The sequence below is a fragment of the Saccharopolyspora sp. NPDC050389 genome (assembly GCF_040655595.1).
Lineage (GTDB): Bacteria > Actinomycetota > Actinomycetes > Mycobacteriales > Pseudonocardiaceae > Saccharopolyspora.
In genome coordinates this window covers 110,570-161,323 of the sequence record NZ_JBFAKG010000009.1, presented here as the reverse complement: position 1 = coordinate 161,323, position 50,754 = coordinate 110,570, and the positions used below count along the sequence as shown (strand labels likewise).

Sequence of the window (50,754 nt, the reverse complement as noted above, 5' to 3'; positions counted from 1 at the left end):
CACCTCGAACCCACGGGTCGAGCCCTGCTCCTGGTGGCAACCCACCCTCGGGTTCCCAATGAGGAACCTTCACTCGCGCTGAACCCACGGGACTCTGGGGGTCCCCGTAGTACTCGGGAAAAATCGGGCGGATATGACTCGATAGGCTCCTGACCAGGGGATCGTTGAGGTGCTGGTGGGAAGTTGCCGGGTGGTCGCTCCGGTGTTCACGGATGAGGAGTTGGAGGGGCTGCGGCGGTTCCCGGAGATCGGCCGGGAGGACTTGTTCCGGTTCTTCGCCCTGGTCCCGGCGGACGTGGCGATCCGGGCGCCGTCGTGCTCCAGCGCCCGGCGTGACCACCGGAAGTCGTGGTCTCCTTCGTGCGCATCGGACCTATCTCCTGTTGCTACCTGAGCCCGTTGGCACGGCGGAGTTTCCGGTCAGGTGGCCAGGTCCAGCCACTCCCCGATGGCCAGCACGTGTGCGCGCCGTCCGGCGTGCGTGCGGAACTCATTCTCCGGGTCGGAGACCTCGACGTAGCCCGCGATCTTGTCCGGCTGCTCCGCCTCGTAGTGCATCGGCACTGCGTACCGGGCGTCGAGGATCTCCGCGGCCGCAGCGGCCTGCCTCGGGTCCATCGCGGCGGGCAGCGGGCTCGGTGGCTGGAGGTGCGGCGCGTCGACAACCGCGCCGTTGGCGGGCAGGAACACCGCGTCGAACGGGCTGAACCGGCGCGCGATGAGCCACCAGTAGCCGTGGAACAGCGTGTCGCCGCCGTGGAAGACCCGCTGCCCGTCGGCCTGCACCACCCAGTTCAGCTGCGGGTCGCCCAGCCCGTCGACGGAGGGGACCGCGGTGACGCGGAACGGCCCGACTTCGCGGGTGGACCAGGCATCCACGACCTCGGCGGCCAGTCGGTGCAGGGCCAGCTCGCGCTCGGCCGGCAGTGTCGTCACGTTGTCCACGTCGTCGCCGTGGCCGGGCGCTGGTCGGAGCACCGGTGCCCCCGGCGTCAGCACGTCCGCGAGCGCGGCCGCGTCGGTGTGGTCCCGGTGCAGGTGGGTGACCAGCGCGGCGGTGACCGTCCCGCTCGGCACCGCCAGCCTCTCGCCGGGCTTCCACCCCGTGAACAGCGGTGAGAGGTCCCGCACGTAGTCGATCACCAGTCGCTTGCCGCCCGCTTCGATCTCTAATCCGGCCCAGCCCAGTCGTCGCATCCGCATCTCGCACTCCTTCGTCTCGGTGGTGGCAACGGAATTTAGCGTACGCACGTTCACTAAATCAATGGCGAACGCGCGTACGCTATCCTCGTCACATGTCACCGCGACGCTCAGCGGCCGAAGCGCAGGCCACCAGGGGCCGGATCCTCGGCCGTGCCGCCGAGATCGCCTCCGAGGAAGGGCTGGACGGCATCACCATCGGCCGGCTCGCCGAGGAGCTGGAGATGAGCAAGTCCGGGGTGCACAAGCACTTCGGCACCAAGGAGACGCTGCAGATCTCCACGCTGGACAAGGCGTTCGTGGACTTCTGGCACCGGGTGGTCGAGCCCGCACTGGCCGAGCCGCCGGGTCTGCGGCGGCTGCGCGCGATGTGCGACAACTCCGTGGGCTACCTGGAAGCGCCACTGCTGCCCGGCGGCTGCCTGATGACCGCGGCGCTCACCGAGTACGACGGCCGCCCCGGCCGGGTCCGCGACGCAGTGGCCGAGGTGTGGTCACGCTGGCGGGAACAGCTGCGGACGGACCTGACCGCGGCGGTGGAGAACGGCGAGCTGCCCGCCGGGTTCGACATCGACCAGGCGCTGTTCGAGATCGTCGCCGCCGGGCTGGCACTGAACGCGGCCATGCAGCTCCAGCACGACCGGGCGGCCGCAGGCCGGGCCCGCCGCGCGATCGAACGGGCCTTGGAGCAGTCCTGACCGCACGCCAGACCGGGCACTGGCCGAGCACGCCAACCGAGAGGCCTGCCCAGAGGCGATCGAGCAGGCCCCCACCTACTTCGCCACCCCGGATACGACCGCCTGACCGCGTCCCTACTGGTCAGCCCGTATCCGCCCGAAACTTCCCGAGTACTACGGGGACCCCTACTGCTGCGGCCCGGCATCAATGCTCGCCGCGGCCGAAGCGGTCTTCCCGCCCGGCGGCTGCACGCGGAGCGTTTCCGGCCCACGGAACGGACCTTCGGCCCGGACACGGCGTTCGAGGTGGTATCCGCCCGCTCCGGGCAGACGATCCAGGTCCCGCCGGACGAGTCCCTACTGGACGCGCTGACCCACGCCGGGCACCCGGTGCCGTCCGGCTGCCGCGAAGGCGTCTGCGGCAACTGTGAGCTGGCGATCGCCGACGGGGAACCCGAGCACCGCGACGACATCGGCGCGCCGCCGGGCCGCATGTACGCGTGCGTGTCCCGGGCCCGCTCGCCGCGGCTCGTGCTGGACATCTGACGATCCCCTGGCATCACTCGTCCCGCACCAGACGGTGGCCGAGTTGCCGAAGCTGGACCTCGGTCACTGCGCCTCGCCTCGAACCACGCCGACTCAAGCCGCGGGCCGCAGCCGTCACCCGCGCTCAACCTTCGCTGCGAGAGGTCATCTTGGCGGCAGGGTTCGGGGTGCTGTGTCGTGTGAACGCCCACAGCACCAGCCCGAGGCAGCTGAACGCGGCACCCAGCGCGCATACGGCGCCCCAGCCGGCCACCGTGTAGAGGGAGGTCGCGGCGATGGCGCCGGTGGCGCTGCCGATCGAGTAGAAAACCATGTATCCGCCGATCAGCCGGCTGCCCGCATCCGGGTGCAGCGCGTAGATCAGGGTCTGGTTGGTGACATGGACCGCCTGCACAGCGAGGTCGAGAAGGATCACCCCGACGAACAGGGCCCAGAGCGAGCTGCGGGTGAAGGCCAAGGGCAGCCACGAGGCGGCGAGCAGTGCCAGGGCGATGCCGGTGGTCCGCCGGGAGAGTCCGCGGTCGTTCAGGCGGCCCGCCGCGGTCGCGGCCAGTGCGCCGGCGACACCGATCAGCCCCAGCGCCCCGATCGCGCTGTGGGACAGGAAGTACGGGGCCTCGCTGAGCGGCAGCGCGACGCTGCTCCACAGGGTGCTGAAGGCGGCGAAGATCAGCAGACCGAACAGGGCCCGGAGCCGCAGCAGTCGTTCCCGTGCGAACAGGGTGATCGTGGAGCGCAGGAGCTGTCCGTAGCGCAGGGTTGTCGGCGGAGCGTCACTGTGGCGCGGCAGCACTCGGTACAGGACCACGGCGAGCAGAGCGGTGAGCGACGCCGAGGCGAGGTAGACGGTGCGCCAGCCCGCGAGATCGGCGATGAGGCCGGATGCGGTGCGGGCGAGCAGGATTCCGATGACCACGCCGCTGGTGACCAGACCGACGACCCGTCCGCGGCCGGCGGGAGGGGCCAGTGATGCCGCGAAGGCCACCAGCGTCTGCGTGACGACCGCGAGAAGCCCCATCGCAGCCATGCCCGCGAGCAGGATCGCCGCCGTTTGGGCGGCGGCTACCGCGGCCAGTGCCACCACTAGGAGCAGCAACTGGGCCACGATGAGCCGTCTGCGGTTGGCCACGTCGCCCAGCGGCACGAGGAAGAAGAGTCCCAGCCCGTATCCGACATGCGTGAGGGTGACCACGCTGCCGACGAGTGCTGGGCTCATGGCGAGTTCGTGGCCCATGGTCACCAGGAGCGGCTGGGAGAAGTAGACGTTGGCCACCGCGGCCCCGCAGGCGACGGCGAACAGTATGACGACGCCACGGGACAGGACGAACGCCGAATCTTCCCTGTTTCGGGCCTCGGTCCGTCGTGTCACAGCCTCACCGTTTCCGGGCATCAGCACTCCTTCGCATATCTGGTTTCATTTTGCTACCAACGGCGACGATAACTTTTTTGGTAGCATGTTGCAACCGTCGTGAGAGTGAGGGAGACGCCATGGTGACCAGGACGCGCTTCGACGACAGCGAATGTCCCGTCGCCCGGTCGGTGGACGCGATCGGCGACTGGTGGTCCCTGCTGATCGTGCGGGACGCCTTCGACGGAAGCCGGCGCTTCGGGGAGTTCCAGCGCAGCCTCGGCGTGGCGAAGAACATCCTCACCGCGCGTCTGCGCACCCTGGTCGCGAGCGGTGTCCTCGAATCCGTCCCCGCCTCGGACGGCAGCGCCTACCGCGAGTACGTACTGACCCCGAAGGGCAAGGCGCTCTTCCCCGTCATCGTGGCACTGCGGCAGTGGGGCGAAGAGAACTTCTTCGCCCCCGGCGAACCGCACTCGCAGTTGGTCGACCGCCGACAAGGACATCGCCTCCGCGCACTGGAAGTGCTGTCCGAGGACGGGCGACGGCTGAACCCCGACGACACCACCGTCCACAAGGTCTCCACCCAGTGATCTGAGCCGGAGATCCGTGCAGACACGCCGCTCCGCCGATGATTCCGAGGCCGGGTGAGAGGCCCGAGCAGCCCGTTGCTCCTCCGGTCCGACCGGATGAACGGCGCGAAGGAGTGCTGCGCGTGCTGCGGAAGGCGTCCCAGCCGCTACTTTGCGGCCGGCGTGCGAGTTAGGGGAGGGAACCGATACGCCAGACCTCCGATCTTGCTAACCGTCAAGCGGCGGTCGATTCGGCAGGTGTCGTGGATGGTGAGGGGAAGGCTTTGGTCTCGTCGTAAGTCTGGCCTGTTTGCAGGCAGTGGTAGAGCTGGCCGAGCATCCGGTTGAACAGGTGACGCAAGGCGGTGGAGTGACGGTCACCGTGATCTCGTCGCCGCCGGTAGTGGGCTTTGGCGGGTTCGCAGTGGGTGGCGGCGATGAACGCCCACAGCCAGCCGACGGCGGCCAATCGGTCATTCTTGATTCGCCGGTAGGTGATGGAGATCGATCGACCGGAAGCCCTGGTCACGGGCGCGGATCCGGCATATGCCTTAAGCGCGCGAGCATCAGCGAAGCGGGATCGGTCATCGCCGATCTCGGCCAGCAGACGTGCTCCAGTGGAATCCGCGAGCCCGGGAAAGCTGGTGATGATCCCGTAATCGGGGTGCTGACGGAACGCCTCAGCAGCGGCCTCGCCAAGTTCGTCAGCACCGATGCAGGCGGCGTTCAACGTGGCCAGCAGGGCGAGGACCTGGCAGCCGAAGGCTTCCTCCACCAGCGACGGTTGGTGGAGCTGCTGCTTGCGAAGTTGCTCTTTGATCTCGGCGGCGGTCTGGTCGATGTTGCGGCTGCGGCCGGCACGGCGCAGCGCGGCGGCGATGCGAGCCTTCGACAACTTCACCGCGGCTGCAAGGTGTCGGTGCGATCGCCAGGATTTCGCGGGCTTCAGGGGTGGCGAGGTTCGTCGCTGACTTGCCGGCGAAGGTTTCGAGGAAGGTTGGGTAGGACTCCCTCAGTGCCGAGCGCAGTTCGTTGCTTGCCTTGGTGCGGCGCCAGATCGCGTCTTGCTGGGCTCGGGCGAGCACGGCGATGGCCTGCGCCAGGTCGCTGTCAGCCGGGACCCGGCGGTGCATGTGGGCATCGACGTGCAGGATGTTTGCCAAGGTCACAGCGTCGGCGTGGTCGGACTTGGTTCGGGCGACCGAGTAGCGCTCCCGGTAGCGGGCGACCGCCATCGGGTTGATCGCGAAAACGGGACGACCGGTGGCGCGCAGCGCGGCGACCAGCAGCCCGCGTGGTGTCTCGATCGCGACCGGTATCGGGTTTTCGGCAGTGTCACCGAGTTCGGCGAGTAGCTCTGCCATTTCGGCGAAGCCAAGGCGGCGAAAGCGTCGGCCTGGCCGTCCGCGGTGGGAATCTGCAGCGTCTTGGTGGGAATGGCGGATCTTCCTTCCTCGGACTGATGCCAGTGCACAGCCTCTATCAGCGTTGAGGTCAACCAGAGATCAACCCGGCGATGACCTGCGATCACCGGCCAAACCGGTACGAACCGTAGCAGCGACGATCAACCCAGCCGACACCGAGACTCAGCGATAACGGCTGCCCGCTGGTTCCTCGACCCCGGCGAAATCCCGGCAGTGCAAGCGAATCCCGCTAGCGCTTCGGTGCGTAGCGCAGGAGCACGACGCCCGAGACGAACGGGCGCGTCTCCAGCAGCTCAAGCTCCACATTGGTCGAGTCGAACAGCCGGGCTCCGTGGCCGACGGCCACCGGGAAGACGAACAGCCGGTACTCGTCGACCAGGTTCGCTGCGATCAATGCGTGGACGAGCCGGATGCTGCCCGTTGCGACGATGTCCCGGCCAGGTGCCGCTTTCAGCGCAGCGACCTCGTCGACGAGCGGTCCGCGCAGCACCGTGGAGTTCTGCCACCCGGGTTCGGTCAGCGTGCTCGAGACGACGTACTTGTCCACCGCGTTCAAGTAGTCGGAGACGCCGGTGGTGTCGTCGGTCTGCTTCGGCCAGAACTCCCGGAAATCCACGAAGGTGTTGCGGCCGACCAGCAGCGCGTCGGCCGCCTCGCGTTGCTCGGTGAGTGCCGCCGTGATGTCGGACTGGTCGCCGTCGTTGTCCAGCGGATCGAACCAGCCGCACGCCATGTCGATCACGCCGTCGACGGTGATGTTCTCGGTGACCACGAGCTTGCGCATTCGTACCTCCTCGATGTCGTCCTCGAAAAGGCGGACCACCGCTGCCGGTGGAAGTCATCGCCGAACCGCTCGGGTTCACCTGAAAGACCGCGATTCCCGCGTGGCGAAAGGACGGAATCTTGAGTCACGGTGACGAAATTCAGGCCGGTTTGCGGGCCTCGATGAGGAACCGGGTCGAGCGGGCGATGAACGGGCCCTCGCGCTGGATTTGCTCGTGCAACTCGCGCAGCCGGCCCCGGTAGCGGTCGACGGTGAAGTCCGGAACTGTCCAGATCACCTTGCACAGGAAGTAGATGACGGCACCGACATCGAAGAACTCCATCCGCAACCGCTCCAGGCGCACATCGACGACGTCCAGCCCCGCGGCCTCGGCCTCGGAGCTCTCGACGTCGGGATGACGCCTGCGGCGGATGTCCTCGGACAACGGCCCGAGGAAGAACTCGACGAGTTCGAACACGGTTTCCGGGCCGACGTGCTGGGCGAAGTAAGTTCCGCCGGGCCGCAGCACCCGGGCGATCTCCGCCCACCACACGGTCGCCGGATGGCGGCTGGTGACCAGGTCGAACGCTGCGTCGGCGAACGGCAGCGGTGGCTCGTCCTGGTCCGCCACGACCACCACTCCCAACGGGTGCAGCAGCTCGGTGGCCCTGGCGACGTTCGGCGGCCAGGACTCCGTCGCGGCCATCACGGCAGGGAAGTTCCCGGCACCGGCCAGCACCTCACCGCCGCCGGTCTGCACGTCCAGCGCGGCCGACGCGGCACCCAGCCGATCGCCCAGCAACCGCTGGTAACCCCACGACGGGCGCTGCTCGGTCGCGCGCCCGTCCAGCCAGGAGAAGTCCCAACCATCGACCGGGGCGGCCGACGCCTCGGTCACCAATTCCTCGAACGAACTCGTCAACATGCGGTGATCATCCCAGCCCGCCACGCGGACGGCCATCGAATAACCGGCGGCGGAAATCCGGTGGCCGGAAGGAACAACCGGCTGACAGAGTGCGACGCATGTTGCCCCAGCGCCAGATTCGTGGTGATCAGGACGCGCGCACGATCGTCGTCTACCAGGCGTACTCGCCGGCCGTCGCCGACCCGGCCTTGCGGGCCAACCGGTTCGTCCCGCCGTTCTCCTTCAACCGCATGACGTGGATCAAGCCGTCGTTCCTGTGGCTCATGCACCGCAGCGGCTGGGCGCAGAAGTCCAGCCAGGAACGCATCCTCGCGGTGCGGATCATCCGGCAGGGATGGGAAGAAGCCCTGTCCCGGGCAGTGCTGACGACCGCTGATCCGGAGGCCGTCGCGCACGCCGCGGTCCACGTCCAGTGGGATCCCGAACGCTCACTGCGCGGCACGGCGCTCAACCACTACAGCATCCAGGTCGGCATCGGCCGGAGCCTGATCGGCAGGTTCGCCGAGGAATGGGTCGTCGACCTCACCGACATCACCGCACGAGCGCGCAAGATCGCGACGCTGGCGCAGACCGGGCAATCCGCGAAGGCCAAGCGCCTGCTTCCGCCGGAGCGCGTCTACCCGGTGCCCCAGGACATCGCCCGCCCGCTCGGCATCGATGCGTGATCCGGTTGTGGTGGAAGTCAGGCGTTGCGTCCTTTCCGGCGGATCTTGATCTGGCGCACGTCCGTCACCGCCGTGCGCAGGACCTGGTACGGGTGACCGTGGGCGTCCAGCGCCGCCAGCGCTCGCCGGGTCGCCTCCCGCTCGCCGTCGTCGTCGCGCTCCGCCGGAACCTGGCAGCGGAAGGTGAACGCCGAAACGGTTCCGTCGTGGGTGAACGTGCCCGCCTCGGTGAAGGCGGTATCGGTGGCCGCCAGGACCGCAGCGCGCCCGGCCTCGCTCAGCCCGTCGAACTTGCCCCTGATCGTCACTCGGAACACTGTTGGTCCTTTCGCACGGCGTAGGTGAGAACTCTGTCGCCGAGCACGTCCTCGACGGTGGTCAGCAGATCCAGCGTGGCTTCGGCGATCGCCTCGGGGCTCTCGCCGGCTGCGAGGCGCTTGCCGATCTCGGCGAACACCAGCGCGTGGAAGCCGCCCAGCTGGTGGGCGATCACCCGCGGCAGCGGATCGTCCGGTGCGGCACCGGTCTGCTCGGCGAGCACAACGGCAAGCGCGTCAGTCATCTGCTGGCCGAGGGCCTCCAGTCGGGCGATGAGCGTGGGGGCGGCCCGCATCATGTCGAAGACGCGGCCGAAACCCCCGGTCAGCCCCACCTTCCGGTCGCGGCGGTGCACCTCGTCGCGCAGCCCGCGCAGGATCGCCTCCGCGGCGGACTCACCGGTGCGGCGTTGCCGCACCATGTCGGCGAGCCGCTGCGGGGAGGCTTCCTCCGGCGGCAGCACTAGGTCTTCCTTGGTCGGGAAGTAGTTGTAGACGGTGTTCGCCGACACCTCGGCGGCCGCGGCGACCTCCGCGATCGTGACGTGCTCGAAGCCCCGCTCGACGAACAGGCCGGTGGCCACCTCGGTGATCCGCTGCCGTGTCCGGCGCTTTTTGCGCTCCCGCAGCCCCTCGGTCATGTGACTAGCTTAACTCGACTCCAATATTGCAGTCGACTCCAATATTTCGGACGGTCAGGCGAGTTGCTTGTAGAAGAAGCTGCCGTCTTCGAGGCGACCGGCCGGGTCCGCGGCGTAGCCGGGCACGATGCCGAACCGCGTCCAGCCGGCAGCGAGGTAGAGCCCCTCTGCGGGGCTGCCGGTGGCGGTGTCCAGGAGCAACAGCGCGGCGCCCGCGCCGGCGGCGGCCCGTTCGGCGGTGGCGAGCAGTTCGCGGCCCAGTCCCTGGCCGCGGGCGTCGCGGTGCACCATGAGCTTGACGATCTCGGCGCGGTGCCGGCCGTTGGGCTTGGACTCCAGCACGAGGCTGACGGTGCCGGTGATGCCGTCCGGGCCGTGCGCGGCCCAGACGATCAGGCCGCCATCGGCAACCGCGGGTTCCCGGTCCTGCCACCAGGCCACGGCCGCCTGCTGGTCGAAGGGGGTGAGGAAACCCAGCGAGAAGCCGTCGCTGACGACGTCGACGAGAAGATCGGCCAGTTCCTTCACGCTGTCGCGGAAATCGGCGGCGGACAGCCGGGTGATGGTCGACAAGACGGGATTCCTCCGTTGTTGTGCGAGGGAAGCGATCAGGGCAGGACGATCAGCAGGGCATAGCGGACCGGTTGCGCGCCCGAGCAGCGGAAACGCGACCGTCCCCACAGTCGGAACCGCAGGCAGTCACCGGCTTGCACCTCGTGCACGTGGTCGCCCGCGGTGATCTCCAGTGCTCCCTCCAGCACCCAGATGTGCTGCTCCAGGCCCGGCACGGCCGGGCCGTCGTAGGAGATGTCCGCGCCCGGTTCGAGCACGCCTTCGACGACCTCGCCGCGCAGTCCCGGATGCGGCGGGGACACCGAGCGCCGGGTGAAGCCCGAGGCCTCGTCGCGCCACACCGCCTGCCGGTCGGCGTGCACCAACTGCGGCGGCTCCGACTCCACCTCGGCTAGCAGCTGCGACATGGTCCGCCCGTAAGCCGCGCACAGCTTGTTCAGCAGCGCCGCCGTCGGGCTGATCTCCGCCCGCTCCAGCCGCGACAGTGTCGAGCGGCTGATCTCGGTGCGCCGCGCCAACTCCTCCAGCGGCCAGCCGCGCTCCACCCTCAGCTCCGCGAGTCGGCCCGCCAGCCGAGCATCCATCCCAGAACCATTTCTCACATCAGGGACATTAGCTCAAATATGAGATGGACGGAAAGCTGGGTGTCGCCGGGAGTCCGGCAATGCAGTCCTCACATCGTCGACGTCCGCCGGTTCCTGATCCCGCGCCACCAGCCGAGTCGGATCAGGAGCTGGGGGAGTAGTCGTCGTAGAAGCCGCGGCCGGCCTTGGCGCCCGGTCGCCCGCGTCGACGTAGCGCTGCAGCAGCTCACGCGGCCCCGCCGGGAGTTCCGGGCGCTCGGCGGCGTAGTGGTTCTCGATGTCCAGGACGACGTCCAGGCCGACCATGTCCATCATGCGGAAGGGACCGGCCGGGGTGCCCATGTTGATCTGCCACATCCGGTCGACGTCCTGCGGCGTCGACACCCCTTCCGCCACCATGGACAGGGCCTCGCGCTTGATGGCCGCCCAGATGCGGTTGAAGATGAAACCGGTGCTCTCCCGGTGGGCCTCGAAGGGATGGACGCCGTATCCCGGCAGCTCCTTCAGCAGCAGGTCCAGCACCGCGCGGTCGGTACGACCGCTGGACATCAGGTCGACCGCCGGTTGCACGGGCGGCATGTAGAAGTGCATGTTGACCACGCGCTCGGGACGGTCGACGCGGTCGATGAACTGGCTGGTGGGATAGGACGAGGAGTTGCTGGCGAGGATCGCGTCGGCGGGCGCGAGCCGGTCGAGGTCGCCGAAGATCTGCTTCTTCAGCTCCAGCCGTTCCGGCACCGCCTCCACCACCAGCCAGCACCCGGCGACGGCCTCCGACAGGTCGCCGGTGGCGCTCACCTCACCCGGGGCGCCACCGTTCACATGGCCGACGACCTGCTCGAGGTTCCGTCCGATGTAGTCGAGAGCATCGCGCCGGGCCTCGGGCGAGGGGTCGGAGATGCGGACCTGACCGCCGCGGGTGGCGTACATCATCGCGATCCGCCGCCCGAGGGTGCCGGCGCCGATCACGGCAACCGGACGAGCGTCGAGGCCGGTGGGGATCGTGAATGCCATGGCCGACTTCCTTCGCTGGGACCGGCTGCTGCGGATCTCAGCTTGTCCCAGACCAGGACTTTCGCAAGACGAGCCCGGCCGCGCTGCTACCTGCGCGCGCTGACGACGCTGACGACGTTGGCGGCGACGATCGCCGCGATGCTCAGCCACTCGAGCACCTGCAGGTTCTGGCCGAGGAACACCAGCCCCACGGCGGCCGCCAGAACCGGGTTGATGCTCATGAAAATGCCGAAGAAGTGCGCCGGAACCCGCCGCAACGCCAGCATGTCGATCAGGAACGGCACGGCAGAGGAGAGGATGCCCGCCGCGGCCGCGCAGCCCAGCGCGGCCGCGGTCGGCGGATGCTGGATGAGCACCACGATGCCGACCGGCACGAACAAAAGCCCCGACAGCCCGGCCGCGGCCGCCGTGCCCTCCGCGCCGGGCAACCGGCGGCCCACCGAGCGGTTGAGCAGGATGTAGGACGCCCAGCACGCCGCGGCCAGCAACGCCAGCCCGATACCGAAGTAATCCGTCGTCGGCTGCGGCCTGGTCAGCGCCACCACGCCCGCAGCGGCGATCACCGCGCACCCCAGATCCACCACGCGCCGCGAGGCGGCCAGCGCGACCACCAGCGGGCCGACGAACTCCAGCGTCACCGCCAGGCCGAGGCCGATGCGGTCGATCGCGCTGTACAGCGACAGGTTCATCGTCGCGAACACCGCCGCCAGCGCCAGCACCGGCTGCCATTGGCGCCAGGTGAACGCCCGCAGCCGAGGCCGCCCCACCGCCAGCAACGCGGCGGCGGCCATCCACTGCCGCACCGCCACGACTCCGGCCGGCCCGATCACCGGGAAGGCCAGCGATCCGATCGCCGCACCGACCTGATTGGACAGCCCGCTGCCGAACATCATCGCGATTCCCGCGTAGCGGCCGCCGTTTTCCGCGGCGGGCACCGGGATTGCTGCGGGCTGCCGCGCGTGCGCTGTCGTCTGCATGCACCAGAGCCTGCGCCGCCGCGATGCTTCCGCAAAATGCATCTGACGCGCTAGCTATACGCTTTGGTTATGGATGTGGAGCTGCGGCAGCTGCGTTGCCTGGTCGCGATCGCCGACGAGGGCACCTTCACCGACGCCGCCATCGAACTGGGCGTCTCGCAGGCGGCCGTCTCCCGCACGCTGGCCTCGCTGGAAACCGCCCTCGGCGTCCGGTTGCTGCGCCGCACCAGCCGCGAGGTCGTGCCCACCGCCGTCGGCACACAGGTCATCGCCCGCGCCCGGCGGCTGCTGGCCGAGGCCGACGACCTGGTGCGCGACGCCACCTCCGGGCACACCCGGCTGCGCGTCGGCTACGCCTGGTCGGCCATGGGCCGCCACACGGTGGACTTCCAGCGCCGGTGGCCCGCGCTGCGCCCGGACGTCGAACTGCACCTGGTCCGCACCAACTCCGCCACCGGCGGGCTCGCCGAAGGCGCCTGCGACATCGCCGTGGTGCGCACCGAACCCGACCAGCGGCGCTTCGACGGCGTCATCGTCGGCCTGGAACGCCGGTTCTGCGCCGTGGCATCCGACGATCCGTGGGCCCGCCGCCGCTCCATCCGGCTGGCCGAGATCAGCGAACGCACACTCGTCATCGACCGCCGAACCGGCACCACGACCACCGAACTGTGGCCGCCGGAGAACCGGCCCACCGTCGAATACACCCACGAACTCGACGACTGGCTCACCATCATCGCCACCGGCCGCAGCGTCGGCATCACCGCGGAGAGCACCGTCGCCCAATACCCGCGTCCGGGCGTGGTCTTCCGGCCGCTGCGCGACGCCGCGCCCATCGCGGTGCGCCTGATCTGGTGGCGCGACGACCCGCACCCCGCCGCGCGAACCGCCGTCGCCCTGCTCACCGACCTCTACCGGTCGTAGCCGCAGGCCACGCCTCAGCGGCTCACGGCAGTCTCCCGCTCCACACGCGACAACTTCTCGGGATTGCACACGCGGTAGAGGCCGGTGACGGAGCCGTTGTCGACCCGCACCGCCAGCACCCCGTCGGATCTCCCCGACGATTCGGACGAGCAACCCCGGGCCACCATTGACCGGCGCTGCATCCACCCCGTCAACACCTGGCTCGTACCTACGAACGGCGTCGCTTCTCGCTGATGTGACCACCGGCGAGCTCGTCGAGCACGAATCGCATGCGCTGGTCGACCGTCGTTCGCGGCAGGTGCACGAGTTCGTAGCCGTAGTCGGTGTAGGCGGCGATCATGTGCTCGTAGGTGCGTTCGGCCTCAGCCGGGGTTTGCTTGCGTGCGCCGTCCTGCCGGTAGATCTCCGGCCAGAACGGGGCGATCAGCACGCGGTTGCGGTACCGGAACCGCCGCGCGGCGGCGTCTACATGCGTGGGCACCGGCAGCCCGCTCAGCCGCAGGTAGCCGACGATGTCGGGCAGGCCGCGGTCGAAGATCACCGGTCCGCGTCGCCGGCGGGCCTGCCGGTAGGAACGCATGTCCCGGCCGAGCATCAGCTCGGCGAACAACGCCCGGTCCGCCCAGGGCAGCCCGCGGCCTCCGGTGGCCAGCTGGTCGGCGATGACGCCTCGGCCCGCCTCCGGTGAGCAGGCGTGTCCGGCGGCGGCCAGCCGCTCGACGAGCGTTGTTTTGCCCGCCCCGGGGCCACCTGTGATCACGACGAAATCTTCCGGCGACAACATGCCGACCTCCACGATCGAACCTCATCACGGTCGCGAACGGACGTGCGGTGATTGTTGTCGCCGGATGCGGCGGGAACGCCGGGGCGAGCACGGCGTGAACGGCCACTGGAGCAGGCCTGGCACAGATCCTAGCGGCAGGTTCTGGCGGTGGCGATGAGTTTCGCGGCCCGGTGCGGTCCAACCATCCGAGGCACTTGCCGGCCGGAGGTGCCTCGGATGCTGGGGCCGTGTCCGAGGTCGCGCATTCGGTTGCAGGGGGTACTGCGCGGCTCTCGGACCGGCCCTAGCGCTCGTGGTGTCGCCGGGCGCGGTGGGCTAGCGCGTCGACGGCATCGCGCACCTCGTGGACCGGCATCTGCATGGCCTGCTCGCCGACGGTCACCTCGATGCGGCTGCGGTCGGGGTGGGTCGTGGTCCACGAGCGCATGTACAGCCGCATTCCGCCCTCGTCGACCAGTTCCGCGTGCGCGGAGTCCAGCGCCGCGCACGACGCGTCGAAATGCACGTGGAACAGCGGAGTCTGCGGCGGGCGAGGGACGACGTCGACGCCGGGCAGGTCGACCAGGGCGGCGGCGAGTTCGCGGGCCCGCATCCAGTAGTCGTGCATCCGGGGCAGCCAGGCATCGAGCCCTGCCTCGGCCGACACCGCCAGCGGCCAGGCGTGGCGCAACTGGCCGCCCAGCCGGGCCCGCCACTCCCGGGCGTGCTCGATCATCGCTGCCGGGCCGGCGAGCACCGCGCCACCGAGACCGCCCAGGCTCTTGTAGAGCGAGACGTAGACGGTGTCGAACAGCGCCGCGATCTCGGCGTGGCTGCGTGCGTAGTACGGCCGCGCCTCCCAGATGCGGGCACCGTCGAGGTGCGTCGCCGCGCCGCGCTCGCGGGCCCACGCCGTCTGCGCCACCAGGTCGTCCCATTCCGGCAGCAGACCGCCGAGATCCCGCTGCGGCAGCTCCCACAGCACCGCCGCCAGCGGCTCCCGAACGTTTTCCAGGTCGTCGAGGGTCAGCAGCCGGTCGTGGTCGCCGAGTTGCTTGCCGATCAGCTGGTGCACGACCGCATAGCCCTTGCGTTCGTGCACCTCGATGTGGGCGCGCGGATGGAAGCCCACCACTCGCGTCGTGCGCGCGTCGGCGTGCAGGCGCAACGCGATCTGGGAGGCCATCGCGCCGGTCGGCATGAACACCGCCCGTTCCTTGCCCAGCAGAGCGGCCATCCGCTCTTCAAGGCGTTGCACCGCGCCGCCGCGGCCGTACTCGTCGGCCTGCTCGTCGTCGACCAGCGGCAGAGATCGGAGTCGATCGGCGGGCGCCTGCAGCCGCGGGTCGTGCATCGCCAGTGTGCGGATGGAAGGGTCGATCATGCGGGCATGGTATGCGGCCAGGACGACATTCCCGCCGTCACAGGTAGGTGGCCAGCAGGTCGTCCACCGAGTACATCAGCTCGGTGCGGCCACCGAAGAGCTCGTGCAGGCGGGCGGCGTGCTCGCGCATCGCGGCGTCGAAGTCCGCGGCACCGCCGTAAAGCCGGGCCGCGCCGTCGATGAGCTCGGGCAGGTCGGCGTCGATGCGGGCCGCGGACATGCTGGGCGAACGCGGGCCATCGTCGTCGACGGGCTCGGGTGTGTTGCCCAGCATGACGTAGCACGGGAAGCGTTCCAGGTCCGGTAGCACCGAGTAGAACGGCACTCCGGGGTTGAAGTAGTACTCCGCCCAGTCGTTCCCGGCCAACGTCAGCCACGGGGTGCCCACGGCCATCGCGGCGAACGCGAACCCGGTGTGCGGCGAGAGCAACATGTCGCAGCGCTGCATCGCGGCCAGCTGCCGGTCCAGCGGAACGTCCAGCGCCCACACCGCGTTCGGGACGGTCGCGGCCAGCGCGTCGAACTCCGCGCGCGTGAAGCCGGTGCTCGTGCGGCCGTCGTCGGCGAGCTTGCCGGTGAAGCACACCCGCGCCTGCGGCCACCGTTCGGTGATGGCGCCGAGGATCCGCTGCCACGACGCCAGTGACGGGTAGCGCCACCGTTCGGCGCTGCCGCCGGGCAGCACCGCGATGGTCGGCGCGTCGTGCTGCGGCAGCAGCTCGGCGGCCCAGTCGCGCGCTGCGGCCGGCAGGTCCAGCCGCAGCTGGTTGCGCGGCTGGTAGGACGGCTTGGGCGCGCCGACCTGCGTGTGTCCGCCGGTGGTGCGGAAGTGCTCGGCGGACAGCTCGTAGTAGCGCTGCAGGCCGGGGAAGAAGTCGTGCTGCCACTTCTGGTGGCCGCGCGGATCGTCGGCGACCCAGTCCCACTCGGCGGGGATGTGCGCGAGGACGTCGGCCGGCGGCGGCTCGAACACATCGATGTCCACTGTGTACACCTCGTCGATCGCGTCGCACCAGGTGGGCAAGTCGACCGCGGTGGCGGAGTTGAGCACCACCGCGATGCGGCGATCCGGGTTCGCGCGGCGATATCCCAGGCAGTACTGCAGTGCTTCCACCACGTGCCCGACGGGATGGCAGTAGACGAAGTTGACCAGCACGGACTCTTCTTGCACGAGGTCAACCCTACGAACGCGGGCAACCGGTTTTCCCGCCGCCGCTACAGCCCGCCGGCCACCCGCAGCACCGCTCCGCTGGTGTAGGCCGACTCCGGTCCGAGCAGCCACCCGATCGCCGGGGCGATCTCGTCGGGCTCCCCGGCACGCCCGAACGGCACGCGGGCCACCGCCGTATCGATGCGTTCCGGCGCTCCCGCGCCGGCGTGGATGTCGGTGCGCACCAGGCCCGGAGCGACGGCGTTGACGCGCACGCCCTCGTCGGCGAGTTCCTTGGCCAATCCCACGGTCAGCGCATCCACGGCCGCTTTGGCGCCGGCGTAGTGGACGTACTCGTGCGGCGAGCCGAGCGTCGCGGCGCTGGAGGAGACGTTGACGATGGCTCCGCCACCGCCGCCGCGACGGGTGGACATGACCTGCGCGGCGCGACGCGAACAGAGCACCGTGCCGAGGAAGTTGACGTCGATGACTTGGCGGATCACCTCGACCGGCGTGTCGGCCAGGTCGCCGATGTGGGCGGTGAGCCCGGCGTTGTTGACCAGCCCCGTGACCGGCCCCAGCTGTTGCGCGGCCTCGGTGAACAACCGGTCCACATCGGCCTCGCGGCTGACGTCCCCGCGCACCAGCACGCACCGGGCGCCGTGCCCGCGGGCCTCGGCCGCGACGTGCTCGGCGCCGCTGTCGTTGCCGCGGTATCCGAGCACGAGGTCGTGGCCGGCGCGGGCCAGCCACGACGCCGTGGCCGCGCCGATACCGCGACTGGCTCCGGTGATGATCGTGATGGGGCGGTTCATGCGCCGATCATGACATCCGCCGGACCTGGCCTCGCCGACAGCCGTGCGAAATTCGGTGGCCCGTGGCCGTTCTGAGCGGGAAGACTGTCCCATATGGACACCAGCCCCGCAGACGTCACCGAGGTGATCAGCCGGCTGCGACGGGGTCGGCGCGTGAAGTTCCTGTACTTCTGGGGTCACCGGCCCGAGCGCGACGGCCACATCGGGCGCGGCTGCCTGAGCCAGTGGTGGCCCGCGCCGTTCACGGTGGACGGCCGGAGGTTCGCCACCGCCGAGCACTACATGATGTGGCGCAAGGCGATGCTGTTCGGCGACACCGGCAGCGCGGAGAAGATCCTGCAGGCGTCCCATCCTCGCCAGGCCAAGCAGCTGGGGCGTGGCGTGCGCGGATTCGACCAGCGCCGCTGGGAGGAGCGCCGCTACGAGATCGTGCTGACGGCCTGCGTCGAGAAGTTCGGCCAGAACCCGGACCTGCGGGAGTTCCTGCTCGGCACCGGCAACCGAGTCCTGGTGGAGGCCAGCCCGGTCGATTCGATCTGGGGCATCGGCCTGGCCGTCGACGATCCGCGCTGCGAGAACCCAGAGCAGTGGCAAGGCCTGAACCTGCTGGGCTTCGCGCTGGGCGAAGCCCGCGCCCACCTCACCCAGCAGCCCTGACCCGAGCCGGACAAAGGAGTCAGAAGAGCGTCAGCTGCGCGGGCATCGACCGCGACGCAGACCCGCCCGTGGTCGACGGCGTGCGCGTGGTCGACGAATCCTTTCCTCACCGTGGAGCTGGTCGACGAGCAGAGTCCACGCCCCGGGACTCCCGTCCGGCCGATACCGGCTGGAGGGCAAAGGCTCACTCAGCCAATCTCCGCAAGACACATTCCGCAACTGCCGGGTTTATTGCTGCTTTACAGAAGCTGAACAATTGACGACGACCGCCAGCGGGAATGTTAGGACAATCACCCATTCTTCCTCTCGCTTGCGCCACGACAATCTTCTCCATGATCCTTTTCGGGTATGGCAGTCGATAGACCGCGACGCGTATGAGGAGGCAGCAGATTGGACCGCGTTTCGGTGGACTCCGGACAAATTGCGGGAACAGCGAGGGCTCTCCGCGACGTAGCCGAAGGTATGCGCAGTTCGGGCGATCAGTTCGCAGACAGCTTCCAGGGAAACGGATACGGGAACCTGCCCGAATCCGACGAGGCCACAGCGCAGACCCGGGCGGTCGTGCAGGCCGTCCTCGATGGGGTGCGCGGGCAGGCGGACGAGTTGCTGAGGCACGCGGACGCGCTGGACCGGCAGGCCTCGGATTACCGGTCAGCCGAGAACCATGCCGAGCAAGCCGCCACCAGACTGGGCCTCGGTCAATGAGTTCGGAAGGCGAGCAGAACGCGGTCAACGGAGAGGGTTCATGACCTACGACGCGGCGGCGATGACCGGCGACCCCGCCGTGCTCGGAGCGCAGGCGCAGGCCTGGAGCACGCTCGCCGCAGCCCTGCGCAGCCACGAGGCGGACCTTCAGTCCCGGCTTGCCCATTCGCAGACGGGTAGCGGCTGGACCGGCCCCGCAGCGGACGCCTTTCACAACGCGACCGACGGCCTCACCGGGCGCATCGACGCGCTGTCCACCTTCTGCGAAGAAATGGCGCAAGCGCTGGGTCACCACGCGCAGCAGCAAAAACAGATTTCGGAGATTCTCAAAGAAATCGCAATTCAGATCGCGACACTGGTCGCCTACATTGCCGCGGCGGCATTCTTTCCGGCGCTGATTGCGACTGCGGAAGCATACATCGCGACGCTGGTCGCGCAGTCGAACCGCATGCTTGCCCTGCTCGCCCAGATACTCGCCACACTCACCCGTTGGCTCGCCTCGGTACGGGCCGCCGTTCAGCGGCTGGCGGCGTCGAGCTGGCAGGGGGAGAGCTTCAGCTTCGGCTATGGTCGCGCGCTGGTCGAGAGTTTCCGCGACTTCGCCATCGACATCGCCGCCAGTAGCACGGCAGCGGGGATCACAGGCAAAGACATCAACCCGGAACACCTGTTCACCAACGCGGCGATCAGCTTCGGCGTCGGAGGCGTCTTCGGCGGAGTAAGCGCCAGCGGACTGAAAAGGAAGCTCGACAGCTCGGGCGAGATCTTGCGCGCGCCGGATGGACGGCCTGCTTTCGTGCCTTTCAGCGGTCAGATCGACGACGCTGTGCAATCGCTGCGGTGGAACTCGCCGGGTCGGCGGCAGGCCACAACGCCGCCGGAACCGAACTCGCCTGTCCCGCGCCCCCATGCACACCGAGAACAGGCAATCCGGAGGCTCGACGATGCTCGGGCCAACGCCCGCGAGCTTGGCTTACGGGGAAACCCGCGCGAACACCGCCACCTCATCGGCGAGGTGGACGCCGCGCACAAACATGCCTCCGACGCCCGCGAGAAGCTCTCCGCCGCACGATCTGCGCTGCAGGGCGCGGAAAACAGCGAGGCAGAAGCCCACACGGCGTTGCAAGCAGCGCGGGGCCGCGTCGACCACGCCGAACAGCGACTGTGGCGTGCGGAAAGCCTCCTCGCCGTCTACCAGCGATCGGGAAACCAGCGCTGGCAGGACGATGCGGAGACTTTCGTCCGGGAGGCCAGAACGGAGCACCACGCCGCCACCCAACAGGTGACCGCATTGCGTGAACAGCACGACCGAGCGGTGCAGGCACTCGACACGACACGTGACTCGACGGGCGTGGCGCTTCGCGAGGTGGAGCAGACCGAGGACGTCGTCAACGAGCTGCGGCGGATGCTGGCCGCGTCGAACGAAGTCAGGGCGGCGGCGATCCAGTTCAACATGCATGGCACCTTCGACGACAAGCTGCGAGAGGTGTGGCGACACAACGACTGGCAGGACTCCTTCGGCACCGCCAAGCCCTGGCAGTCAATCGTCTTTCACGAGAGCGTGCGCGACATCGCCAAGGGCGCGTCCGGCTCCGCCGCACAGTCGGCAGCTGGAATCGCGAACGGCAGCCGGGACCCGGGCACCACTGGGCGTGACGTTCTTATCGGTGCGCTTGCCGGCGGCGTGCGCGGGGTTGCCGTTGGCTCCGCCAGCAACCGAGCATTTCCCGACATGGGCCTCGAAGAAGTGCTCTTTCGAATCGGTTTGAAGTCCACCGAAAGTTTCACCCGTGAACAAATCAATGGGCCGCGATGAGCCCTTTCGCCGCGCCCTGACCGGAGACACTTGTCGCGGTCTGTGACACGTCCTGGACGCTGCGCATAGCCAACCCGCCACACGTGGTCATTCATCGAACACGGCCCCGGCAAAGGTCCACCCGCTGATCAGCCCACTTGGCCAGTGTGAGCAGGGAGGCGGCCGGGTCGGAGTAGCGCCGCGAGCCGGGCACGAACACATCGCCGGGGCGCAGGCCGTCGCGCAACGCCAGCAGCGTGCACAGCTCCCAGTAGTGCCGGTAGGCGGTGACGGTGGCGTTGAGGTCCCGCAGGATCTCCACCGCCTCCAGTAGTTCGGTGGCGCCGGCGAACCCGACCGCATCCTGCGGGGTGAACTGCCGCAGGTACCCGTACGAGCCGTCCAGCGCGGCCAGATGCCCGTGATCCCGCGGCAACGGGGGCTGGGCGGCCGACCGCGCGTCGCTGCTGGACAGTAGCCGCGGGGCATCGTCCAGGTGCTACCAGCTTTGCCCGCCCCTCATGCCATCCTCGGATCATGATCAACGCGGAGACGGTCGAGGACCGGTACGACGACGATGAGCCGCCCCCCACCCCGACGCCCACCACCCCTGCCGAGTGGGACGGCCTGATCACCGAATGGGACCAGATCCGGCATGGCTACTACCTCGGTAATGCGCCGGGCACGGTGCTGGAGTGCGCAAAGAATCTCGAGGCGAGCGTGGCGGCCGGCGGGCCGGATACAGCGCTGTGGACGCTCGGGCTGGTGCTGATAGGCCCTTACGTGATCTACGCCCGCCCGGATGCGGCGGCCGAGGCTCGCGTGCTGGAGGCGATGGGCGCCGTCGAGCGTGTTCTCGGGCAGACGTCCTGTGGACATGAGGCGCATCCGTGTGACGACATGCCGTTCGATGTCGAGCTGGACAACTTCCGTTCGGTCCTGAAGATGCTGGCTCATCCGGAGTGGGACGCCGCCCATGAGGCCGACCTGGCCGATGAAGAGAACTGGCCCGACGAGGAGGCAGCACAGTCCTGGTACGAGGGCAGGATGACGCGGGAGATATGGGCCTGCCCGCGAAATCTGGCCGGGTTCGCCCGCGCCTTTTCCAACTGATGCCAGGGCCCGGGTCTGGATCGCCGAATGCTCACTCGTGGCGGTCTCCCGGCCGCAGCAGGCTCAACGCGACGGGCACCACGAGGTCGCCGACAGCGGAAAATCGGGCGGATTTGGCTGGCATGGGGTTTCGTTAGTCAGGGCTGAGGCAGGGTGTCGGTCTCGGCGGCGTTTACCTCGCCGTGGACCACGGCGAGGCTGACGCCGACGCCGCGGGAGATCTCGCGAAGGGACTGGTCTTCGGCGCGGCGGGCGAGGATTGCGCGTCGCTTGTCGTCGTCGACCACGCGGGGGCGTCCGCCCTTGCGTCCGTTCCGGGCGGCGGATTCCAGGCCGTTGCGGGTTTTGCGGGCGATGTCGCGGCGGCGGTCTTCGGCCAGCGCGAGCGCCAGGTCGAGGATCAGGCTGCGCTCGGTGTGTTCCCCAGCGGCGATGCCGTCCAGGATCTTGACCGCGACGCCTTGCTCGAACAGATCGTTGAGTACGATCAGGCCTTCCAGGAGGTTGCGGCCGAGCCGGTCGGCTTCCTGGACGGTGAGCATGTCGCCGGGCCGCATGTAGTACAGCGCGGCTTGCAGGCCGGGGCGGTCGGCGACCTTGAGCTTGCCGCTGATCTTCTCCTCGAACACCTTCACTCAGATCGGGTCGGGATCGTCGTGCTGCCGTTGGGTTTCCTGCTTGCTCGTGCTGACGCGCACGAGCCCGACCAGCGCCATGCGTCACCTCCAAGCGTTCGGCAAACGTGTTCGACATGAACCAGTCCCCGCCATGCTCTCGACCCGAGACAGGCGTGTTCGCATTCATTTTCGGTTGCTCAGGCGAAATCAGTTGGCGGGCTTGCCGAACCAGCGGGAGAGGTGGTCGTCCAGGTCCTGCTGATCGTCGCCGATCCAGGCGACGTGGCCGTCGGGGCGTAGCAGGACGCACGGAACATCCAGTACCGCAGTGGGATCCGCGAGGTAATCGACCCGGTCTGACCAGCCGCCGACGGTCAGGCGTTCGGTGCGGTCCAGCAGCAGGCCGCGGCCGCGATGCAGCAGACCGTAGAGGTGGCCTTGTTTCACGTCGATGTCGCGCAGGCGGCGGCCGAGCAGGTCGGGGCCTTCGCCGAAGTCGTAGCGGATACCGATCGCGGTGATCTTCTCGATCAGATAGCGGTTCACCTCGTCGAAGTCCATCAGTTCGGTGAGCAGCCTGCGCACGGCCTGCGGGCCCGGTTCGGTGGACAGCAGTTCCATCTGGGCGCGGGTGTTGTCCAGCACGTCCTCGGCGACCGGATGACGTTCGGCCTGGTAGGTGTCCAGCAGTGTTTCCGGCGCCCAGCCGCGGATCTGTGCGGCCAGTTTCCAGCCGAGGTTGAACGCGTCCTGAACGCCCAGGTTGAGGCCCTGTCCGCCGGTGGGTGGATGGATGTGTGCCGCATCGCCGGCCAGCAGCACCCGCCCGATCCGATAACGTTCGGCTAGCCGGGTGGCATCCCCGAAGCGGGACAACCAGCGCGGGGAGTGCACGCCGAAATCGGTTCCGGCGATGGTGCGCAGCTGTTGTTTGAAATCCTCGAGGGTGGGCGGTTCCGCGCGATCGCTGACTCCCGCGACGGGGACTACGAGGCGATAGACCCCAATGCCTGCGGGCCTGAGACTGAAAATCTTGTTGGTCTCGTGGATTTCGGTCACCTTGGCGGCGATCTCCTCCTGCGGCACACCCACTTCCATCTCGCCCATCAGCGTCTCGGTCCGCGAGGGCTCGCCGGGGAAGCCGACGCCGAGCAGTTTGCGCACCGTACTGCGCCCGCCGTCACAGCCGACGAGATAGCGCGAACGCAGCTGTTCGCCGTCGGCCAGCTCGACGGTCACACCCTCGTCGTCCTGCTCGAAATCGGTCACCGCACAACCGCGCCGGACCTGCGCACCCAGTTCGGTCGCATGTTCTTCGAGCAGGTGAACGATGACCGGCTGCGGGATGCCCAGCAGATAGGCATGCGCGGAATCCAGGTCCTCGGGCGCGGGTTTGGTGATGGCGGCGAAGAATCCGCCGGCCGGACGCTGTCTTCCGTGTTCGAGAATGCGATCCAGCAGTCCGCGCATTGCCATCAGCTCGATACTGCGAATATGCAGACCGACTATGCGGACGAACGACACGGGCTCGGTTTCCTTCTCCAGAACGAGTACCCGCACATCGTGCAGCCGCAGTTCGGCGGCCAGCATCGCGCCAGTCGGCCCGCACCCGACAATGATCACGTCGAACATGAGGGGCGCGTGATCAGCGCCGGAGGCCGGCGACCGGAGTCCAGGGACGTCGCCCATGGTGAAGTCGCGCTCGACCGTATCGTTCGACGACGGCTCGGCGGTGGACTGCGGAGAGTGCATAGGTGTTGCCTTTCGGGAGTGCCTTGTTGGCGAGGCGCTCCCGGCGATACCTACGTCAATCGCCCGACCGTGACGGGAAGGGGGAGTACCCACATCGATACAGCGTTCATGGGTCTCACCTCCTCGGGCGGTGTCACGGTCCACTGCAAGCTACAAGCCCGAGCATCACCCCGTCCAATCCTTTCCCAGCCACGTGGTCACGACTCCGAACGGGCCTGTGCGGTTGCAGGGCGAATCCGGCGTGGCGGCCCGGCTGGTCCCGGTCGACGGTCTGATCCTGGCTGCGACTTTCCGTTCCGCTGCTACATCAACCCCGCTACCGCCAAAAGCGGGAAGTCCGCTCCACCTGCGATTTCGGTCCGGTTCTGTACAGGGTGATCTTGCCCAGGTCCCGGATCCGGGGCGAGCGCTTGAGGACAGGGTGCCGGACCCGAAGACCGGGGTCAGCGGCAGCTTCTGGTGGTGGCTGATCAGCACCGCGATCAGGTTCCGCTTCAACTCCGGGCTGCGGGCCTGCTTGCCGCCGGCGCGGGTGAAGCAGTCCAGGAACCCAGTGCGCTTGTCCATCTCGATCAAAAGCGACACGATCGGCGCGAACGGCAGCATCTCGGTCAGCTCCGCCTTCAGCGCCAACGCCTCGACCAGGAGGCCCTACGTCGACAGCGGGGAGATCACCAGATCACCCTCGTCGTCCAAGCGGACCGGGCCGTCGCCCTCAGCCAGGGTCTGTTCCAGCTCGCCCAGCGCGGTGTGCAACTCGTCTTCGACCTCGGCCAAGCCCTTGGCGGCGTCGGTGGGTTTGCCGGCCAGACGGCAGAACTCCGCCCGCTGATCAGCCCACTTGGCACCCCCCTGGTCCTCATCGCGCTCGCCAGCGGTAGCGCGATCACCACCGCAGCACTGCAGGCCTTCAACCTGACCAACTGACATTCCGCTCCGCGCCTTCGTGGCCGGCTCAGGTCAACGACGTCGTCGACGGCGAGCGGGTGTGGTCTGGAAATCGCGTTTCCAGGCCACCGCTTTGCCCAGAGGGCCGTCCTCCGCACGATGGACGATCTTGTCGGTGATGCCGTAGGTGAGGCAGTAGGCAAGTAGCCCGACGGCGGTGTCGGCCCACTTGCTGGTTCCCTCGGCCGGCGGGTTCGAGGACCTCGCGCAGGTACGCAAACCAGGCGGGGTGGGTGAAATCCCCGGTTCCGGCCAGGGTGCTGCCCTTGCGGCGCGCCCACCAGGTCAGATGCTCGATGTCGCAGTCCGCGCTGCAGGCGCGGGAGTACTTCGAGTGGCTGTGCAGATCGGCGTAGAAGCGCACCCGGCGATCTTGCCAACAGATCACCGGTGCCCGGTCGCCCGCCGTCGAGCGGGTGCTCGGTGGCGGGCGGCCGGGCGCGACGTCGCCGCCGGTCAGCCTTCCGGCAGGCTCCGGTCCACCAGGTCGTCGATGATCTTGTCGATGCCGTACGGCTCGAGCAGCTCGGGGACCGTGAGGTCGTCCACGATCACGCCGAGCATGGCCAGGTAGAGCTGCAGCACGGTGGCGCGGTCGCCGGGGAGGCCGACGTCGAGGTGCCAGTCGATGTTGCTCTTGAGCATGTCGGCGAAGGTGCCGGTCAGGTCGTCCTGCAGCTCCGGGCGGCGGGTGGCCTCCAGGCGCAGTTCCAGCATGGCGAGGTGGCTGCTGCGGTCGCCGCGCATCCGCTCGACGAGCTGGCGCAGCAGCGTGGCCGTGAGCTCGCGGGTGGGCTGGGCCTTCATGGTCTCGGCCATCTCGACCGGGTCCGGTGTGAGGCGCTCGTGGGTGCGGGCCATGATCTGCCGGAGCAGCTCGGCGCGGTTGGCGAAGTAGTTGGTCGTCGTGCCGGTCGGAACGCCCGCCTCCTTGTCCACGGAGCGCAGGGTCAGCCCGCGCGACCCGTCCCGCGCGAGGACCTCGATCGCGGCATCCAGCAGCGCCGTGCGGCGGGCGGAGTTCTGTCGCATGTCGATCTCCCGAAACTCGTTGACACCACTGTGAGTGCAGTACTACGTTTTGACCACTGCACCCAGAGTACCTCACTTGGAGTCAAAAGAGAGGAACCGAGTTGCGAGTTCACCCGAAGCACCGGCACCACCCGCAGCAGGCCCCGATGCCGCGCTCCGCCCCTCGCCCCCGGCCGCTGCCCAAACCCGACACCCGCAGGTAACGCATGCGACCCCCGCCATGGCGCGGGGCCCAACGACCACAACCGCATGGGAGATCAACGTTGAAATTGCTTCAGACCACCACCCTGCTGTCCGCCACGATGGCCTGCGGGCTGATGGCCGGGCTGTTCGCCGGCTTCGCCTACGCGGTCATGCCCGGCCTGGGCCGTTCCTCCGACCGCACCCTGGTCGAGGCCATGCAGAACATCAACAAAGCCATCCTCAACCCGGCCTTCCTGGTGCCCTTCATAGGCGCGATCCCGCTCATCGCCCTGGCCGTGATCCTGGCCTGGCGCGGGCAGGGACGACCGGCGTTGCCGTGGCTCATCGCCGGGCTGGTGCTCTACCTCGTCGCGTTCGCCATCACCCGCGCCGTCAACGTTCCGCTCAACGGCCAGCTCGCCACGGCCACTTCCGACCTCGCCGCGGCCCGCGGCGCGTTCGAGAAGACCTGGGTCACCTGGAACATCATCCGTGCCCTCGTGCACACCGCTGCATTCGTCTGCCTGCTGTGGGCCCTGATCGTCTACGGTGCCCACCGGCCCGACGACGACCAGCCCACCGCGCTGCACGCCGGCCACGAGCATTCCATGGTCGTCCCCGGCCGCTGAGCGGCATCGGCCACAGTGGACGGGCTCGTCGATGCGGCGGACTACCAGTGCGCGGGGTGGGAAAGCGCCGGGGGCAGCTTCGTGGCGGTGTCGCCCTTGGCGGCGTTGAGCTGGGCCTGGGTGAGGAAAATCGCGCCGGTGAGGTCGGCGCCGCGCAGATTCGTGTCGCGGAAGTCCGCGCCGATCACGTCGGCCGAGCGCAGGTCGGCGCCGCGCAGGTCAGCCGCGATGAGGTAGGCGCCGCGGAGGTTGGCGCCTCGCAGGTCGGCGCCCCGCAGCTTGGCTCCGATGAGGTCGGCTCCCCGGTGGTTCTTCTTGCGGCCCGCGACCTTGGCCCGCACGAGCTCGCTGGTGCGCAGCAGCAGAGCGTTGATGTCGTGGCGACGCGCCGCGACATCAACCTCGGTGAGCTCATCGGCGCTGCCGCGAGTCAGTGCTTCGGTGTCCTCCAGCGCCTTGCGGAGATCGTCGTGCACGGGCTCGGCCGCCGGGAGGGTCAGTGCTTCGGTGAGGTACCAGAGCAGCTCGTGGAGCTGGCGCATCACCGGGAACACCGCGAACATCTGCTTGGCGGTGCGCGGGGCCTGCCGCCAGTTCGTGCCGCCGAAGGTGACCTGGGAGACCTTCTGCCCGGCGCCGAAGCAGTCGAAGACGGTGCAACCGGGAAAACCCCGCTCGCGCAGCTGCGAGTGGATGCCGCAGCGGAAGTCCTCCAGGAGATTGGTGCACGGCTGCCCAGCGTCCTTGTTCACGGCGAAGTCGGCCGAAGCGGCGAAGGGCAGCGCCACGCAGCACAGCCCGAAGCAGTTCGCGCAGTCGGCGCGCAGACTGCCATCGGCGGTTGGGGCTTGGTGCTGATCGGACAACGTGCGTGATCTCCTGCCGCGAGGTGTTCTCCCCGCATTCTCCCCGACCAGGTGCGGCGGGCCGGACCAGGCCCCGTTGCGGCCGCCGCAGGTCGCGGCGCGGGGCGTCGGGCGGTCGCGGCCGTCTCGGCCGGGCGGCGACGTGCCCCGCCAGCAGGTCCGACGTGCCGCCGGCCGCGGTTGATAACGTCCGCGGCATGGGTGAGCAGCAGGTGCGCGACGCGACGTCCGAGGAGCAGGCCGAGGGAGTGTGCCGATTCCCCGGATGCTCGCGGGAAATCGTGCGCACCGGCGGCCCGGGGCGCCCCTCGGAGTACTGCGACCTTCCCGAGCACACCCGTTGGCGTGCCTGGAAGGAACGGCAGCGCCTGCAAGCCGTGCAGGAACAAGCCGAGGTCTCGCCGGTCGCGGCCGTCGAGTACGACAGCGCGCGGCTGCGGGCCGAGGAGCTGCTGCGGCAGTACCGGCTCCTGTCGGAGCAATTGACCCGGAATCTGCGTGCCGGCATCGCCGAGCTCGGTACGATCGCTGATCCCAGTGCGGCCGAGGCACAGATCCAGGCGGCCCAAGCCGAAGCCGCACACCGCATCGCGCAGGCGGAGAAAGCCTTGGCCACCGCGCAGCAGCAGCGTCGCGACGCCGAACAGGCGCGCAGCGCCGCCGAGGCAGCGGCCGAGGACGCCACCGCAGCTGCGGAAGCCGCCGGGCAGGACGCCGAAGGCGCCCGCAAGGAGCGGGATGATGCCGTGGAGCAGGCACGCCAGGCCGAGCAGCGGGCACGGCAGGACATCGAGGCCGCGCGCAATGAAGCCGAGGTCGCTACCGCGGCGGCCCGCCGTGACGCCGAGCGGCAGATCACCGACGCGCGCAACGCCATCGAGCAGGCGAAGGCGAACGCGGCAGCGGAAATCCAATCGGCGCAGGAGGAAGCACGGCGGCAGATGGATGCCGCGGCGCAGCAGCAGGCGGCGGCGGTGGAACGGGCGGCGCGCGCGGAGCAAGCAGCGGAGACCGCGCAGGGACAGCTGGATGAGCTCAAGCGCGCAGCGGAGGAAGCGCGCGCGGAGGCGCAGCGCCAGCGCGACGAGCTCGCGGCGCTGCGCGAGCAGCAGGCCGCGGAACTGCAGCGGCTTCGGACGGAGTCCACGGAGCGGATGGAGGCCGAGCGCACCGCCGCCGCGCAGCGCGTGGCGGCGGTGCAGGACGCGCGGGAGCAATCGCTGGCACGCGCGGAGCGCGCCGAACGGCAGCTCGACGCAGCGACGGAGGAGCTGCGTGCCCTGCGGACAGCGGCGCAGCCGCCCGCGGAGCCGGTGGAGCCGGCTTAGCCGGCGGACGCCGGCGTTGGTCAGCGGGCAGGTTCTGCGGTGAACGGCCCGTCGGTGCGGAAGGCCAGCTCGGCGAAGCGTTCGCCGATGCGGCGGTGGGCGGCGGCGTCCGGGTGGAGCCGGTCGGGCAGCGGCAGCTCCGCGAAGTCCGCCTCGCCGTAGAGGTCGCGGCCGTCGAGGTGGTGCAGGTTCGGGTCGTCGGCCGCCCGCTGCTTCACGATGCGGGCGAGCTCTTCCCGGATGACTCCTAGCGTCAGCTTCCCGGCGGCCCGTTCTGCGGGGTCTCCGGTGGCCCGGAACTGCACCTTTCCGGCTCGCAGCGCGTCGACGTCGAACGCGCCGGGGCCGGGGGTGTCCTCGTGGATGGGGCACAGGATCGGCGAGACGACCAGCAGGGGCGCGGTGGAGTGCCCTTCGCGGATGGTGTCGAGGAAGCCGTGCACCGCCGGGGTGAAGGCGCGCAGGCGCATCAGGTCGGCGTTGACCACGTTGATGCCGATCTTGACGCTGATCAGGTCCGCCGGGGTGTCCCGCAGGGTGCGGGCGGTGAACGGATCGAGCAGGGCACTGCCGCTGAAGCCCAGGTTGATCAGTTCCACGTCGCCGAGGGAGGCGGCCAGCGCGGGCCAGATCGTGCTGGGACCGGCGGCGTTGGAACCGTGGCTGATCGAACTTCCGTGGTGCAGCCACACCTTGCGCTCGCCGGCCGGCACGGGCTCGACTGGGGCGTCGGTGTGCAGGGCGACCAGTTGCGTGATCTCGTTGTGCGGCAGCCAGATCTCGACCTGCTTCGCGCGGTCGGGCAGCCCGGTGAACCGGACGGTGCCGACCGGGCCGGGCCGGGTCTCGGCGGAGCCGGTGGTGATGTCCACGGTCACGACGTTGCCGCCTGGCGCGCTCGCCTGATCGGCCAGGCGGCCGTCGACGAGGAGGTCGTAGACGCTGCCGGGGCGAGGCGGGACGCCCTGGTAGACCATCTTGGTGGGGAGGACGTCCAGCTCGACGACCGTGGCCCGGGTGCGGAAGACCAGCCGCACGCCGGAGGGCTGGGACTCCGCCATGGCCAACTGCCCATCGGTGTACTGCGCGCGGGCCCAGGCGGGCAGCCGGTGCGGCAGCACTCCGTGCTCGGTGCGTTCCAGGTCGAGCGCGCCGCGCAGGAGGTCCGTGGTGATGGGGGTGGTGGCCCAGCCCGCCGGCCGGGGTGCGGGGGCGTCGTCGTGCTGGTGGTTCATGACCACAGCGTGTCAACTGGTTTCGTGATCCGCACCTGGTTTTCGGTCACCGGCTCGGCTCAGGGGTTCACGGCGGCCAACGCGTCGATCTCGACCAGCTGGTCGTCGTAGCCGAGGACCGTGACGCCCAGCAGGGTGCTGGGCGGGTCGTGGTCGCCGAAGTGGTCGCGCACCACTTCCCACGTCGTCACCAGGTCGGCCTGCCGCGTGGCGGCCACGTATACGGTCGTTTTGACCACATCGGACAGTTGGGCCCCGGCGTCGGCCAGGGCTGTTTCGAGGTTGCACATCATCTGGCGGGCTTGTGCGGCGTAGTCGCCGACCGCCACGGTCGCGCCGGCCTCGTCGAGTGGGCAGGCTCCGGCGGCGAAAACGAGCCGCGCGTCGGGTCGCACGACCGCGCCGTAGGCGTATTCGGCCACATCGGACAGGCTTCCACTGCGGACCAGTCGGAACGGATCGGGCATAACGCCAGCCTACTGGCAGATCGTCGCGATGATCCTTTCGCTCTCCGCGAAAAAAGAGTTGATCGTCCGAATAGTCTGTTTGGTGGTGGAGGGTCGCCGAGCGGGCACCGCTACCTGAATTCAATCCACAGTGGACGCGAACGGACTGGGAAGACGATGGAACCGCTGGGAGTGGTGGACGACCGGTTCGCCAAGGTTGCCGAGGTGTTCGCGCAGCTGCTGGCCACCGGCCGGGAGACCGGTGCCGGGCTGGTGGTGCGCTACGGCGGCGAGGAGGTGGTGCGGCTCTCCGGCGGGTGGGTCGATGCCGCGCGCACCAGTCCGTGGCGCGAGGACACGCTCGTGCACGTCTACTCGGTCAGCAAGCCGTTCGCCGCCCTGACCCTGCTCAAGGTGCTCGCCGACGCCGGGATCGCACTGGACACCCCGGTGGCCGAGCTGTGGCCGGACTACGCGGCGGCCGGCAAGTCGGCGACCACGCTGCGCCAGCTGCTCAGCCACCAGGCCGGGCAGCCGGTGTTTCCCGCCTCGGCCGGGGATCTGTTCGACGACGCCGGGCTGCGCGCGCAGCTGGCCGCGGCCGCGCCGGAGTGGCCGCCGGGCACGGCGGTGGCCGAGCACGGCCTGACCTACGGTCATCTGCTCGACGGCGTCGTGCGGGAGGTCACCGGGCGTTCGCTGGGCACGGTGTTCCGGGAGGACGTTGCGGGGCCGTTGGAGCTGGATGCCCACTTCGGGGTTCCCGACGCGGACCTGCGGCGGGTCGCGGACCTGGAGGTCGGCGACCCGGAGTCCTGGAAGTTCGGCGCACCGGGCGACCTGACGCATCGGGCGCTGGCGGAGCCGCCCGGTGCGCTGGACGTGGCGATGCACAACTCCGAGCGCTGGCGCCGCGCCGAGTTCCCCGCGATCGGCATGCACACCACCGCCCGGGCGTTGTGCGGGTTCTTCGCCGGGCTGGCCGATGCCGACGGCCCGGTGGCGGAGCTGCTGGGCGGGGAACTGCACGGGGAGTTCATCCGGCCGCAGGCGAGCGGATGGGACCTGTTCCTCGGTTTCGACGTGACGTGGACGCTGGGTTTGCAGCACTACGACGGCGAACTGGCCATGGGCGGGCTGGGCGGCTCGACGGCGTGGGTGTCGCGGAAACACGGCTATTCCTGCGCGTTCGTGACCCGGCACCTCGCCGGCCCGCACCGGATGATGGCGCTGGAGGAAGCCATCGAGTCGGTTTGGTGAACCCCGCTCCCGGTGCGGCAGGGCGCGCCGGGTGTCGTGGCGTTGGTATTGACTGGGCGCCATGGCAATCAAGATCGAGGACGCCACGGTCTCCGACGCCGAGCGGCTGACGCGGATCGTGCGGACCAGCAGCGCCTACGACGGGCACTATCGGGTGATGGTGGCCGATCTGGGCATCAGTGCCGAGTACCTGGCGGCGCACCTGGTGCGGGTCGCCCGTGATGAGTCAGGTGAGCTGCTGGGCTTCTACACCGTGATCGTCCCGGGACGCGGTGGCGTCGGCGAGGGCGAACTCGACTTCATGTTCGTCGACGACGCCGCGCAGGGCCGGGGCGTGGGCCGGATGCTCATCGAGGACGCCCGCGTGCAGGCGCGTGCCCGGGGTTTGCGGCGGGTGCACGTGGTGTCGCACCCGCCGTCGGAGGGTTTCTACCTGTCGGCCGGGGCCCGGCGCGTGGGGACGGTGCCCGCGGACGGTGCGATCACCTGGTCCCGGCCGCATCTGGTGCTCGAACTGTAGGCGGCCCCTACGGTGTCGACATGCGTATCTCACGTCTGCAGTTCGTGTCGGTGCCGGTGGCCGACCACGTCAAGGCCCGCGAGTTCTACGTCGATGTCCTCGGCTTCGAGTTGGTGGTGGACATCGCCGGCCCGCACGGCCAGTTCGTCATGGTCGCCCCGCCCGGCGCGCAGACCGGTGTGGTGCTGGTCGACTTCAGCGCCGACGGGCGCGACTTCGGCGGGCCCGTGCACCTGCAGTTCCGCACCGATGACCTCGACGCCGACGTCGCGGAGCTGCGCGCCGCGGGCGTGGAGGCCGGGAATCCGCAGGAGATGCCGTGGGGCCGGATGACGACGTTCACCGATCTCGACGGCAACCCGATCTCGCTGCTGCAGCCCTCGGCGATGGGAAACCGGCCGAGCTGACGCCCCACTGGTTCACCGCATGGCGCGCCAGGGTTCGCCGCCTGCCCGGTCGAGCCGGTCGCCGGGTGTTGCCCAGGTGCGCACCGGGGTTTCGCCGGGCGTGACCGGCGGCCAGCCGGGATCGCCGGTGCGGGCGAAGTCGCGCCAGGCGCGCATCATGCGCCGGGACAGTGCCCGGTCGTGGTCGTCGGGCGGGCCGCCGAGGAGGAAATCCGCCGCGTCGAGGTTGCCGAAGCTCAGCGGCACGTCGGCGCCGTGCCAGGCGTGGACTCCGCTGCGGCGGCGAGCGAAACGGGCCAGGTGCGCCCGGCCTCCGTACCGGGCGTGGTGCTCGGCCAGCCGCGTGCTGTGGGCCGCGAAGATCACGTCACCGAACAGCGCGAGATAGGCCTCGCGCGGCGAGGTCGCGAGAGCGAGATAGCGGTCGGCGACGGCGGCCGGGATGGCCATGGCACGGGCGAAGGCGCACAGCTGGGCATCGGTCTCGACACCCTTGATGGTGTCCAGGGCGTCGAACAGCCAGTACTCCTCGGTCGTGTGGCACACCAGCAGGTCAACGGCCGTGTCGTGCACTGTGGACAGTGGCGCCGCCGGCAGTGTGCGGCCGTCGACGACGGGGCCGAACAGGACCGGGTCGTAATGCCGTCGGGAATCTGGCCGCGGTGCGCCGGTGACGGCGGTCGCGGCTGCGACGAGTGCCTGGGGCGGGGCCGTCGCCGGGGTGGTGCCGAGTTGCGTGGTGATCTCGGCGGTGATGGCCGCGGCGGTGTCGGTGCTGAAGTAGGAGTCGGGGACGCTGTGGACGATGGCTCGCCGGAACAGCCCGCGTGCCTGCGGCATGACCAGCAGGCACGCCGCCGATCCGGCACCGGCGGATTGCCCGGCGACCGTCACGTTGCCCGGATCGCCGCCGAAGGCCGTGATGTTCTCGCGCACCCAGCGCAGTGCGGCGATCTGGTCGAGCAGGCCGCGGTTGTCGGTATGCGCGGGCAGGTGCCCGAACCCTTCGAAGCCGAGCCGGTAGTTGGCGGTGACCACGACGAGCCCGGTGGCGGCCAGGGCGGTGCCGTCGTAGTCGGGCTGGGCGGTGGAGCCGAAGGTGTAGGCGCCGCCGTGGATCCACACCAGCACCGGCAGCCGGTGCGCGGCCGGCGGTGCCCAGACGTTGAGGGAGAGCACGTCATCGTCGCCGGACCAGGTCGGTGCGCCGGGCAGTTCCGCGTCCTGGGGTGCGATCGGCCCGAACGCCAGGCAGTCGCGCACGCCGCGCCATGCCGTTGGTGGCCGGGGCGGCTGGAACCGGTGCGGCCCGAATGGTGCTGCGGCGTAAGGGATTCCGAGGAAGGTGTGGACCGCGCCGCAGCGGCCGCGGATTCGGCCGGTGGTGGTGGCGACTTTGGGCGTCACCGCTGGGCCGGGCGGGTCAGTCGCCAGATGACGTCGATTCCGTCTTCGCAGCCCGCCCTGGGGTCGCGGCTGGGACTGCGGCGGTCGACGCAGGTGAATCCGAGGCGTTGCGGGATGCGCCTGCTGGCGGTGTTGGCCGCGTCGTGCCAGATCTCCACGTGGTCGATGCCCGGCAGCGCGAACGCCTCGTCGACCAGCGCGGCGGTGCCGGTGGTGGCCAGGCCGAGACCGGTGTAGTCGGGGTGCAACCAGTACCCGATCTCCAGGCCACCGGAGCCGATGCGGCATTCCATGGCGATGCAGCCGGCGATCGCACCGTCGACGGTGATGGCGTAGGTGTAGGCGGCGCCGGTGTGCCAGTTGCGGTCGCAGAGGTCGAGGAACTCGGCGGCGGTGTCGAGCGAGTAGTTCCCGGCGGCCCACGGCATCCACGGCCGCAGGTGCGGCAGGGCTTCGGTGACCACGCGGTGCATCTCGGCGAGGTCGCCGCCGCGCCAGCGGCGCAGCACCGCCGCTTCGAGGGTGATCACTTCCCGGGGATGGGCCATGTACCGATGGTCCTGCCCGGCGGCGGGTCCCGGCAACCAATTATCCCTGCGGCGCGGACCGGCAACGCCCGCGTTCCGCCGGATCCGCAACGAAGAAGTGGGCCGCCCCGGTGAGGGAACGGCCCACTTCTTCGTTGCGAGGATGGCTCAGATCAGGCCGAGCTTGCTGACCGCGTCGCGCTCCTCGACGAGCTCGTTGACCGAGGCGTCGATGCGCTCGCGGGAGAACTCGTCGATCTCCAGGCCCTGCACGATCTCGAACTTGCCGTCGCGGGCGGTGACCGGGAACGACGAGATCAGGCCCTCGGGCACCCCGTAGGAGCCGTCGGAGACCACGGCGGCCGAGGTCCAGTCGCCCTCGGGCGTGCCGTTGACCCAGGTGTGCACGTGGTCGATGGCGGCGTTGGCGGCCGAGGCGGCCGAGGAGGCGCCGCGGGCCTCGATGATGGCCGCGCCGCGCTTGGCGACGGTGGGGATGAACTCGTCGGCCAGCCAGGCCTGCTCGACCTGCTCGGCGGCGATCTTGCCGCCGACCTCGGCGTGGAAGAGGTCGGGGTACTGGGTGGCGGAGTGGTTGCCCCAGATGGTCAGCTTCTTGATGTCGGTGATCGACACGTTCAGCTTCTGCGCCAGCTGGCTCAACGCCCGGTTGTGGTCCAGGCGGGTCATCGCGGTGAACCGCTCGGCGGGCACGTCCGGCGCGTGGGCCTGGGCGATGAGGGCGTTGGTGTTGGCCGGGTTGCCGACCACCAGCACGCGCACGTCGTCGGCGGCACCGGCGTTGATCGCCTCGCCCTGCGGCTTGAAGATGCCGCCGTTGGCCTCCAGCAGGTCGCCGCGCTCCATGCCCTTGGTGCGCGGGCGGGCGCCTACCAGCAGCGCGACGTTGGTGCCGTCGAACGCGGTGCGGGCATCGTCGGTGATGTCGATGCTCTGCAGCAGCGGGAAGGCGCAGTCGTCGAGCTCCATCGCGGTGCCCTCGGCCGCCTTGACCGCCTGCGGGATCTCCAGCAAGCGGAGCTTGATCGGGGTGTCGGGCCCGATGAGCTGACCGGATGCGATCCGGAACAGCAACGCGTAGCCGATCTGACCGGCCGCACCGGTAACGGTCACGGTGACGGGAGCTTGGGTCATGAGGTTTCGTTCTCCTGCTCGCCGGGTGATTGCCTAGCCCGGATGCTATCGCCAGCGCGTCGGTGCCGTTGCGGGCCCGCCACGGATCACAGTGGACGACGTGCCGGACCGATTCAGCCGCGCCCGCCGGGGAGAGGCAGGCCACAGCCCCGCGGCGGCCAGGTGATCATCGGCACGTCCCGGCCACGGGTGGCGGGTCGGGGAAATTCTTCGCACCGTGGTGTCGATCCGGCGCGCGGCCGTTCGTGTAGTGGGTGAGAAGCCGGGGCGGAGCCGGTTTCGCGAGTGCGAGGAGAACGCGATGAAGCAGTACCTGCTAAGCATCTACCAGCCCGACGGGCCCACGCCGCCGCCGGAGGTGCTGGAGCCGATCATGCGCGACGTGCAGGCGGTGAACGCCGAGATGCAGGCCGCCGGGGCGTGGGTGTTCGCCGCGGGCCTGCACCCGCCGACCACGGCGACCGTGCTGCGCGCTCAGGGCGTCGACGTGCTCACCACCGACGGCCCGTACACCGAGGGCAAGGAGCACCTCGGCGGGTTCACCATCATCCAGGCAGTCGATCTGGACGCCGCGCTGGAGTGGGGCCGCAAGCTCGCGAAGGCGATCACCCTGCCCATCGAGGTGCGGCCGTTGCAGGGCGACGACGCCGAGATGACGTGCCAGCCGTCGGCGTAGCGGAGGTCGAGCGGGTCTTCCGCGCGGAATACGGCCGGGCGGTGGCGGTCCTGGTCCGCGTCTTCGGCGATATCGACATCGCCGAGGAAGCGGTCCAGGACGCCTTCGCCACGGCGGTGGCGAAGTGGCCGTCGGCGGGCCTGCCGCCGAGCCCCGCGGGCTGGATCATCACCACGGCGCGTAACCGGGCGGTCGACCGGCTGCGCCGGGAGTCCTCCCGCGAGGACCGGCACGCGCAGGCCGCGTTGCTGCACGCCCGCGACGAGCCGGCACAGGAGGGGCCCGTGCACGACGACCGGTTGCGGCTGATCTTCACCTGCTGCCACCCGGCGCTGTCCACCGGCGCGCAGGTGGCGCTGACGCTGCGGTTGCTCGGCGGGCTGAGCACCGCGGAGATCGCGCGCGCGTTCCTGCTGGCCGAGTCGGCCATGGCCCAGCGACTGGTGCGCGCCAAGGGCAAGATCCGCGACGCCGGGATCCCGTACCGGGTGCCGGGCGACGCCGACCTGCCGGACAGGTTGCGGGCAGTGCTGGCCGTGGTCTACCTCGTGTTCAACGAGGGCTACACGGCCAGCTCGGGCCCGCAGCTGGTCCGCGAGGACCTGTGCGCGGAGGCCATCCGGCTGGGGCGGCTGCTGGCCGAGCTGATGCCCGACGAGCCGGAGGTCATGGGACTGCTGGCGCTGATGCTGCTGATCGAGTCGCGGCGACCGGCCCGCACGAGCGCCGATGGCGCGCTGGTGCTGCTGGCCGATCAGGACCGCGGCCGCTGGGATCGCGACCTCGTCGCCGAAGGCCAGGTCCTCGTGCGGCGCTGCCTGCGCCGCAACCAGCCCGGCCCCTACCAGATCCAGGCGGCGATCAACGCCGTGCACAGCGACGCGCCGACCGCCGCCGACACCGATTGGCGGCAGATCCGGGCGCTGTACGACCAGTTGCTGGCGGTGTCACCGAGCCAGGTGGTGGCGCTGCACCGCGCGGTCGCCGTCGCGGAGGTCGAGGGCCCGGAAGCGGGGCTGGCCCTGGTGGACGAGCTCGATCTCGGCGGCTACCACGTGTTCCACACCGTCCGCGCGGACCTGCTGCGACGGCTGGGCCGCGTGGAGGAGGCGGCCCAGGCTTACGACGCGGCGATCGCGGGCACCGACAACGCGGCCGAACGCGACTTCCTGCGGCACGCCCGCCGGGCGCTGGTGCGATGAGTTTCGCGGCGGCGACCGGTCTACCTGTGGTGCAAGCGAAACCACGAGGTTGACGGAGCATGTGATGAGCGTTCCCGACATCGTTTCGCGCGAGGAGTGGCTGGTGGCCCGCCGCGAGTTCTTGGCGCGGGAGAAGGAGTTCACCCGCGCCCGCGACGCGCTCAACGCCGACCGGCGGCGGCTGCCGATGGTCGAGATCGACAAGGACTACCGGTTCGAGGGCCCGGCCGGGCCGGTCGACCTGCCGGGGCTGTTCGACGGGCGGCCGCAGCTGGTGATCTACCACGCCATGTTCGACCCGAGGTGGGACAACGCCTGCCCGAGCTGCTCGGCGTTCATCGACCAGATCGGGCACCTGGCGCACCTGCGCGCCCGCGGCACGTCGCTGGTGCTGGTGTCCCGCGCGCCGCTGGCCAAGATCGAGAAGTTCCGGGCCCGGATGGGCTGGACGGTGCCCTGGTACTCCTCCTACGGCAGCGACTTCAACTACGACTTCCACGTGACGCTGGACGAGTCGGTGCGCCCGGTGGAGTACAACTACCGCAGCACCGAGGAACACCGGCGGGCCGGCACGGACTACTACGTCACCGGGGAGCAGCCGTTCGAGCTGCCCGGGCTGAGCTGCTTCCTGCGCGTCGACGACCGGGTGTTCCACACCTACTCGACCTACGGGCGTGGCCTGGACGTGCTGGGCAGCACCACGAGTTTCCTGGACTTGACGGCCCTGGGCCGCCAGGAGGACTGGGAGGAGCCCGAGGGCCGCGCCACCGGCCTGGGCGCTCCGGCGGGCAGCCCGCAGGTGCGCTACCACGACGAATACGAAGACTGAAGCGGGATCCGCGCAGTGCGGCCAGCGCCTCCGAATTGGCCTTTTGTGCCGCCGCCGCGGCTGCCTAGTGTCCGATCAGGACGGTTCGTTGCGGCGAGAAGGTGGCGTGGTGGTCGAATTACCGGCGGTGGCGGGGATCGCGGCGGTGGCACTGGGCTTGGTGCTCACGCCGGGCCCGAACATGTTCTACCTGGTGTCGCGGTCGCTGACGCAGGGGCGCCGGGCGGGGTTGGTGTCGCTGCTGGGCGTGGCGGTGGGGTTCCTGGTGTACGCGGCTGCGGCCACCGCGGGCATCGCCACGGTGTTCGCGCTGGTGCCCGCGCTGTACACGGCCTTGCAGATCGCCGGGGCGGCATACCTGCTGTGGCTGGCGTGGCAGGCGGTGCGCCCGGGCGGTGTGTCGGCGTTCGCGCCGGCGCCCACTCCCGCCTACGGGCCGGGACGGCTGTTCGCGATGGGGTTGGTGACCAACCTGCTCAACCCGAAGATCGCGGTCCTCTACGTCTCGTTGCTGCCGCAGTTCATCGACCCCGCCCGGGGCGGTGTGATGTTGCAGAGCCTGACGTTGAGCATGGCGCAGATCGTGGTGGCGTTGTCGGTGAACGCGCTGATCGTGATGACGGCCGGTTCGGTGGCGGGCATGCTGTCGCGGCGCCCGGTGTGGCTTCGGGTGCAGCGCTACTTCATGGGCGCGGTGCTGGCCGGGCTGGCGGTGCGGCTGCTGACCGACCGGGCTCGTCCGGCGTGACGCCGAGCGCGGCCTGCAACCCCTCGGTGCCGTGCTCGGTGAGTTTCAGCGCCCGCTGCTGGGGTTTGCGGGCCAGCCAGCCGGTGTCGAGCAGCGTGGTCAGCAGCGCCGCGCCGAGCCTCCCGGCGAGGTGGTGCCGCTGTTCGCTCCAGTCCACGCAGAACCGCAGCAGCGGCCGTCGCGACCGCCCGGCCTGCACGGCGTGCAGGTCCACGCCCAGGGCGGCGAAGACCGGTTCGGCGTGCGGACCAAGCCGGTAGGGATGCTCGCGGAGCTGCACGGACAGGCCCTCGTGCGGGCGGCGGCGGGTGTCGGGAACGCCGTCGTCGGTGGCCAGCGCCCCGCGGTCCAGCAGTGCCGCGGTGACCGCGACGCCGAGCCGGCCGGCGAGGTGGTCGTAGCAGCTGCGGGCCTCGCGCACCGCGGCGGCGCGGGTGCCCTGGCGCAGCGAGCGCACCGGTTCGGTCGGTGCGATGGCGGCGAGGGCTTCCAGCGCGGTGGCGACCCGGTCGTCGACGAGCCGGAAGTAGCGGTGCCGCCCGGACCGTTCGGCCTCGATCAGGCCACCGGCGCGGAGCTTGGCCAGATGCGCGCTGGCGGCACTGGCCGACAGCCCGGCTTCCGCGGCCAGCACCGAGGCGGGTAACGACCGCCCGTCGGCCAGCGCCTGCAGCACCTTGGCGCGGCCGGGCTCGGCGAACAGTGCGGCCACCGACGCGATGTCGCTGTCTCCTGGGACTGTCATGCGCCCCATTCTGCGCCCGCGACATTTCAGGCGGGCGTGAAGTGTTGTGGGTGCAGGCTCGGTGCGTGTTGATGCGAAAAGACGTTGGTTCTCCCGCGCTGGTCCTGGCGGTGATGTGCGCGGGCATGTTCCTGGTGCTGCTGGATGTCACGGTGGTCAACGTGGCCCTGCCCGGCATCCGCGATGCGCTGGATGCGGGAATGGCCGGGACGCAGTGGGTGGTCGACGGGTATGCGCTGGCCATCGCCGGGATGTTGCTGGTCGGCGGCGCGCTGGGCGACCGTTTCGGGCACCGCCGGGTGGTGCTGGCCGGGCTGGCGGTCTTCGGCGTGGCGTCGCTGGCGTGTGCGCTGGCTCCGGGGCTCGGGGCGCTGGTGGCCTCCCGCGCGGTGCAGGGCGTTGGGGCGGCGTTGCTGCTGCCGGGCAGCATGGCGGTGATCGCCGGGGTGTATCCGGATCCGGCGGCGCGGGCACGGGCTTTGGGCGTGTGGTCGGCGGTGTCGTCGCTGGCGTTGCCCGCCGGTCCGCTGGTGGGCGGCTTGCTGGTCGAGTGGGGCGGCTGGTGGCTGGTGTTCGCGCTGAACGTGCCGGTGGTGATCGCCGCGGTCGTGGGAGTTCGCGCACTGGTGCCGGATCTGCCCGGCGATCGCGGGCAGCAGGTGCGTGTCGGGATGCTGGCGGGCGCGGTCACCGGATTGACGGCGGTGGTGTTCGCGGTGATCGAGGCGGGCCAGGCCGGGCTGGACGCGCCGGTGGTGGCAGCGCTCGTGGTGGCGATGATCGCGTTGTGGGCGGCCGGGCGGCGGTTGCCGCGTTCGTTGCTGGGCAACCGGCCGTTCCTGGCGGCGAATTCGGTGGCGTTGCTGATGAATCTCGGCATGAACGGCACGCTGTTCGTGCTTTCCCTGTATCTGCAGAACCTCGGCGGGAACTCGCCGGCGCGCACCGGTGCGCTGTTGTTGCCGATGTCGGTTCCGCTGGTGCTGCTGGCGCCGGTGGCCGGGCGGATGGTGGCGCGGATGGGGCCTCGGGTGCCGATGCTGTGCGGCACGATGATCGCGGCGGTGGGATCCGGTTGCTGGGTCCTGGCGACTCCGGGCGGCGGTTATGCCGAGGTGATTCCGGTGTTGGTGGCGTGCGGAATCGGTGCCGGATTGCTGACCACACCGGTGGTGGCTGCAGCGGTCGGCGCGCTCGGGCCGCAGCGTTCGGGGCTGGCCAGCGGGGTGAACAACACGATGCGGCAGACCGGGACCGCGCTGGGCGTCGCGGTGTTCGGCGCGGTCGCGGGCTCGCCGGCCGCACCTGCCGATTTTGCTGCCGGGCTGCACCGGCTGGCCGTGGTCGGCGTCCTGCTGTGGCTGGTGGCGATCGCCTTCAGCCTCGCCGCCGGCGGATCCGCGCGCCGGCCTGTGGCCGACCGCCTTTCGGCAGTGCGGTGAGACGTACCGAGCCGTGAGTGTTTTGGGGCGTCATAGCAACCCAGAACACTCACGGGTGCCGACCTGGCCGGGCGTCAGGCCGTGCCGGAGACCGGCTCCGGGTGGCCGGCGTGGCGGAACGGTGAGGCGGCCAGCGCCGCGGCCGAGACGACCAGGCCGGTGATGCCGACCCACAGCGCCGTCCGGTAGGTCGCGGCGTCGGCGACCAGCCCGCCGAGCGGGGCGCCGAGGACGATCGCGCCGCGGTTGAGGGACCGGATGGTGGTGTTCATCCGGCCCTGCAGCCGATGCGGTGTGACGGACTGGCGATAGGCCAATTCGTTGGGCCCCTCGACGCCCATCAGCACCCAGAACAACGCCTGCCCGGCAGCGAGCACCACGAGGGCAGCCGGGCCAGGTGCGGTCAACGGCGCCAGAAGCCATGGCAGCGGCATGAAGATGCGGGTGGTGACCATGGTGCGCCCGGCGCCGAACCGCTGCGCGCACCGGTTGGCCAACGCCCCACCGAGGACCGCTCCCACTCCGGCGCAGCCGTAGGTGACGCCAAGTTCGACCTCGCTGAGCCCGAGCCCACCGGCCGCCGGAGCGCGCAGCAGGTAGAGCACGTAGACGGTGGTCAGCAGGCTGTGGGACAGGAACCAGAGGTTCCGCTGAGCGCCATCGGGGCGAGCATGCGGTGCCGGTACACCCAGGACATGCCCTCGCGCAGCCCGGTGAGCAGGCTGCGGCGGGCTGCGCGAGGCGCGGCGGGCTCCTGCACGCGGATCGAGGCGAGCAGCACGCCGGAGATCAGGTAGGAGGCTGCGTCGACCAGGATCGCCAGCGGCGCGCCCAGCACCTTGATCAGCGCGGTGGCCAGCACCGGGCCGGTGGTCTGCGCGACCGCGTCCGACTGCTCCAGCCTGGCGTTCGCCGAGGTGAGCAGCCCGGTGGGCACCAGCCGCGGCAGGAACGCCTGGTCGGCCGCGTCGAAGAACAGCGACGCCAGTCCCATGGCCGCCACCAGCAGCGCCAGTGCCGGCAGGTCGAGCAGGCTGACGGCGTGCAGTGCGGGGATCGCGCACAGCAGCACCGCTCGGCCCAGGTCGGCTCCGACCAGCATCGGTTTGCAGCGGTAGCGGTCGACGACGACACCGGCGAGCAGCCCGAACAGCAGGTAGGGAATCCAGCGTGCGGCGTTGAGCAGGCCGAGTTCGGTCGCGTGGCGTGCAGGGTGACCGCGGCGAGGATCTGCAAGGCGAGGCCGGTGATGTGGGTCCCGAAGATCGAGGTGGTCGATGCCGCCCAGAACCGGCGGTAGCCCGCGAGATCGACGAGACGTGGCATTCCGGGACCGTAGCAACGAATCCGCCCCCGCCCTCCGGTGTTTCGTTACCGGATTCACCGGTGGGCGGTAGCGCTAGATCATGCGTTTGCCGCCTCCGGCGTAAATGGTCTGGCCCGTGACCCAGCGGGCCTGGTGGGAGGCGAGGAAGACCGCGAGATCGGCGATGTCGTCGGGGCGGCCGACGCGGCCCAGCGGGCTGAACTCGGCGAAGCGGGCGTTCATGTCGTCGCTGATCCAGCCGGTCTGCACCGGGCCTGGCGAGATGATGTTGACGGTGATGCCGGCGGCGCCGAGTTCGATGGCCGCGGAACGGCTCAGCGATTCCAGCGCGTTCTTGGTGGCCCAGTAGGAGATCTGGTCGGCCGCGCCGGGCGCGGCGTCGGTGGAGATGTTGATGATGCGGCCCCAGCGGGCCTTGCGGCGCAGGTGGCGGCGGTGGAATTCGGCCATCAGCAGCGCGGGGGCGCGGGTGTTGACGGCGTGGTGGGCGTCCAGGCTCGCCGCGGTGACGGTGGTGGCGCCGCGGGCCGGGTCGGGCCGGAAGGTGTCGGGCACGCAGTGGGCGGCGTTGTTGATGAGGATCTCCACCGGCCCGAGGTGGGTTTCGGCGTGATCGAAGATCGCCGGGGCCGCGGCGGGGTCGGCGAGGTCGACGGCCAGGGATTCGGCGTCGGCGCCGTCGGCGCGCAGGGCGTCGCGCACGTGATCGGTGTCGGTTGCCTTCGCCGTGCCGTAGGTGCGGTCGGCGCCGGTGACGGCCCAGGTCGGGGGTGTTTCGGGCAGGGAGGCGAGCACGACTTTGACGCCTTGGCGGGCCAGGGCGCGGGCGATGCCGGCGCCGATGCCCAGGGGGCTGTTGGCGCCGGTGATCACGGCGACGCGGTCGCGCAGGCGGGGGTCTATCACGCGGCGGTCCTCTCGAAGTGTCCGATGTGGTCGGTGATGGTCGTGATGATCGGCTGGTGCAGCGCACCGGGCAGGGCGTGGCCGAGTCCCGGGATGGTCGCGCAGCGGGCGCCGGGGATGAGGTCGGCGAGGTGCCGGCCGTGCGGGGGCGGGTTGATGGGGTCCTGCGGCCCCTGGATGACGAGGGTCGGGGTGGTGACGTGGCGCAGTTCGGCTCCGCGTTCGGTGGGGACCGGGGTGGCGAAGGCGTGTGCGACGGGCTGCTGGTAGCTGCCGGCGTGGTCGATCGCGGCGTTCTCCCAGCGGCGGAACTCCTCGGCGTCGAAGGGGATTTCATCGCCGGCGAGCAGTCGCCATTCGTCGATCCGGCGTTGCAGCGCGGTGGCGCGGTCGGGTGCGGGGTCGGCGCGGTGGGCCATCGCGGTGACGATCTGCGGAGTGGGGGTGGGCAGGTCGGTGGGTTCGCCTTCGATGGCGCGGCGCATCGCGTCGGCGAAGTCGACGTCGAGGGCGGCGGTGACCATCAGGGTGAGGGTACGCAGCCGGTCGCGGTGGTCCAGGGCGAGCAGTTGGCCGAGGGTGCCGCCCATGGACAGGCCGACGACGTGGGCCGTGGCGATGTCGTGTCCGTCGAGGACCGCCACTGCGTCGCGGGCGAGGTCGGCCAAGGCGTAGCCGGTGATGTCCAGGTGCGTGGAGCGGCCGGTGTCGCGGTGGTCGTAGCGCACGACGTGCAGGTGCTGCGCCACGAGAGCGTCGAGGAACTCGTCGGGCCAGCCCAGCGCGTTGGCGTTGGCGCCCATGATCAGCAGCGCCGGCGGGTCTGCCGGGTCGCCGCGGGATTCGCTCCACAGCAGCAGGCCGTCGGGGGTGGTGATGTGGCGTTCAGTCATCGAGCAGCCCTTCCCGGCGGGCCAGGGCGGCGAGGTCTTTGGGGTCGCCGCCCATGATGGTTCGCACGTGGGTGGTGATGGCCTGGACGGGCCAGTTCCACCAGGCGATGCGCTGGAGCAGCTCGACGTCGTCGTCGTAGAAGCGGCGGCGGATCACCCGGGCCGGGTTGCCGCCGGCGACGCCGTAGGCGGGGATGTCGCCGGTGACCACCGCGCCGGTGGCGATGATCGCGCCGTCGCCGATGTTCACGCCGGGCATGATGGTGGCGTCGCGCCCGATCCAGACGTCGTTGCCGACCACGGTGTCGCCCTTGGTGGGCAGGTTGGTGGCGAGGTCGAGGGTGGCCTGGGTCCAGTCGCCGCCGAACATGGTGAACGGGTAAGTGGAGCAGCCGATCATGGGGTGGTTGGCGGCGGGCATGATGAACCGCGCTCCGGTGGCCAGCGCGCAGAACCGGCCGATGCGCAGCCTCGCGGGCCCGTAGTTGTAGAGCACGTTGCGTGTTTCGAATTCGGCGGCGCCTGCGGGGTCGTCGTAGTAGGTGTACTCGCCGATCTCGATCAGCGGGGAGCTGACCACTGTGGACAGGAAGGCCACGTTGGTCAGTTCGGGCCGGGTGCTGGGGTGCACCCGGGTGGGATCGGGTGTGTTGGGCATGGTGGCGGCTCCCCTCAGGCGCGTCGGCCTTCGTGCAGGTTCAGGGTGGGCCCGGTCCAGCGTCGCCGCAGCCATCGGTCGTGGCTGGCGACGACGATGGCGCCGGGCGCGGTGTGCAGGGCGTCTTCGAGTTCGCCGACGAGGGTCAGCGACAGGTGGTTGGTGGGCTCGTCCAGCAACAACACCTGTGGTGGATCGGCCAGGAGTAGGGCCAGGGCGAGACGGCGGCGCTGGCCGACGGAAAGCACCCCGACGGGGCGGTCGAGGTCGGCCGGGGCGAGCAGGCCCAGCTCGCGCAGGTCGGGCCGGTCTTCCCGGTCGGTCGTGGCGTAGATCTGCCGGGGGCTCTTGCGGGCGTCGGCGAAGGTGACGTCCTGTTCGAGCAGGCCGACGCGGATGTCCTGGCGGCGCTGCACGCTGCCGGTGTCGGGTGCCAGCCGGCCGGCGGCCAGGTGCAGCAGGGTGGACTTGCCCGCGCCGTTGCCGCCGGTGATCAGCAGGCGGTCGGTGCCGGTGACGTCGAGTTCGTCGATCCACACGCGCCCGCGCACGCCGGCTTCCCGGATCTGCAGCACCACATCGGTGGTGGTGTCGTGGCCGGTGAGGGGCGCGGCGAACCGCAGCGGGCGCGGTGGTTCGCGGACTTGGGCGGTGGTGAGGTCGTCGAGGCGTTGCTGGGCGTTGCGCACCCGGCGGGAGATCTGCTTCTGGACCCGGCCGCCGGAGTAGTCGTAGGCCATTTTGGCGTTGTCGCGCCGCATGCCGTGGTGGCTGACCTGGCGGGCGGTGACGTCCACGGCGTGGCGCAGGGCGGCGAGTTCGTTCTGCTCGGCGGTGTAGCTGTTCCCAGCGGGCGCGTTCGGCTCGTTTGGCGGCGAGGTAGTCGGTGAAGGTGCCGCCGTAGCGGGTGGGGCCGTCCACGGCGGGGTCGAGGTCGAGGATGTCGGTGCAGACCGCGTCGAGGAACACGCGGTCGTGGCTTGCCAGCACGACGGCGCCGGGCAGTGCGGCGAGGTGCTGTTGCAGGAACGTCAGGGCGGATTCGTCGAGGTGATTGGTGGGTTCGTCGAGCAGCAGCGCGCGTGGTCGGCGCAGCAGCAGGACGGCCAGGCCCAGCCGGCTGCGTTGGCCGCCGGAGAGCGTGCCGATCCGACGGTCGCCGGTGATGCCGGCCAGGCCGAGTCCGTCGAGGACGACTTCGGCGCGGTGGTCGGCGTTCCAGGTGTCGTGCTGCTGGGCCCAGTCGAGGACTTCGCCGTAGGCGGCGAGGATTTCGGGGTCGTCGGGTGCCTCGCCGAGGGCGTCGGCGAGTTCGGTCAGGCGGGCTTGCGCGGCGCGGTGTTCGTAGAGGGCCTCGTCCAGCGCGGCGGCGAGGGTGGTGTCGGGGGTGAAAGGTGCTTCCTGGTGCAGGAATCCGAGGTCGTCGGGGCGGGTGAGCTCGCCGCCGTCGGGATCTTCGGCGCCGGCGAGGATCCGCAGCAGGGTGGATTTGCCGACGCCGTTCTCGCCGACCAGGCCGATGCGCTGGCCGGGCGAGGCGGTCAGCGACACCCCGGCGAGGACGGTCCGGTCCGCATAGGACTTGACGAGGTCGCGTGCGCGCAGGACGAAAGACGAACCGGCAGAAGCTTGGGGCACTGGGGCGTCACACACCGGAGAATTCGATGGCAATTGCCCGCCGGGCATGATTCGACGCGAACCGGTGAAAAGGGTTCGCGGAAGCCTCGGACGCGGGCCTAGCTCGAAGTCAGTTCTTCATAGTGGTGTTGATCTTAATGGCATGCCCGCCACGGATGTCAAGGGAATTTTCGCGCCGCCGTCCGTCGGACGGGGGTGATTCGCTCGCCTGTCGTGGTGATCCAGTCGGCGCGCGGCGCCCGTCGATGTTGGCCTGGGGGTACAGGCCCCTGCACGGGGGGCCCGAGCATTTTGGAGATATGTGATCATGCGCCGATTCCTCAGCGCTGCCGTCCTCGCCGCAGCCTTCGCAGGCGCCACCGCCGGGCTGGCCCATGCCCAGGACCAGCCGTGGGACGCTGTCACGCTGCCCGCGCCGGCGTGCGAGAGCGGGACCTGCGCCACCGCCAGCGGGCAGGACGGTCATGGGCAGGACGCCAACGGCCAGGACGGGTACGGGCAGGACGGCACGGCGCACGCCGTGGCGGTCGACGAAGGCCAGGGCCAGTGACACCGGTCCGCGGATAGTCACCGGAGTTGGGGGCCTGTTCCAAGCGGAACAGGCCCCCAACTCTTCGGTGGGGCGCTAATTCGGTTGCCCCGGCGCGAGATTCGGGTGTAGTGCTTGTCGAATGCTGCAGGAGAACCACACCGCTGATGCCTTAGTGCTGTCGGACGGGACCACGACGGTGTCCTATGTCCCGAGTGCGATGCCGCGCACCGCGCAGGTGCTGGCCATCGACGGGCCCGGTGCGCTGGAGCTGTTCCGCGCGGAGCTGCCGGGGTGGAAGCTGTCGGTCACGCCGGATCACGGCGAGGTGCTGCTGAGCGCGGGGGCGCGGCTGAAGCGGCATGCGCATGCGATGCGGCGCGATCTGCGGGCCGATCCGCCGCCGCCGGAGTGGGCCGGGCTGGCTCCGGAGGCGCCGCTGCGGGTGGTGGCCTGCGACCGCCCGGCGCCGGAATTGCTGCCGGCGTGGCTGGAGGCGTTCCCGCCGGATCATCCCGACCGCGTGTCCGGCGATGATCAGCAGGTGCTGGCGGAGCTGCTGCAGCCGCTGCTGACCGGCCGGGTGCTGGGGCCGATGCTGGAGTGCAGCGCGTTGGTGGTCGACGCCGAGGACCGGGTCGCGGCGGGGCTGGTGATCAACGATCGCGACGGTGTGCCGTGGGTGGGCGATGTGTTCCGCCGCCCGGCGGCGGAATTCGCCGGACTGGGCGGGCTGCTGCTGCGGCGAGCCCTGGCGTGGTTGAGCGCGCAGGACTGGCACGAGGTGGGGTTGGCCGTCACGGTCGGCAATCCGGCGAAGCGGGTGTACGAGCGCCTCGGGTTCTCCGTCACCGACACGAAAATGACCCTGGAGATTCCGTGACCGCCGGATGGCATCGGCCATGTCGCGGCCACCGCGCCGCCGGTGTGGGTTAGGATGGCGGCGTGATTCGCAGCTCGTGTCTCTCGTGGTGGCGCTCCGGTTAGGAGCGGCCGCCTCAGCACGCGCACATCTCGGGCCGTTCGGATGGACGGCCCTTCTTCGTGTTCTCCGCACGTTCGGGGCGTCGGCCGGGCCCCACCAAATCGAGGAGAACACCTATGACCACCGTGATCGAGACCTCCACCGCAGCGCGCCGCAGCGCCGAACTGGAGGAGCAGATCTCTTTGCACCCCAACGATTTCCGGGTGCTCACCGGAGATCGCCCGACCGGGCTGCTGCACCTGGGCCACTACTTCGGCACCCTGCACAACCGCGTCCAGCTGCAACGTCAGGGCGTGGAGCTGCTGGTGATCATCGCCGACTACCAGGTGCTCACCGACCGGGACGTCGCCGAGCGCCTCGGCGAGCACGTGGAGAACCTGGTGCTGGACTACCTGGCCGCCGGGATCGACCCGCAGCGCGCCACGATCTTCACGCACAGCGCGGTGGCGGCGCTCAACCAGCTGTTGCTGCCGTTCCTGAGCCTGGTGTCGGTCTCGGAGCTGAGCCGCAATCCGACGGTCAAGGACGAGATCAGCCACTCGCGGCAGGCGGCGGTCAGCGGCCTGATGTTCACCTATCCCGCGCACCAGGCCGCCGACATCCTGTTCTGCAAGGCCAATCTGGTGCCGGTGGGCCAGGACCAGCTGCCGCATCTGGAGCTGACCCGCACGATCGCGCGCCGCTTCAACGACCGCTACGGGCGGCTGCTGCCGGAGCCGGACGCGCTGCTGTCGCCGGCGCCACTGCTGCTGGGCACCGACGGCACCAAGATGAGCAAAAGCCGCGGCAACGCGATCACGCTGGCGGCCACCGCAGACGAGACCGCGCGGCTGATCCGCGGCGCGAAGACCGATGCGCAGCGCCACATCAGCTACGACCCGCAATCGCGCCCGGAGGTCTCCAGCCTGGTGCTGCTCGCGGCGCTGTGCCTCGGGCGCGATCCGCACGAGGTCGCCGAGGACATCGGTTCGGGTGGCGCGGCGGTGCTGAAGCGCACCGTCACCGAGGCCGTCAACGAGCACTTGGCGCCGATGCGGGAACGGCGAGCCGCCTTCGCGCAGGACCGCGGCCATCTGCGCCGGATCCTGCGCGAAGGCAACGAGCGCGCCAACGCCATCGCGGAGACGACCCTCGCCGAGGTGCGCTCAGCGATGGGCACCCGCTACTGAGCGGGTCAGCTGCCCGTCGCGCATCACGGCCACCTCGTCGACCTGGTCGAGGTATTCGGTGTCGTGGGTGACCAGGATGGTGGCGACCTGGTGCTGGCGGGTGACCTCGGTGAGCAGCTCGACGATCTGGCGGCCGCGCTCCTGGTCGAGCGCGGCGGTCGGCTCGTCCACCAGCAGCACTGCGGGCCTGCCGGTGAGGGCTCGGGCGATGTTGACCCGCTGGCGTTCGCCGCCGGAGAGCTGGTGCGGGCGGCGGTGCTGCTTGCCGTCGAGTCCGACCGCGGCCAGCGCTTCGGCGGCGGCACGACGCTGCCGCCGAGGCGATCCGCCCCGCATGTGGTGGACGGCTTGGAGCTGTTCGGCGGCGGTCAGCGAACCGAGCAGGTTGGGTTGCTGGAAGACGATGCCGATCTTCTCCAGCCGCAGTCGGGCCCGCCGCGCGGCGGAGAGGCCACCGGTGTCGACGCCGTCGACGACGACGCGGCCGGAATCGGGGCGCAGCAGGGTCGCGGCCACGGCCAGCAGGCTCGACTTGCCGGACCCGGAGGGGCCGACGACGGCCAGCAGCCGGCCGGGCTCGACGTGCAGGGACACCTCGTCGAGGGCGGTGAGGGTGCGGTCGCCGTCGGGGTAGGTCAGGCGGATATCGGTCAGGGTGAGGCTCATCGGGCTGCTCCCAAAGCGGTCAGCGGGTCGACGGAGGTGATGCGCCGGACCGCCAGGACGGCACCGAACATGCCGAGGACGATCATGGCGGCGATGGGCAGCACGGTCGTGGCGGCGGTGAGCTGGAACGGCACGGCCTGCACCGCCAGCGCCCCCAGGCCCACACCGGCGGCGCCACCGACCCCGGCGCCGAGCACCAGCACGATCGCGGACTGCGCCAGCGCGTCGCGCAGCAGGTAGCCGGTGGCGCCGCCGAGGGCCTTGAGGATGGCGATGTCGCCGCTGCGCTGGATCGTCCACACGGTCATGAACGCGCCGATGACCAGCGCGGAGATCGCGTACAGGAAGCCCTGCATCATCAGCAGCGACCCGTGCTCCGAGGAGTAGGAGCCGATGGCCGACAGGCTGGCACCGGTGGTGGCCGTGGTGGTGCCCGCGGCGGCGTCGGCCTGCGCCGGATCGGCGGTCACCTCGGCGGCGATGACGGTGGCCAGCGGCGC

Annotated in this window: 57 protein-coding genes and 2 pseudogenes (1 of these 59 running past the window's edge); 24 read left to right on the top strand and 35 right to left on the bottom strand. The window is 70.0% G+C overall.

The annotated features are described in order from the left end of the window. Positions 1–169: 169 nt before the first annotated feature. Entirely contained in the window at positions 170–394 is a 225-nt protein-coding gene (locus AB0I53_RS08750) for a hypothetical protein (RefSeq protein ID WP_358598648.1), read from the top strand. Between the two features lie 26 nt (positions 395–420). On the opposite strand, the gene AB0I53_RS08745 is transcribed toward AB0I53_RS08750, so the two are convergent. After that, positions 421–1,203, bottom strand: a complete 783-nt coding sequence (locus tag AB0I53_RS08745) for an MBL fold metallo-hydrolase (protein WP_358598645.1) — start codon at positions 1,201–1,203, stop codon at positions 421–423. 92 nt (positions 1,204–1,295) lie between these two features. On the opposite strand from AB0I53_RS08745, the gene AB0I53_RS08740 reads away from it, so the two are divergent. Continuing rightward, entirely contained in the window at positions 1,296–1,898 is a 603-nt protein-coding gene (locus tag AB0I53_RS08740) for a TetR/AcrR family transcriptional regulator (protein WP_358598642.1), read from the top strand. Between the two features lie 285 nt (positions 1,899–2,183). Next, positions 2,184–2,423: a 2Fe-2S iron-sulfur cluster binding domain-containing protein gene (locus tag AB0I53_RS08735; protein ID WP_358598639.1), complete on the top strand. Its 240-nt coding sequence runs from the start codon at positions 2,184–2,186 to the stop codon at positions 2,421–2,423. A 124-nt stretch (positions 2,424–2,547) separates the two neighbouring features. Here the strand turns inward: AB0I53_RS08735 and AB0I53_RS08730 are convergent, their stop codons facing one another. After that, positions 2,548–3,792 carry an MFS transporter gene (locus AB0I53_RS08730; RefSeq protein WP_358598636.1) on the bottom strand — a complete coding sequence of 415 codons (1,245 nt, stop codon included), beginning with the start codon at positions 3,790–3,792 and terminating at the stop codon, positions 2,548–2,550. Positions 3,793–3,911: 119 nt separating this feature from the next. On the opposite strand from AB0I53_RS08730, the gene AB0I53_RS08725 reads away from it, so the two are divergent. Further along, positions 3,912–4,364, top strand: a complete 453-nt coding sequence (locus tag AB0I53_RS08725) for a helix-turn-helix domain-containing protein (RefSeq protein WP_358598633.1) — start codon at positions 3,912–3,914, stop codon at positions 4,362–4,364. 214 nt (positions 4,365–4,578) lie between these two features. On the opposite strand, the gene AB0I53_RS08720 is transcribed toward AB0I53_RS08725, so the two are convergent. From AB0I53_RS08720 to AB0I53_RS08705, 4 genes and pseudogenes are all read right to left on the bottom strand, one after another. Then, on the bottom strand, positions 4,579–5,244 hold the full coding sequence (locus tag AB0I53_RS08720; RefSeq protein ID WP_358598630.1) for a transposase: 666 nt from the start codon (positions 5,242–5,244) through the stop codon (positions 4,579–4,581). A 157-nt stretch (positions 5,245–5,401) separates the two neighbouring features. Continuing rightward, positions 5,402–5,707 (bottom strand): annotated as a pseudogene (locus AB0I53_RS08715) (transposase); the annotation flags it as partial. Positions 5,708–5,996: 289 nt separating this feature from the next. Further along, positions 5,997–6,551: a dihydrofolate reductase family protein gene (locus AB0I53_RS08710; protein ID WP_358598627.1), complete on the bottom strand. Its 555-nt coding sequence runs from the start codon at positions 6,549–6,551 to the stop codon at positions 5,997–5,999. Positions 6,552–6,690: 139 nt separating this feature from the next. Then, positions 6,691–7,455: a methyltransferase domain-containing protein gene (locus AB0I53_RS08705; RefSeq protein ID WP_358598624.1), complete on the bottom strand. Its 765-nt coding sequence runs from the start codon at positions 7,453–7,455 to the stop codon at positions 6,691–6,693. Positions 7,456–7,553: 98 nt separating this feature from the next. Here AB0I53_RS08705 and AB0I53_RS08700 point away from each other — a divergent pair, with 98 nt between their 5' ends. After that, entirely contained in the window at positions 7,554–8,120 is a 567-nt protein-coding gene (locus AB0I53_RS08700) for a DUF4291 domain-containing protein (protein WP_358598621.1), read from the top strand. 17 nt (positions 8,121–8,137) lie between these two features. Here AB0I53_RS08700 and AB0I53_RS08695 read toward each other — a convergent pair whose 3' ends face one another. The 6 genes from AB0I53_RS08695 to AB0I53_RS08670 form a co-directional block, all read right to left on the bottom strand. Continuing rightward, positions 8,138–8,428 carry a DUF6204 family protein gene (locus AB0I53_RS08695; protein WP_358598618.1) on the bottom strand — a complete coding sequence of 97 codons (291 nt, stop codon included), beginning with the start codon at positions 8,426–8,428 and terminating at the stop codon, positions 8,138–8,140. Then, positions 8,425–9,078 carry a TetR/AcrR family transcriptional regulator gene (locus AB0I53_RS08690; RefSeq protein ID WP_358598616.1) on the bottom strand — a complete coding sequence of 218 codons (654 nt, stop codon included), beginning with the start codon at positions 9,076–9,078 and terminating at the stop codon, positions 8,425–8,427. The genes AB0I53_RS08695 and AB0I53_RS08690 overlap by 4 nt, the downstream gene beginning before the upstream one ends. A gap of 54 nt (positions 9,079–9,132) precedes the next feature. Continuing rightward, complete coding sequence (locus tag AB0I53_RS08685; RefSeq protein WP_358598613.1) at positions 9,133–9,651, bottom strand: GNAT family N-acetyltransferase; 519 nt, start codon at positions 9,649–9,651, stop codon at positions 9,133–9,135. 35 nt (positions 9,652–9,686) lie between these two features. After that, positions 9,687–10,235: an XRE family transcriptional regulator gene (locus AB0I53_RS08680; RefSeq protein ID WP_358598610.1), complete on the bottom strand. Its 549-nt coding sequence runs from the start codon at positions 10,233–10,235 to the stop codon at positions 9,687–9,689. Positions 10,236–10,268: 33 nt separating this feature from the next. After that, positions 10,269–11,249, bottom strand: coding sequence for a 3-hydroxyacyl-CoA dehydrogenase family protein (locus tag AB0I53_RS08675; protein WP_358598607.1), 981 nt, complete (start codon positions 11,247–11,249; stop codon positions 10,269–10,271). Between the two features lie 86 nt (positions 11,250–11,335). Next, complete coding sequence (locus tag AB0I53_RS08670; protein WP_358598604.1) at positions 11,336–12,226, bottom strand: EamA family transporter; 891 nt, start codon at positions 12,224–12,226, stop codon at positions 11,336–11,338. 69 nt (positions 12,227–12,295) lie between these two features. On the opposite strand from AB0I53_RS08670, the gene AB0I53_RS08665 reads away from it, so the two are divergent. Further along, positions 12,296–13,147 carry a LysR family transcriptional regulator gene (locus tag AB0I53_RS08665; RefSeq protein ID WP_358598601.1) on the top strand — a complete coding sequence of 284 codons (852 nt, stop codon included), beginning with the start codon at positions 12,296–12,298 and terminating at the stop codon, positions 13,145–13,147. A 208-nt stretch (positions 13,148–13,355) separates the two neighbouring features. Here the strand turns inward: AB0I53_RS08665 and AB0I53_RS08660 are convergent, their stop codons facing one another. The 4 genes from AB0I53_RS08660 to AB0I53_RS08645 all read right to left on the bottom strand — a co-directional run bounded on the left by AB0I53_RS08660 (position 13,356) and on the right by AB0I53_RS08645 (position 17,259). Then, positions 13,356–13,931 (bottom strand): AAA family ATPase, encoded by a 576-nt coding sequence (locus AB0I53_RS08660; protein ID WP_358598594.1) that lies wholly within the window; start codon positions 13,929–13,931, stop codon positions 13,356–13,358. Positions 13,932–14,214: 283 nt separating this feature from the next. Continuing rightward, positions 14,215–15,294 carry a beta-eliminating lyase-related protein gene (locus AB0I53_RS08655; protein WP_358598591.1) on the bottom strand — a complete coding sequence of 360 codons (1,080 nt, stop codon included), beginning with the start codon at positions 15,292–15,294 and terminating at the stop codon, positions 14,215–14,217. A gap of 37 nt (positions 15,295–15,331) precedes the next feature. Then, the gene (locus AB0I53_RS08650; protein WP_358598588.1) at positions 15,332–16,465 is read right to left on the bottom strand and encodes a hypothetical protein; all 1,134 of its coding nucleotides are present in this window, start codon (positions 16,463–16,465) and stop codon (positions 15,332–15,334) included. Between the two features lie 44 nt (positions 16,466–16,509). Then, positions 16,510–17,259, bottom strand: coding sequence for an SDR family oxidoreductase (locus AB0I53_RS08645; RefSeq protein ID WP_358598585.1), 750 nt, complete (start codon positions 17,257–17,259; stop codon positions 16,510–16,512). A 93-nt stretch (positions 17,260–17,352) separates the two neighbouring features. Between AB0I53_RS08645 and AB0I53_RS08640 the strand changes: the two genes are divergently transcribed. From AB0I53_RS08640 to AB0I53_RS08630, 3 genes are all read left to right on the top strand, one after another. Next, positions 17,353–17,916, top strand: a complete 564-nt coding sequence (locus AB0I53_RS08640) for an NADAR family protein (RefSeq protein WP_358598582.1) — start codon at positions 17,353–17,355, stop codon at positions 17,914–17,916. A 390-nt stretch (positions 17,917–18,306) separates the two neighbouring features. Further along, the gene (locus tag AB0I53_RS08635) at positions 18,307–18,621 is read left to right on the top strand and encodes a hypothetical protein (protein ID WP_358598579.1); all 315 of its coding nucleotides are present in this window, start codon (positions 18,307–18,309) and stop codon (positions 18,619–18,621) included. Positions 18,622–18,661: 40 nt separating this feature from the next. Then, complete coding sequence (locus AB0I53_RS08630) at positions 18,662–20,437, top strand: hypothetical protein (RefSeq protein ID WP_358598576.1); 1,776 nt, start codon at positions 18,662–18,664, stop codon at positions 20,435–20,437. 91 nt (positions 20,438–20,528) lie between these two features. Here the strand turns inward: AB0I53_RS08630 and AB0I53_RS08625 are convergent, their stop codons facing one another. Further along, on the bottom strand, positions 20,529–20,852 hold the full coding sequence (locus AB0I53_RS08625) for a hypothetical protein (protein WP_358598573.1): 324 nt from the start codon (positions 20,850–20,852) through the stop codon (positions 20,529–20,531). Between the two features lie 101 nt (positions 20,853–20,953). Here AB0I53_RS08625 and AB0I53_RS08620 point away from each other — a divergent pair, with 101 nt between their 5' ends. Next, entirely contained in the window at positions 20,954–21,529 is a 576-nt protein-coding gene (locus tag AB0I53_RS08620; protein WP_358598570.1) for a hypothetical protein, read from the top strand. 137 nt (positions 21,530–21,666) lie between these two features. Here the strand turns inward: AB0I53_RS08620 and AB0I53_RS08615 are convergent, their stop codons facing one another. Next, positions 21,667–22,164 (bottom strand): recombinase family protein, encoded by a 498-nt coding sequence (locus AB0I53_RS08615; RefSeq protein WP_358598567.1) that lies wholly within the window; start codon positions 22,162–22,164, stop codon positions 21,667–21,669. 189 nt (positions 22,165–22,353) lie between these two features. Further along, entirely contained in the window at positions 22,354–23,778 is a 1,425-nt protein-coding gene (rox, locus tag AB0I53_RS08610) for a rifampin monooxygenase (RefSeq protein WP_358598679.1), read from the bottom strand. Positions 23,779–24,360: 582 nt separating this feature from the next. On the opposite strand from rox, the gene AB0I53_RS08605 reads away from it, so the two are divergent. Further along, the gene (locus AB0I53_RS08605) at positions 24,361–24,825 is read left to right on the top strand and encodes a hypothetical protein (RefSeq protein ID WP_358598564.1); all 465 of its coding nucleotides are present in this window, start codon (positions 24,361–24,363) and stop codon (positions 24,823–24,825) included. Positions 24,826–25,302: 477 nt separating this feature from the next. Here the strand turns inward: AB0I53_RS08605 and AB0I53_RS08600 are convergent, their stop codons facing one another. Beyond that, positions 25,303–25,878, bottom strand: coding sequence for a TetR family transcriptional regulator (locus tag AB0I53_RS08600; RefSeq protein ID WP_358598562.1), 576 nt, complete (start codon positions 25,876–25,878; stop codon positions 25,303–25,305). A gap of 263 nt (positions 25,879–26,141) precedes the next feature. Here AB0I53_RS08600 and AB0I53_RS08595 point away from each other — a divergent pair, with 263 nt between their 5' ends. Next, positions 26,142–26,690: an anthrone oxygenase family protein gene (locus AB0I53_RS08595; protein ID WP_358598559.1), complete on the top strand. Its 549-nt coding sequence runs from the start codon at positions 26,142–26,144 to the stop codon at positions 26,688–26,690. Positions 26,691–26,731: 41 nt separating this feature from the next. On the opposite strand, the gene AB0I53_RS08590 is transcribed toward AB0I53_RS08595, so the two are convergent. Beyond that, positions 26,732–27,556: a pentapeptide repeat-containing protein gene (locus AB0I53_RS08590; protein WP_358598556.1), complete on the bottom strand. Its 825-nt coding sequence runs from the start codon at positions 27,554–27,556 to the stop codon at positions 26,732–26,734. A gap of 197 nt (positions 27,557–27,753) precedes the next feature. On the opposite strand from AB0I53_RS08590, the gene AB0I53_RS08585 reads away from it, so the two are divergent. After that, positions 27,754–28,884, top strand: coding sequence for a hypothetical protein (locus AB0I53_RS08585; protein WP_358598553.1), 1,131 nt, complete (start codon positions 27,754–27,756; stop codon positions 28,882–28,884). A 20-nt stretch (positions 28,885–28,904) separates the two neighbouring features. Here the strand turns inward: AB0I53_RS08585 and AB0I53_RS08580 are convergent, their stop codons facing one another. After that, complete coding sequence (locus AB0I53_RS08580; protein WP_358598550.1) at positions 28,905–30,119, bottom strand: GDSL-type esterase/lipase family protein; 1,215 nt, start codon at positions 30,117–30,119, stop codon at positions 28,905–28,907. Positions 30,120–30,178: 59 nt separating this feature from the next. Further along, complete coding sequence (locus AB0I53_RS08575) at positions 30,179–30,586, bottom strand: Rid family hydrolase (RefSeq protein WP_358598547.1); 408 nt, start codon at positions 30,584–30,586, stop codon at positions 30,179–30,181. A gap of 156 nt (positions 30,587–30,742) precedes the next feature. Between AB0I53_RS08575 and AB0I53_RS08570 the strand changes: the two genes are divergently transcribed. The 3 genes from AB0I53_RS08570 to AB0I53_RS08560 all read left to right on the top strand — a co-directional run bounded on the left by AB0I53_RS08570 (position 30,743) and on the right by AB0I53_RS08560 (position 32,752). Further along, on the top strand, positions 30,743–31,825 hold the full coding sequence (locus AB0I53_RS08570) for a serine hydrolase domain-containing protein (RefSeq protein ID WP_358598544.1): 1,083 nt from the start codon (positions 30,743–30,745) through the stop codon (positions 31,823–31,825). Positions 31,826–31,886: 61 nt separating this feature from the next. Further along, complete coding sequence (locus AB0I53_RS08565; RefSeq protein ID WP_358598542.1) at positions 31,887–32,345, top strand: GNAT family N-acetyltransferase; 459 nt, start codon at positions 31,887–31,889, stop codon at positions 32,343–32,345. A gap of 20 nt (positions 32,346–32,365) precedes the next feature. Further along, positions 32,366–32,752: a VOC family protein gene (locus AB0I53_RS08560; RefSeq protein ID WP_358598539.1), complete on the top strand. Its 387-nt coding sequence runs from the start codon at positions 32,366–32,368 to the stop codon at positions 32,750–32,752. A gap of 12 nt (positions 32,753–32,764) precedes the next feature. Here AB0I53_RS08560 and AB0I53_RS08555 read toward each other — a convergent pair whose 3' ends face one another. The 3 genes from AB0I53_RS08555 to AB0I53_RS08545 form a co-directional block, all read right to left on the bottom strand. After that, positions 32,765–34,159, bottom strand: a complete 1,395-nt coding sequence (locus AB0I53_RS08555; RefSeq protein ID WP_358598536.1) for a carboxylesterase family protein — start codon at positions 34,157–34,159, stop codon at positions 32,765–32,767. Continuing rightward, positions 34,156–34,707: a GNAT family N-acetyltransferase gene (locus AB0I53_RS08550; protein ID WP_358598533.1), complete on the bottom strand. Its 552-nt coding sequence runs from the start codon at positions 34,705–34,707 to the stop codon at positions 34,156–34,158. Before AB0I53_RS08550 ends, AB0I53_RS08555 begins: the two co-directional genes overlap by 4 nt. A 147-nt stretch (positions 34,708–34,854) precedes the next feature. After that, positions 34,855–35,841, bottom strand: coding sequence for a malate dehydrogenase (locus tag AB0I53_RS08545; RefSeq protein WP_358598528.1), 987 nt, complete (start codon positions 35,839–35,841; stop codon positions 34,855–34,857). Positions 35,842–36,142: 301 nt separating this feature from the next. Between AB0I53_RS08545 and AB0I53_RS08540 the strand changes: the two genes are divergently transcribed. The 4 genes from AB0I53_RS08540 (at position 36,143) to AB0I53_RS08525 (ending at position 39,296) form a co-directional block, all read left to right on the top strand. Continuing rightward, positions 36,143–36,517: a YciI family protein gene (locus tag AB0I53_RS08540; RefSeq protein WP_358598524.1), complete on the top strand. Its 375-nt coding sequence runs from the start codon at positions 36,143–36,145 to the stop codon at positions 36,515–36,517. Next, positions 36,499–37,719: an RNA polymerase sigma factor gene (locus AB0I53_RS08535; RefSeq protein WP_358598521.1), complete on the top strand. Its 1,221-nt coding sequence runs from the start codon at positions 36,499–36,501 to the stop codon at positions 37,717–37,719. The genes AB0I53_RS08540 and AB0I53_RS08535 overlap by 19 nt, the downstream gene beginning before the upstream one ends. 64 nt (positions 37,720–37,783) lie before the next feature. Next, positions 37,784–38,548, top strand: coding sequence for a DUF899 domain-containing protein (locus AB0I53_RS08530; RefSeq protein WP_358598519.1), 765 nt, complete (start codon positions 37,784–37,786; stop codon positions 38,546–38,548). A 109-nt stretch (positions 38,549–38,657) separates the two neighbouring features. After that, positions 38,658–39,296, top strand: coding sequence for a LysE family translocator (locus tag AB0I53_RS08525; RefSeq protein WP_358598517.1), 639 nt, complete (start codon positions 38,658–38,660; stop codon positions 39,294–39,296). On the opposite strand, the gene AB0I53_RS08520 is transcribed toward AB0I53_RS08525, so the two are convergent. Further along, complete coding sequence (locus tag AB0I53_RS08520; RefSeq protein WP_358598515.1) at positions 39,232–40,041, bottom strand: helix-turn-helix transcriptional regulator; 810 nt, start codon at positions 40,039–40,041, stop codon at positions 39,232–39,234. The two genes, AB0I53_RS08525 and AB0I53_RS08520, sit on opposite strands and share 65 nt — an antisense overlap. Before the next feature lie 71 nt (positions 40,042–40,112). On the opposite strand from AB0I53_RS08520, the gene AB0I53_RS08515 reads away from it, so the two are divergent. Further along, positions 40,113–41,483: an MFS transporter gene (locus AB0I53_RS08515; protein ID WP_358598514.1), complete on the top strand. Its 1,371-nt coding sequence runs from the start codon at positions 40,113–40,115 to the stop codon at positions 41,481–41,483. 74 nt (positions 41,484–41,557) lie between these two features. Here AB0I53_RS08515 and AB0I53_RS08510 read toward each other — a convergent pair whose 3' ends face one another. The 6 genes and pseudogenes from AB0I53_RS08510 to AB0I53_RS08485 form a co-directional block, all read right to left on the bottom strand. After that, entirely contained in the window at positions 41,558–42,088 is a 531-nt protein-coding gene (locus AB0I53_RS08510; protein WP_358598511.1) for an MFS transporter, read from the bottom strand. Between the two features lie 11 nt (positions 42,089–42,099). After that, entirely contained in the window at positions 42,100–42,825 is a 726-nt protein-coding gene (locus tag AB0I53_RS08505; protein ID WP_358598508.1) for an MFS transporter, read from the bottom strand. 57 nt (positions 42,826–42,882) lie between these two features. Then, a complete protein-coding gene (locus tag AB0I53_RS08500; protein ID WP_358598505.1) occupies positions 42,883–43,716 on the bottom strand; it encodes an SDR family oxidoreductase in 834 nt (277 codons plus the stop codon). After that, a complete protein-coding gene (locus AB0I53_RS08495; RefSeq protein WP_358598502.1) occupies positions 43,713–44,609 on the bottom strand; it encodes an alpha/beta fold hydrolase in 897 nt (298 codons plus the stop codon). Before AB0I53_RS08495 ends, AB0I53_RS08500 begins: the two co-directional genes overlap by 4 nt. Further along, positions 44,602–45,267, bottom strand: a complete 666-nt coding sequence (locus tag AB0I53_RS08490) for a CatB-related O-acetyltransferase (RefSeq protein WP_358598500.1) — start codon at positions 45,265–45,267, stop codon at positions 44,602–44,604. Before AB0I53_RS08490 ends, AB0I53_RS08495 begins: the two co-directional genes overlap by 8 nt. A gap of 14 nt (positions 45,268–45,281) precedes the next feature. Then, a pseudogene (locus AB0I53_RS08485) lies at positions 45,282–46,905 on the bottom strand (ABC-F family ATP-binding cassette domain-containing protein). A 307-nt stretch (positions 46,906–47,212) separates the two neighbouring features. Here AB0I53_RS08485 and AB0I53_RS08480 point away from each other — a divergent pair. The 3 genes from AB0I53_RS08480 (at position 47,213) to trpS (ending at position 49,588) form a co-directional block, all read left to right on the top strand. Then, a complete protein-coding gene (locus AB0I53_RS08480) occupies positions 47,213–47,455 on the top strand; it encodes a hypothetical protein (RefSeq protein WP_358598497.1) in 243 nt (80 codons plus the stop codon). Between the two features lie 121 nt (positions 47,456–47,576). Further along, positions 47,577–48,317: a GNAT family N-acetyltransferase gene (locus AB0I53_RS08475; protein ID WP_358598494.1), complete on the top strand. Its 741-nt coding sequence runs from the start codon at positions 47,577–47,579 to the stop codon at positions 48,315–48,317. Between the two features lie 218 nt (positions 48,318–48,535). Then, positions 48,536–49,588 (top strand): tryptophan--tRNA ligase, encoded by a 1,053-nt coding sequence (gene trpS / locus AB0I53_RS08470; protein WP_358598491.1) that lies wholly within the window; start codon positions 48,536–48,538, stop codon positions 49,586–49,588. Here the strand turns inward: trpS and AB0I53_RS08465 are convergent. Both AB0I53_RS08465 and AB0I53_RS08460 read right to left on the bottom strand, forming a co-directional pair. Beyond that, a complete protein-coding gene (locus AB0I53_RS08465) occupies positions 49,565–50,254 on the bottom strand; it encodes an ABC transporter ATP-binding protein (protein ID WP_358598488.1) in 690 nt (229 codons plus the stop codon). The two genes, trpS and AB0I53_RS08465, sit on opposite strands and share 24 nt — an antisense overlap. After that, a protein-coding gene (locus AB0I53_RS08460; RefSeq protein ID WP_358598486.1) for an ABC transporter permease crosses the window boundary here: on the bottom strand, positions 50,251–50,754 show its 3' end. Its footprint extends 603 nt past the window's final position; only the last 504 of its 1,107 coding nucleotides appear in the window; its start codon lies beyond the right edge, outside the window; it ends in the stop codon at positions 50,251–50,253. The genes AB0I53_RS08465 and AB0I53_RS08460 overlap by 4 nt, the downstream gene beginning before the upstream one ends.

Bases quoted from the DNA above. Each gene is read 5' to 3' on its own strand.
- AB0I53_RS08575 (WP_358598547.1), bottom strand. From the start codon at position 30,586: ATGCCCGATCCGTTCCGACTGGTCCGCAGTGGAAGCCTGTCCGATGTG.
- AB0I53_RS08700 (WP_358598621.1), top strand. From the start codon at position 7,554: ATGTTGCCCCAGCGCCAGATTCGTGGTGATCAGGACGCGCGCACGATC.
- AB0I53_RS08520 (WP_358598515.1), bottom strand. From the start codon at position 40,041: ATGACAGTCCCAGGAGACAGCGACATCGCGTCGGTGGCCGCACTGTTC.
- AB0I53_RS08545 (WP_358598528.1), bottom strand. From the start codon at position 35,841: ATGACCCAAGCTCCCGTCACCGTGACCGTTACCGGTGCGGCCGGTCAG.
- AB0I53_RS08565 (WP_358598542.1), top strand. From the start codon at position 31,887: ATGGCAATCAAGATCGAGGACGCCACGGTCTCCGACGCCGAGCGGCTG.
- AB0I53_RS08680 (WP_358598610.1), bottom strand. From the start codon at position 10,235: ATGGATGCTCGGCTGGCGGGCCGACTCGCGGAGCTGAGGGTGGAGCGC.
- AB0I53_RS08740 (WP_358598642.1), top strand. From the start codon at position 1,296: ATGTCACCGCGACGCTCAGCGGCCGAAGCGCAGGCCACCAGGGGCCGG.
- AB0I53_RS08725 (WP_358598633.1), top strand. From the start codon at position 3,912: ATGGTGACCAGGACGCGCTTCGACGACAGCGAATGTCCCGTCGCCCGG.
- rox (WP_358598679.1), bottom strand. From the start codon at position 23,778: ATGTTCGACGTGATCATTGTCGGGTGCGGGCCGACTGGCGCGATGCTG.
- AB0I53_RS08665 (WP_358598601.1), top strand. From the start codon at position 12,296: ATGGATGTGGAGCTGCGGCAGCTGCGTTGCCTGGTCGCGATCGCCGAC.
- AB0I53_RS08585 (WP_358598553.1), top strand. From the start codon at position 27,754: ATGGGTGAGCAGCAGGTGCGCGACGCGACGTCCGAGGAGCAGGCCGAG.
- AB0I53_RS08640 (WP_358598582.1), top strand. From the start codon at position 17,353: ATGGACACCAGCCCCGCAGACGTCACCGAGGTGATCAGCCGGCTGCGA.
- AB0I53_RS08705 (WP_358598624.1), bottom strand. From the start codon at position 7,455: ATGTTGACGAGTTCGTTCGAGGAATTGGTGACCGAGGCGTCGGCCGCC.
- AB0I53_RS08550 (WP_358598533.1), bottom strand. From the start codon at position 34,707: ATGGCCCATCCCCGGGAAGTGATCACCCTCGAAGCGGCGGTGCTGCGC.
- AB0I53_RS08560 (WP_358598539.1), top strand. From the start codon at position 32,366: ATGCGTATCTCACGTCTGCAGTTCGTGTCGGTGCCGGTGGCCGACCAC.
- AB0I53_RS08495 (WP_358598502.1), bottom strand. From the start codon at position 44,609: ATGACTGAACGCCACATCACCACCCCCGACGGCCTGCTGCTGTGGAGC.
- AB0I53_RS08710 (WP_358598627.1), bottom strand. From the start codon at position 6,551: ATGCGCAAGCTCGTGGTCACCGAGAACATCACCGTCGACGGCGTGATC.
- AB0I53_RS08690 (WP_358598616.1), bottom strand. From the start codon at position 9,078: ATGACCGAGGGGCTGCGGGAGCGCAAAAAGCGCCGGACACGGCAGCGG.
- AB0I53_RS08465 (WP_358598488.1), bottom strand. From the start codon at position 50,254: ATGAGCCTCACCCTGACCGATATCCGCCTGACCTACCCCGACGGCGAC.
- AB0I53_RS08675 (WP_358598607.1), bottom strand. From the start codon at position 11,249: ATGGCATTCACGATCCCCACCGGCCTCGACGCTCGTCCGGTTGCCGTG.
- AB0I53_RS08745 (WP_358598645.1), bottom strand. From the start codon at position 1,203: ATGCGGATGCGACGACTGGGCTGGGCCGGATTAGAGATCGAAGCGGGC.
- AB0I53_RS08620 (WP_358598570.1), top strand. From the start codon at position 20,954: ATGATCAACGCGGAGACGGTCGAGGACCGGTACGACGACGATGAGCCG.
- AB0I53_RS08530 (WP_358598519.1), top strand. From the start codon at position 37,784: ATGAGCGTTCCCGACATCGTTTCGCGCGAGGAGTGGCTGGTGGCCCGC.
- AB0I53_RS08600 (WP_358598562.1), bottom strand. From the start codon at position 25,878: ATGCGACAGAACTCCGCCCGCCGCACGGCGCTGCTGGATGCCGCGATC.
- AB0I53_RS08570 (WP_358598544.1), top strand. From the start codon at position 30,743: ATGGAACCGCTGGGAGTGGTGGACGACCGGTTCGCCAAGGTTGCCGAG.
- AB0I53_RS08655 (WP_358598591.1), bottom strand. From the start codon at position 15,294: ATGATCGACCCTTCCATCCGCACACTGGCGATGCACGACCCGCGGCTG.
- AB0I53_RS08580 (WP_358598550.1), bottom strand. From the start codon at position 30,119: ATGAACCACCAGCACGACGACGCCCCCGCACCCCGGCCGGCGGGCTGG.
- AB0I53_RS08540 (WP_358598524.1), top strand. From the start codon at position 36,143: ATGAAGCAGTACCTGCTAAGCATCTACCAGCCCGACGGGCCCACGCCG.
- AB0I53_RS08630 (WP_358598576.1), top strand. From the start codon at position 18,662: ATGACCTACGACGCGGCGGCGATGACCGGCGACCCCGCCGTGCTCGGA.
- AB0I53_RS08645 (WP_358598585.1), bottom strand. From the start codon at position 17,259: ATGAACCGCCCCATCACGATCATCACCGGAGCCAGTCGCGGTATCGGC.
- AB0I53_RS08670 (WP_358598604.1), bottom strand. From the start codon at position 12,226: ATGCAGACGACAGCGCACGCGCGGCAGCCCGCAGCAATCCCGGTGCCC.
- AB0I53_RS08490 (WP_358598500.1), bottom strand. From the start codon at position 45,267: ATGCCCAACACACCCGATCCCACCCGGGTGCACCCCAGCACCCGGCCC.
- AB0I53_RS08475 (WP_358598494.1), top strand. From the start codon at position 47,577: ATGCTGCAGGAGAACCACACCGCTGATGCCTTAGTGCTGTCGGACGGG.
- trpS (WP_358598491.1), top strand. From the start codon at position 48,536: ATGACCACCGTGATCGAGACCTCCACCGCAGCGCGCCGCAGCGCCGAA.
- AB0I53_RS08480 (WP_358598497.1), top strand. From the start codon at position 47,213: ATGCGCCGATTCCTCAGCGCTGCCGTCCTCGCCGCAGCCTTCGCAGGC.
- AB0I53_RS08660 (WP_358598594.1), bottom strand. From the start codon at position 13,931: ATGTTGTCGCCGGAAGATTTCGTCGTGATCACAGGTGGCCCCGGGGCG.
- AB0I53_RS08515 (WP_358598514.1), top strand. From the start codon at position 40,113: ATGCGAAAAGACGTTGGTTCTCCCGCGCTGGTCCTGGCGGTGATGTGC.